Annotated in this window: 55 protein-coding genes, 2 pseudogenes and 1 riboswitch (2 of these 58 running past the window's edge); of the genes and pseudogenes, 33 read left to right on the forward strand and 24 right to left on the reverse strand. The window is 71.5% G+C overall.

The features are described from left to right. Positions 1-760, forward strand: partial view of a thiol reductant ABC exporter subunit CydC gene (locus tag AB0J66_RS00900; RefSeq protein WP_364654536.1) — the 3' portion only. The gene continues 1,103 nt to the left of window position 1, outside the view; the window shows 760 of its 1,863 coding nt (coding positions 1,104-1,863); its start codon lies beyond the left edge, outside the window; the stop codon is at positions 758-760. A gap of 100 nt (positions 761-860) precedes the next feature. Here the strand turns inward: AB0J66_RS00900 and AB0J66_RS00905 are convergent, their stop codons facing one another. Then, positions 861-2,549 (reverse strand): GAF domain-containing sensor histidine kinase, encoded by a 1,689-nt coding sequence (locus AB0J66_RS00905; protein ID WP_364654537.1) that lies wholly within the window; start codon positions 2,547-2,549, stop codon positions 861-863. Positions 2,550-2,612: 63 nt separating this feature from the next. Here AB0J66_RS00905 and AB0J66_RS00910 point away from each other — a divergent pair, with 63 nt between their 5' ends. Further along, on the forward strand, positions 2,613-3,248 hold the full coding sequence (locus AB0J66_RS00910) for a response regulator transcription factor (RefSeq protein ID WP_364654539.1): 636 nt from the start codon (positions 2,613-2,615) through the stop codon (positions 3,246-3,248). A 13-nt stretch (positions 3,249-3,261) separates the two neighbouring features. On the opposite strand, the gene AB0J66_RS00915 is transcribed toward AB0J66_RS00910, so the two are convergent. Continuing rightward, positions 3,262-4,092 carry a helix-turn-helix transcriptional regulator gene (locus AB0J66_RS00915; protein WP_364654541.1) on the reverse strand — a complete coding sequence of 277 codons (831 nt, stop codon included), beginning with the start codon at positions 4,090-4,092 and terminating at the stop codon, positions 3,262-3,264. Between the two features lie 101 nt (positions 4,093-4,193). Here AB0J66_RS00915 and AB0J66_RS00920 point away from each other — a divergent pair, with 101 nt between their 5' ends. After that, positions 4,194-5,030, forward strand: coding sequence for an oxidoreductase (locus AB0J66_RS00920; protein ID WP_364654542.1), 837 nt, complete (start codon positions 4,194-4,196; stop codon positions 5,028-5,030). On the opposite strand, the gene AB0J66_RS00925 is transcribed toward AB0J66_RS00920, so the two are convergent. Both AB0J66_RS00925 and AB0J66_RS00930 read right to left on the reverse strand, forming a co-directional pair. Continuing rightward, positions 4,927-6,294, reverse strand: a complete 1,368-nt coding sequence (locus AB0J66_RS00925) for an MFS transporter (RefSeq protein ID WP_364654544.1) — start codon at positions 6,292-6,294, stop codon at positions 4,927-4,929. The two genes, AB0J66_RS00920 and AB0J66_RS00925, sit on opposite strands and share 104 nt — an antisense overlap. Before the next feature lie 23 nt (positions 6,295-6,317). Then, positions 6,318-6,869, reverse strand: a complete 552-nt coding sequence (locus AB0J66_RS00930; protein WP_364654546.1) for a helix-turn-helix domain-containing protein — start codon at positions 6,867-6,869, stop codon at positions 6,318-6,320. Positions 6,870-7,150: 281 nt separating this feature from the next. Here AB0J66_RS00930 and AB0J66_RS00935 point away from each other — a divergent pair. Together AB0J66_RS00935 and AB0J66_RS00940 are read left to right on the forward strand one after the other, a co-directional pair. Further along, a pseudogene (locus AB0J66_RS00935) lies at positions 7,151-8,281 on the forward strand (M14 family metallopeptidase); the annotation flags it as partial. Between the two features lie 498 nt (positions 8,282-8,779). After that, positions 8,780-8,873: riboswitch (glycine riboswitch) on the forward strand. Positions 8,874-9,003: 130 nt separating this feature from the next. Beyond that, positions 9,004-10,725 carry an L-serine ammonia-lyase gene (locus AB0J66_RS00940; protein WP_364654548.1) on the forward strand — a complete coding sequence of 574 codons (1,722 nt, stop codon included), beginning with the start codon at positions 9,004-9,006 and terminating at the stop codon, positions 10,723-10,725. On the opposite strand, the gene AB0J66_RS00945 is transcribed toward AB0J66_RS00940, so the two are convergent. Continuing rightward, positions 10,722-11,978, reverse strand: a complete 1,257-nt coding sequence (locus tag AB0J66_RS00945; protein WP_364654549.1) for an alpha/beta hydrolase — start codon at positions 11,976-11,978, stop codon at positions 10,722-10,724. The two genes, AB0J66_RS00940 and AB0J66_RS00945, sit on opposite strands and share 4 nt — an antisense overlap. A gap of 70 nt (positions 11,979-12,048) precedes the next feature. Between AB0J66_RS00945 and AB0J66_RS00950 the strand changes: the two genes are divergently transcribed. The 9 genes from AB0J66_RS00950 (at position 12,049) to AB0J66_RS00990 (ending at position 21,759) form a co-directional block, all read left to right on the forward strand. Beyond that, a complete protein-coding gene (locus AB0J66_RS00950) occupies positions 12,049-13,026 on the forward strand; it encodes a PIN domain-containing protein (protein ID WP_364654551.1) in 978 nt (325 codons plus the stop codon). Continuing rightward, the gene (locus tag AB0J66_RS00955; RefSeq protein ID WP_364654553.1) at positions 13,023-14,207 is read left to right on the forward strand and encodes a zinc-dependent alcohol dehydrogenase; all 1,185 of its coding nucleotides are present in this window, start codon (positions 13,023-13,025) and stop codon (positions 14,205-14,207) included. Before AB0J66_RS00950 ends, AB0J66_RS00955 begins: the two co-directional genes overlap by 4 nt. Then, on the forward strand, positions 14,204-15,043 hold the full coding sequence (locus AB0J66_RS00960) for an SDR family NAD(P)-dependent oxidoreductase (protein WP_364654555.1): 840 nt from the start codon (positions 14,204-14,206) through the stop codon (positions 15,041-15,043). The genes AB0J66_RS00955 and AB0J66_RS00960 overlap by 4 nt, the downstream gene beginning before the upstream one ends. Before the next feature lie 44 nt (positions 15,044-15,087). Continuing rightward, positions 15,088-16,164 (forward strand): aldo/keto reductase, encoded by a 1,077-nt coding sequence (locus AB0J66_RS00965; RefSeq protein ID WP_364654557.1) that lies wholly within the window; start codon positions 15,088-15,090, stop codon positions 16,162-16,164. A 225-nt stretch (positions 16,165-16,389) separates the two neighbouring features. Next, on the forward strand, positions 16,390-17,976 hold the full coding sequence (locus AB0J66_RS00970; RefSeq protein ID WP_364654559.1) for a methyl-accepting chemotaxis protein: 1,587 nt from the start codon (positions 16,390-16,392) through the stop codon (positions 17,974-17,976). Between the two features lie 84 nt (positions 17,977-18,060). Next, complete coding sequence (locus AB0J66_RS00975) at positions 18,061-19,731, forward strand: MFS transporter (RefSeq protein WP_364654562.1); 1,671 nt, start codon at positions 18,061-18,063, stop codon at positions 19,729-19,731. A 5-nt stretch (positions 19,732-19,736) separates the two neighbouring features. Next, positions 19,737-20,171, forward strand: coding sequence for a universal stress protein (locus AB0J66_RS00980; protein ID WP_364654564.1), 435 nt, complete (start codon positions 19,737-19,739; stop codon positions 20,169-20,171). 107 nt (positions 20,172-20,278) lie between these two features. Continuing rightward, positions 20,279-20,782, forward strand: a complete 504-nt coding sequence (locus AB0J66_RS00985; RefSeq protein ID WP_364654565.1) for a SigE family RNA polymerase sigma factor — start codon at positions 20,279-20,281, stop codon at positions 20,780-20,782. Beyond that, the gene (locus tag AB0J66_RS00990; protein ID WP_364654567.1) at positions 20,779-21,759 is read left to right on the forward strand and encodes a hypothetical protein; all 981 of its coding nucleotides are present in this window, start codon (positions 20,779-20,781) and stop codon (positions 21,757-21,759) included. Before AB0J66_RS00985 ends, AB0J66_RS00990 begins: the two co-directional genes overlap by 4 nt. Positions 21,760-21,774: 15 nt before the next feature. On the opposite strand, the gene AB0J66_RS00995 is transcribed toward AB0J66_RS00990, so the two are convergent. The 3 genes from AB0J66_RS00995 to AB0J66_RS01005 are packed head-to-tail and all read right to left on the reverse strand — an operon-like array spanning position 21,775 to position 24,146. Continuing rightward, positions 21,775-23,376 (reverse strand): serine/threonine-protein kinase, encoded by a 1,602-nt coding sequence (locus tag AB0J66_RS00995; RefSeq protein ID WP_364654568.1) that lies wholly within the window; start codon positions 23,374-23,376, stop codon positions 21,775-21,777. Positions 23,377-23,429: 53 nt separating this feature from the next. After that, positions 23,430-23,816 (reverse strand): hypothetical protein, encoded by a 387-nt coding sequence (locus AB0J66_RS01000; protein ID WP_364654569.1) that lies wholly within the window; start codon positions 23,814-23,816, stop codon positions 23,430-23,432. A 39-nt stretch (positions 23,817-23,855) separates the two neighbouring features. Continuing rightward, positions 23,856-24,146 carry a hypothetical protein gene (locus AB0J66_RS01005; RefSeq protein ID WP_364654571.1) on the reverse strand — a complete coding sequence of 97 codons (291 nt, stop codon included), beginning with the start codon at positions 24,144-24,146 and terminating at the stop codon, positions 23,856-23,858. Positions 24,147-24,394: 248 nt separating this feature from the next. Here AB0J66_RS01005 and AB0J66_RS01010 point away from each other — a divergent pair, with 248 nt between their 5' ends. Further along, a complete protein-coding gene (locus AB0J66_RS01010) occupies positions 24,395-25,681 on the forward strand; it encodes a hemolysin family protein (RefSeq protein WP_364654573.1) in 1,287 nt (428 codons plus the stop codon). Here the strand turns inward: AB0J66_RS01010 and AB0J66_RS01015 are convergent. Then, a complete protein-coding gene (locus tag AB0J66_RS01015; protein WP_364654574.1) occupies positions 25,629-27,845 on the reverse strand; it encodes a molybdopterin oxidoreductase family protein in 2,217 nt (738 codons plus the stop codon). The two genes, AB0J66_RS01010 and AB0J66_RS01015, sit on opposite strands and share 53 nt — an antisense overlap. Before the next feature lie 65 nt (positions 27,846-27,910). Here AB0J66_RS01015 and AB0J66_RS01020 point away from each other — a divergent pair, with 65 nt between their 5' ends. From AB0J66_RS01020 to AB0J66_RS01045, 6 genes are all read left to right on the forward strand, one after another. After that, entirely contained in the window at positions 27,911-30,469 is a 2,559-nt protein-coding gene (locus tag AB0J66_RS01020; protein WP_364654576.1) for a hypothetical protein, read from the forward strand. A 5-nt stretch (positions 30,470-30,474) separates the two neighbouring features. Beyond that, positions 30,475-30,684, forward strand: a complete 210-nt coding sequence (locus AB0J66_RS01025) for a dodecin (protein ID WP_364654578.1) — start codon at positions 30,475-30,477, stop codon at positions 30,682-30,684. 87 nt (positions 30,685-30,771) lie between these two features. Further along, positions 30,772-31,566 carry a universal stress protein gene (locus AB0J66_RS01030; protein ID WP_364654579.1) on the forward strand — a complete coding sequence of 265 codons (795 nt, stop codon included), beginning with the start codon at positions 30,772-30,774 and terminating at the stop codon, positions 31,564-31,566. 44 nt (positions 31,567-31,610) lie between these two features. Then, positions 31,611-32,579 carry an ATP-binding cassette domain-containing protein gene (locus AB0J66_RS01035; RefSeq protein ID WP_364654581.1) on the forward strand — a complete coding sequence of 323 codons (969 nt, stop codon included), beginning with the start codon at positions 31,611-31,613 and terminating at the stop codon, positions 32,577-32,579. Beyond that, positions 32,576-33,409 carry an ABC transporter permease gene (locus AB0J66_RS01040; RefSeq protein WP_364654583.1) on the forward strand — a complete coding sequence of 278 codons (834 nt, stop codon included), beginning with the start codon at positions 32,576-32,578 and terminating at the stop codon, positions 33,407-33,409. The genes AB0J66_RS01035 and AB0J66_RS01040 overlap by 4 nt, the downstream gene beginning before the upstream one ends. Then, positions 33,406-33,660, forward strand: a complete 255-nt coding sequence (locus AB0J66_RS01045; protein WP_364654584.1) for a hypothetical protein — start codon at positions 33,406-33,408, stop codon at positions 33,658-33,660. The genes AB0J66_RS01040 and AB0J66_RS01045 overlap by 4 nt, the downstream gene beginning before the upstream one ends. A 143-nt stretch (positions 33,661-33,803) precedes the next feature. On the opposite strand, the gene AB0J66_RS01050 is transcribed toward AB0J66_RS01045, so the two are convergent. The 3 genes from AB0J66_RS01050 to AB0J66_RS01060 form a co-directional block, all read right to left on the reverse strand. Continuing rightward, a complete protein-coding gene (locus tag AB0J66_RS01050; protein WP_364654587.1) occupies positions 33,804-34,019 on the reverse strand; it encodes a hypothetical protein in 216 nt (71 codons plus the stop codon). A gap of 67 nt (positions 34,020-34,086) precedes the next feature. Beyond that, complete coding sequence (locus tag AB0J66_RS01055; protein ID WP_364654588.1) at positions 34,087-34,242, reverse strand: hypothetical protein; 156 nt, start codon at positions 34,240-34,242, stop codon at positions 34,087-34,089. A gap of 450 nt (positions 34,243-34,692) precedes the next feature. Then, positions 34,693-35,064: a hypothetical protein gene (locus AB0J66_RS01060; RefSeq protein WP_364654590.1), complete on the reverse strand. Its 372-nt coding sequence runs from the start codon at positions 35,062-35,064 to the stop codon at positions 34,693-34,695. A gap of 155 nt (positions 35,065-35,219) precedes the next feature. Between AB0J66_RS01060 and AB0J66_RS01065 the strand changes: the two genes are divergently transcribed. Next, positions 35,220-35,540 (forward strand): metalloregulator ArsR/SmtB family transcription factor, encoded by a 321-nt coding sequence (locus AB0J66_RS01065; RefSeq protein ID WP_364656019.1) that lies wholly within the window; start codon positions 35,220-35,222, stop codon positions 35,538-35,540. Here AB0J66_RS01065 and AB0J66_RS01070 read toward each other — a convergent pair. The 3 genes and pseudogenes from AB0J66_RS01070 to AB0J66_RS01080 all read right to left on the reverse strand — a co-directional run bounded on the left by AB0J66_RS01070 (position 35,524) and on the right by AB0J66_RS01080 (position 38,646). Beyond that, positions 35,524-37,038, reverse strand: coding sequence for a tetratricopeptide repeat protein (locus tag AB0J66_RS01070; RefSeq protein ID WP_364654591.1), 1,515 nt, complete (start codon positions 37,036-37,038; stop codon positions 35,524-35,526). The two genes, AB0J66_RS01065 and AB0J66_RS01070, sit on opposite strands and share 17 nt — an antisense overlap. A 108-nt stretch (positions 37,039-37,146) precedes the next feature. Next, a pseudogene (locus tag AB0J66_RS01075) lies at positions 37,147-37,715 on the reverse strand (IS5 family transposase); the annotation flags it as partial. A 58-nt stretch (positions 37,716-37,773) separates the two neighbouring features. Beyond that, positions 37,774-38,646 (reverse strand): alpha/beta hydrolase, encoded by an 873-nt coding sequence (locus AB0J66_RS01080; protein ID WP_364654592.1) that lies wholly within the window; start codon positions 38,644-38,646, stop codon positions 37,774-37,776. A gap of 174 nt (positions 38,647-38,820) precedes the next feature. Between AB0J66_RS01080 and AB0J66_RS01085 the strand changes: the two genes are divergently transcribed. Next, the gene (locus AB0J66_RS01085; protein ID WP_364654594.1) at positions 38,821-39,765 is read left to right on the forward strand and encodes an inositol-3-phosphate synthase; all 945 of its coding nucleotides are present in this window, start codon (positions 38,821-38,823) and stop codon (positions 39,763-39,765) included. Positions 39,766-39,768: 3 nt separating this feature from the next. On the opposite strand, the gene AB0J66_RS01090 is transcribed toward AB0J66_RS01085, so the two are convergent. Beyond that, the gene (locus AB0J66_RS01090) at positions 39,769-40,893 is read right to left on the reverse strand and encodes an NAD(P)/FAD-dependent oxidoreductase (RefSeq protein WP_364654595.1); all 1,125 of its coding nucleotides are present in this window, start codon (positions 40,891-40,893) and stop codon (positions 39,769-39,771) included. A gap of 73 nt (positions 40,894-40,966) precedes the next feature. Between AB0J66_RS01090 and AB0J66_RS01095 the strand changes: the two genes are divergently transcribed. Beyond that, complete coding sequence (locus AB0J66_RS01095) at positions 40,967-41,668, forward strand: TetR family transcriptional regulator (RefSeq protein WP_364654597.1); 702 nt, start codon at positions 40,967-40,969, stop codon at positions 41,666-41,668. On the opposite strand, the gene AB0J66_RS01100 is transcribed toward AB0J66_RS01095, so the two are convergent. Continuing rightward, positions 41,662-42,351: an SDR family NAD(P)-dependent oxidoreductase gene (locus AB0J66_RS01100; protein WP_364654600.1), complete on the reverse strand. Its 690-nt coding sequence runs from the start codon at positions 42,349-42,351 to the stop codon at positions 41,662-41,664. The two genes, AB0J66_RS01095 and AB0J66_RS01100, sit on opposite strands and share 7 nt — an antisense overlap. Further along, entirely contained in the window at positions 42,338-44,044 is a 1,707-nt protein-coding gene (locus tag AB0J66_RS01105; protein ID WP_364654601.1) for an IlvD/Edd family dehydratase, read from the reverse strand. Before AB0J66_RS01105 ends, AB0J66_RS01100 begins: the two co-directional genes overlap by 14 nt. 79 nt (positions 44,045-44,123) lie before the next feature. Between AB0J66_RS01105 and AB0J66_RS01110 the strand changes: the two genes are divergently transcribed. From AB0J66_RS01110 to AB0J66_RS01130, 5 genes are read left to right on the forward strand one after another with little or no spacing between them, the layout of a single operon-like run. Then, entirely contained in the window at positions 44,124-44,891 is a 768-nt protein-coding gene (locus tag AB0J66_RS01110; RefSeq protein WP_364654602.1) for an IclR family transcriptional regulator, read from the forward strand. Continuing rightward, positions 44,888-45,718 carry an SMP-30/gluconolactonase/LRE family protein gene (locus AB0J66_RS01115; RefSeq protein ID WP_364654604.1) on the forward strand — a complete coding sequence of 277 codons (831 nt, stop codon included), beginning with the start codon at positions 44,888-44,890 and terminating at the stop codon, positions 45,716-45,718. Before AB0J66_RS01110 ends, AB0J66_RS01115 begins: the two co-directional genes overlap by 4 nt. 10 nt (positions 45,719-45,728) lie before the next feature. Beyond that, a complete protein-coding gene (locus AB0J66_RS01120; protein ID WP_364654605.1) occupies positions 45,729-46,589 on the forward strand; it encodes a fumarylacetoacetate hydrolase family protein in 861 nt (286 codons plus the stop codon). Continuing rightward, entirely contained in the window at positions 46,589-47,578 is a 990-nt protein-coding gene (locus AB0J66_RS01125; protein WP_364654606.1) for an alcohol dehydrogenase catalytic domain-containing protein, read from the forward strand. Before AB0J66_RS01120 ends, AB0J66_RS01125 begins: the two co-directional genes overlap by 1 nt. A 12-nt stretch (positions 47,579-47,590) precedes the next feature. Further along, positions 47,591-48,340 carry an SDR family oxidoreductase gene (locus AB0J66_RS01130; RefSeq protein WP_364654608.1) on the forward strand — a complete coding sequence of 250 codons (750 nt, stop codon included), beginning with the start codon at positions 47,591-47,593 and terminating at the stop codon, positions 48,338-48,340. Here the strand turns inward: AB0J66_RS01130 and AB0J66_RS01135 are convergent. Then, positions 48,335-49,198: an NADP-dependent oxidoreductase gene (locus AB0J66_RS01135; RefSeq protein ID WP_364654610.1), complete on the reverse strand. Its 864-nt coding sequence runs from the start codon at positions 49,196-49,198 to the stop codon at positions 48,335-48,337. The genes AB0J66_RS01130 and AB0J66_RS01135 overlap by 6 nt on opposite strands. Positions 49,199-49,203: 5 nt before the next feature. After that, positions 49,204-49,422, reverse strand: coding sequence for a DivIVA domain-containing protein (locus AB0J66_RS01140; protein ID WP_364654612.1), 219 nt, complete (start codon positions 49,420-49,422; stop codon positions 49,204-49,206). Between the two features lie 61 nt (positions 49,423-49,483). Here AB0J66_RS01140 and AB0J66_RS01145 point away from each other — a divergent pair, with 61 nt between their 5' ends. Beyond that, positions 49,484-49,825: a cyclic-phosphate processing receiver domain-containing protein gene (locus AB0J66_RS01145; RefSeq protein WP_364654613.1), complete on the forward strand. Its 342-nt coding sequence runs from the start codon at positions 49,484-49,486 to the stop codon at positions 49,823-49,825. On the opposite strand, the gene AB0J66_RS01150 is transcribed toward AB0J66_RS01145, so the two are convergent. The 3 genes from AB0J66_RS01150 to AB0J66_RS01160 form a co-directional block, all read right to left on the reverse strand. Further along, positions 49,780-49,980, reverse strand: coding sequence for a GNAT family protein (locus AB0J66_RS01150; protein ID WP_364654615.1), 201 nt, complete (start codon positions 49,978-49,980; stop codon positions 49,780-49,782). The two genes, AB0J66_RS01145 and AB0J66_RS01150, sit on opposite strands and share 46 nt — an antisense overlap. Positions 49,981-50,095: 115 nt before the next feature. Then, a complete protein-coding gene (locus AB0J66_RS01155) occupies positions 50,096-50,917 on the reverse strand; it encodes a hypothetical protein (RefSeq protein ID WP_364654617.1) in 822 nt (273 codons plus the stop codon). A gap of 2 nt (positions 50,918-50,919) precedes the next feature. Beyond that, positions 50,920-51,276, reverse strand: a complete 357-nt coding sequence (locus tag AB0J66_RS01160) for a VOC family protein (RefSeq protein WP_364654619.1) — start codon at positions 51,274-51,276, stop codon at positions 50,920-50,922. A 64-nt stretch (positions 51,277-51,340) separates the two neighbouring features. On the opposite strand from AB0J66_RS01160, the gene AB0J66_RS01165 reads away from it, so the two are divergent. Continuing rightward, positions 51,341-51,775: a MarR family winged helix-turn-helix transcriptional regulator gene (locus AB0J66_RS01165; RefSeq protein ID WP_364654620.1), complete on the forward strand. Its 435-nt coding sequence runs from the start codon at positions 51,341-51,343 to the stop codon at positions 51,773-51,775. Here the strand turns inward: AB0J66_RS01165 and AB0J66_RS01170 are convergent. After that, a complete protein-coding gene (locus tag AB0J66_RS01170; protein ID WP_364654622.1) occupies positions 51,772-52,605 on the reverse strand; it encodes a helix-turn-helix transcriptional regulator in 834 nt (277 codons plus the stop codon). The genes AB0J66_RS01165 and AB0J66_RS01170 overlap by 4 nt on opposite strands. Positions 52,606-52,733: 128 nt before the next feature. On the opposite strand from AB0J66_RS01170, the gene AB0J66_RS01175 reads away from it, so the two are divergent. Then, on the forward strand, positions 52,734-53,669 hold the full coding sequence (locus tag AB0J66_RS01175) for an aldo/keto reductase (RefSeq protein ID WP_364654623.1): 936 nt from the start codon (positions 52,734-52,736) through the stop codon (positions 53,667-53,669). Between the two features lie 46 nt (positions 53,670-53,715). After that, on the forward strand, positions 53,716-54,532 hold the 5' portion of the coding sequence (locus tag AB0J66_RS01180; RefSeq protein ID WP_364654624.1) for a glucose/sorbosone family PQQ-dependent dehydrogenase. The gene runs 458 nt beyond the window's last position; 817 of the gene's 1,275 nt are visible here — the first part of the coding sequence; it begins with the start codon at positions 53,716-53,718; the stop codon falls past the right edge of the window.

A 54,532-nucleotide genomic window follows, 5' to 3' on the forward strand; every position in this document is an offset into this window, starting at 1 on the left:
TCTGGCGAACGCCGACTCCTCGTTCGCGGCCCGCAAGCTCCCTGGCGTCGGCGTCGAACCGCTGTCGGCAGCGGACCGCCCGCCCGCGATCAGCGTTCGGGATGTCAGCGCCTCCTGGGTCCGCGGTCGCACCGCTGTGCGCGACGTGAGTTTCGAGCTGCCCGCCGGCGCGCGGGTCGCCCTGGTCGGGCCGAGCGGTTCCGGCAAGAGCACCATCGCGGCGCTGCTGGTCCGCTTCCTCGACCCCACGGCCGGTCGCATCACGCTCGATGGCGTCGACCTGCGGCAGCTCGATCCGGACGAGGTCCGCCGCGTCGTCGGCTACCTGCCCGAGGACGCCTACCTGTTCGACACCACCATCTCCGCCAACCTGCGCATCGCCCGCCCCGGCGCCACCGATGACGAGCTGCGCGCCGGCCTGACCCGCGCCCGCCTGATCGACTGGATCGACACGCTGCCCGATGGCCTGGAGACCTTCGTGGGCGAGCACGGCCTGGCCCTCTCCGGCGGCCAGCGCCGCCGCCTGGCCCTGGCCCGCGCCCTGCTGGCCGACTTCCGCGTCCTGATTCTCGACGAGCCCACCGAACACCTCGACGACGAGACCGCCACCGCCCTCACCCACGACCTTCTGGCCGAGGCCGGTGACCGCTCGGTCCTCCTGATCACCCACCGCACCGACGTGGCCGCTCAAGTCGACCAGGTGGTCGACCTGACCGCCCGGGAGCAGGCCGCGCTGGTTGCGGTGCCCGAGCCGGTGTGATCGGGCGCGTCCAACGTTCTGGAAGCAGGTCCCCGCCGGTTGCAGCGCCCGAGCCGGCGTGCGCTGGCGGTGGTTCATCAGCGTTGGTCCGTCGGAACTGCTAGAGCGGGGCTCGCCAGGTCAGGATGGAGCCAGTGCCGGAGGGGCCCTGGGTGATCTCGAAGGAGCCGGAGAGGTCCTGGGCGCGGTCGGACATGTTGGCCAGGCCGCCCCGGGCCAGGGACGGGTCGAAGCCGATGCCGTTGTCCTCGATCTGCAGGATCACCTCGTCACCGGTGGCTCGCAGGGAGACGCGGCAGGTGGTGGCCTGGGCGTGGCGGGCGACGTTGGCGAGGGCCTCGCGGAGGACGGCCAGGAGTTCGGGGACGATGTCGTCGGGGACGGCGCTGTCGACCGGGCCGGTGGTGCCGAGGACGGGGCGGAAGCCGAGGGTTTCGGTGGCGTCCTGGACGGTCTGGTTGATCTCGGCGCGCAGGGAAGGGCCAACGGGGGACCGCAGCTCGAAGATCGAGCGGCGGATGTCGCGGATGGTGGCGTCCAGATCGTCCACGGCGGCGTTGATGCGTTTGACGGCCTCGGGCCGGGCGGCGTGGGCGACCGCGCCCTGCAGTTGCATGCCGGTGGCGAAGAGGCGCTGGATGACCACGTCGTGCAGGTCTCTCGCGATGCGCTCGCGGTCCTCCAGGACGACCAGCTGCTCGCGTTCCTCCTGGGCCCGGGCGCGGTCCAGGGCGAGGACGGCCTGGCCGGCGAAGGTGGACAGCAGGACGGCGTCTTCGGCGTCGGGGGTACGGTCGGCGGGCTGGGTGACGATCAGGACGCCTCGGCGGGAGCCGGCGGCGGCCAGGGGAGCGGCCAGGGCCGGGCCGGTCGGGACGGGACCGGGCCAGTCGGCGGCCGCGGCCAGGTTGTCGATGGTGTGGCTCTTCTCGTGGCCGGCGAGGTCGGCCGGGACGGCTCGGCCTTCGAGGACTCGGCAGTCGGCGTCGAGGCCGTCGGCGACCTCGATGGTGTAGCGGGTCGTCTGCTCGTCGTAGAGCAGAACCATGGCCAGCTCGGCGTCGGCGACCTCGCGGGCGCGGCGGGCGATCAGGCGCAGGGCCTCGGTACGGCGGACGGTGCCGAGCAGCACGCCGGTGATCTCGGCGGCGGCCGCGAGCCAGTGTTCGCGGCGGCGGGCCAGCGCGAACAGGCGGGCGTTGTCGATGGCGACGCCGGCCGCGGCCGCGAGGGCGACCACGATCTCCTCGTCGTCGTCGGAGAACTGGTCGGCGCCTTGCTTCTCGGCCAGGTAGAGATTGCCGAAGATCTGGTCGCGGGTGCGGACGGGCACACCCAGGAAGCTGTGCATCGGCGGGTGATGCGGCGGGAAGCCGTACGAGTTGGGGTGCCGGGTGATGTCCGGCAGGCGCACCGGATGCGGGTCCGTGATGAGCAGGCCGAGCACCCCGCGGCCGTGCGGCAGGTCGCCGATCGCGGCGTGCGTGGCCGGATCGATGCCGTGGGTGACGAAGTCGGACAGGTTGCTGCGATCGGCGCTGATCACGCCCAGCGCGCCGTAACGGGCGCCGGCCAGGGCGCAGGCCGACTCGACGATGCGCTGCAGGGTCGAGCGCAGGTCCAGGTCGGTGCCGATGCCGACCACCGCGTCGAGCAGGGCGCGCAGGCGCTCGCGGCTGGTCATCACCTCGCCGACCCGGTCCAGCATCTCCTGCAGGAGCTCGTCGAGGCGGACGCGGGAAAGCGGTCGCAGCCCGAGGGAGGGCAGGTCAGGAGTGCTCTCGGCCATGACCGCCAGACTAGGGTCCTTCGGCCCTTGGTGGCGCGCCGGGCCGGACGGTAGGAATGAAGTGTGATCCGAGTCTTCCTCCTCGACGACCACGAAGTCGTCCGCCGTGGCCTCATCGACCTGCTTCAGGCCGGCGGTGACATCGAGGTGGTCGGCGAGTCCGGCTCCGCCCAGGAGGCCGCCCGGCGCATCCCGGCGCTGCGGCCGGACGTGGCCGTCCTCGACGCCCGGCTGCCCGACGGCAACGGCATCGACGTGTGCCGGGACGTCCGCGCCGTCGACTCGTCGATCAAAGGGCTCATCCTGACCTCGTACGAGGACGACGAGGCCCTGTTCGCGGCGATCATGGCCGGCGCCTCGGGTTACGTGCTGAAGGAGATCCGCGGCACGGACCTGGTCGACGCCGTACGCCGCGTGGCCGCGGGCCAGTCGCTGCTGGACCCGGCGGTGACCCAGCGGGTCCTCGAGCGCATCCGCAACGGCGTGGAGCAACCCCGCGAACTGGCCGGGCTCACCGACCAGGAACGCAAGATCCTCGAGTTCGTGGCCGAGGGCCTGACCAACCGGGAGATCGCCTCGCGCATGTTCCTGGCCGAGAAGACGGTCAAGAACTACGTCTCCAGCATGCTCGCCAAGCTCGGCCTGGAACGCCGCACCCAAGCTGCGGTGCTGGCCACGCGCCTGCTCGGGGAGAAGTAGGGCCGACATCGGGTCACGCCGGGAGTTTGCGGCGGCTCTCGGTGACCGCCGACGACGCGAGCAGGGACAGCTTCTCGGCGCTGGGCGAGCCCGGCGACGCGTGGTAGACGGCCAGGACCTGACCGGGGTCACCCGCGATGATCAGTTTCTCGCGGCGCAGGGTCAGGCGGCCCACCTGCGGATGGTCGATCTCGGTCGGGCCGCCCTCGCGCGTGTGCACGTCGTGGCGGGCCCAGAGCTGGCGGAACCGCTCGCTGCCCAGCGACAGCTCGCCGACCAGCTCGATGAAGCGCGGGTCGTCGGTGTCGGTGCCGACCGACTCGCGGAACCCGGCCACCAGCAGCGCGGTCGCCTCGTCCCAATCGGGGAACAGGGCCCGCTCGGCCGGGTCGAGAAAGACCGCGCGGAGCCTGTTCTCACCCGCGCGCATCCGCGGGGACAGGGCGACGGCCAGATCGTTCGCGGCCAGCACGTCGAAGTAGCGGCCCTCCACGAAGGCCGGGACGTTCAGCGTGCCGAGCAGCTCGCGAACGCCGGCCGGCACGGTCTCGCGGCGGGGCCGGCGGCGGCGCTTGGGTTTCGGCGCGGCCAGCCCGATCAGGTAGTCGATGGCGTCGTCGTCGAGCTGCAACACCCGGGCCAGGCTCTCGAGCACCTGCACCGACGGGTTGCGGTCGCGGCCCTGCTCCAGCCGTAAGTAGTAGTCGCTGCTCACCCCCGCGAGCAGCGCGACCTCCTCCCGGCGCAGGCCCGCGACGCGGCGGACGCCGGTGACGTGCAGCCCGGCATCCTCCGGACGCACCTGGGCCCGGCGTGCCCGTAAGAAGTCGCCGATCAGGTTCATGCCTCGACGGTAGTCCCGCCGCCCGGGCCCACCCTGGTCCTGCCAGACCTAGGAATAGCGGGACTACCGCTGACCCCGCCGTGACGCGGCAAGCTTTCCGCATGGACATCACCAAGGTCAACCGCATGGGGTACGGGGCGATGCAGCTCGCCGGTCCGGGCGTCTTCGGGCCGCCGCGCGATCGGGACGAGGCGATCGCGGTGCTGCGAACGGCGATCGAGCTGGGGGTCGATCACATCGACACGGCCGACTTCTACGGGCCGTTCGTCACCAATCAGTTGATCCGCGCCGCGCTGGCGCCCTACCCGGACGATCTCCTGATCGTCACGAAGGTCGGTTCGGTCCGCGGTGAGGACGGCGCCTGGATCCACGCGCGCCAGCCCGCCCAGCTGCGTGAACAGGTCGAGTCCAACCTGCGCAACCTCGGCGTCGACGCCCTCGACGTGGTCAATCTGCGGGTCGGGGGCGGGGCCGACGGGCACTCGCCGGTGCCGGGGTCCATCGCCGAGCAGTTCGGCGCGCTGGCCGAGATGCGGCAGGAAGGGCTGATCAAGGAGCTGGGGCTGTCGGTGGTTTCCCCGGATCAGGTGGCCGAGGCACAGGCGATCGCGCCGGTCGTCACGGTGCAGAACTGGTACAACGTCGCCCACCGGGGCGACGAGGAGCTCATCGCGACGCTGGGCGGGCAGGGGATCTCGTACGTTCCGTTCTGGCCGTTGGGCGGCTTCAACCCACTGCAGTCGGGCGTGCTCGACGAGGTGGCGGCGGGCCTCGGGGTCAAGCCCAACGCCGTGGCCTTGGCGTGGCTGCTGCATCGGGCGCCGAACATCCTGCTCATCCCGGGGACGTCGTCGGTCGCGCATCTACGGGAGAACATGGCCGCGGCGTCGCTGGAGCTGCCGGCGGAGGCGCTGGCTGCCCTCGACGCCCTTTCCTGAGCAGGACCAGCGCGAGGATCGCGGCGACGGCATAGGTGGCGGCTTGGACCTCGAGCAGCGGCAGCGTGTCGGCGATGCTCTGCAGCGCGCCGGCGGCGAGCAGCCCCAGCGCCTGACCCGTGGCCTGGGCCAGGCCGAACGCGGCGAACGCGCTGCCCCGGCGGTCGTCGCCCGACGCCTGCTGCAGCAAGCTGGTCAGGCCGGCTCCCATGAGGACACCCGGCGCGCCGACGACGGCGAAGAGGACGCCGTAGATGCCGACGGTGTGCGTCACGAATGACAGGTTCCACGTCAGCGCGGTGAGGAGCGTGAAGATGATGCTGCCGGTGATGGTCAGCCGGACGACGTCGACGCGGGCGCCGAGCATGCCGAGAACGACGCCGGCGGCGATCGCCCCGATGGCCTGGACGCCGCGGAGCGCACCGACGTCGGCCTCGGCGCCGCCCAGGACGTCGGTGACGAAGAAGACGAAGAGCAGGACGAACAGGCCTTGGGCGATGGCCGCGACGAAGGCGACCACGACCGGGGCGCGGCTTGCCGGGTCGGCCAGCACGCCGAGCAGGCCGCCGCGTGCCGGGCCGGCCGTCCTGGTCGTCCGCGCCGTTCGAGTCGTCCGCGCTGTCTGGGCCTTCTGTGCCGTCTGGGCCGTCCGCACCGCGCGACCTCGGGGCAGGGTGGCAACGAGCGCGGCGGCGACCAGGTACGTCGCGATGTCCACCAGCACGACGCCGCCGAGCCCGGCTACCGCCAGCAACACGCCGCCGAGCGGACCGCCCGCGATGCGCCCGAGGTCGTTGTTGAGCCCGACCAGGGCGTTCGCCGACACCACGCGGTCGGGTCCGACGAGCGTCGGGAGCACCGCGTTCTTGGCGGGCTCGAAGAACGTGCCGAAGGTCGCGTGCGCGACGATCACGCCGTACAGCAGCGGCAGGTCGGCCCGGTCGTGCACCGCGAGCAGGGGCAGCAGCGAGCCGGCCTGGGCAAGCATCGCGACCAGCATGACTCGGCGCCGCGGCAGCCGGTCGGCGACCCGGCCCGCGAGCGGGGCGAGCAGGACCGGCGGGGCCAGTTCGAGCAGGAACGCGACCGAGGTGCCCAGGGCCGAGCCGGTCAGTTCGAGGACGACCAGCGGCAGCGCGATGAACATGAGCCAGTCGCCGGCATCGGACACCAGTCCGGCGATCCAGAGCCGGCGGAAGGCGGGGACCGACAGGGCTGAGGTGGCTTGCGACTGCACTACCGCGCGATTTTCCGGCTGCTTCACCGCGGCCTCCGCTTCCCGCCGGTTCATCGGCGGCCGAAGCCGGGGCGGGGGAAGGCCATGAGAGAGAGGTGCACGTGTTCCGCGTTCTCGGGGGTGTCGGTGCGGGTGGGCGCGAGGTACGGCCGGACCACGGCGTCGATGCGGCTCAGCACTGTGGCGAGCTCGTCCGGGGTCAGGGCGAGGCCGAAGCTGGCGTGGGAGTCGACCTCGCGCCACTGCTCCGGCAGGTTTTCTTGGCGGCGCAGGTACTCGCGGGCCAGGTGGTGGTCCAGCTCGACGGCGGCGGCCACCAGCCGGGTGGCGTCGGCTGTGCTGTCGACGGTGAAGCCGGTGAGCGTGGTCCGCCAGGGTTTCGAGCGCCCGTCGCCGGACTCGTCCGGCTCGACGAGGCCGTGCGCCGCCAGCACCCGCAGGTGGTAGCTGCAGTTCGACGGCGTGTCGCCGACGGCGCGGGCACACGCGGAGGCCGTGGCGGGGCCGGACGACATGAGATAGCCGAGGACGTCGAGCCGCACCGGGTGGGCCAGGGCGTCGACGACGGCGGGATCGCTGAGTTGGGGGCGGCGTTCGCGCATGGCGGCACTCCGATCTGAAAGACTCTTTCAGATCCTAAGCAGGCCGTGGGGAAAACTGCAAGACTCTTTCAGATCCCGGCCATCACTTGACGGAGAGGGGCGGATTGGCATGGCCCAAGACATTGCCATTCATCTATCTATGGTGGTGGGCTGACGTGATGAGACGACGCTTTGGCTTTCTGACTGCGCTACTGCTCCTGGGCTCGGCGTTCATTGCTGCCGGGCCGGTCTCTGCCGCCCCCTCGCTCGACCAGCAGGGGCAGTTCGAGGTGTATGACGTACGGACGTCCGCCCAGCGCAACGCGATCGCGCGCGCCGGGGTGGCCATCGACTCCGTACAGCACGGGGTCGTCGAGATCACGGCGACCGGGCGGGAGGTGCGGGCGTTGCAACGGCAGGGCTTCACCGTGCAGCCCGTGCTGCAGACGCTCGACTTTCCGCCGTCGGACGCGCCGTACCACAACTACAGCGAACTGATCGCCGAGGTGAACCAGGTAGTGGCGGCCTATCCGGCGATCGCCAGCAAGCGGGTCATCGGCAAGACGTACGAGAACCGTGACATCGTGGCCGTCAAGATCTCCGACAACGTCGGCACGGACGAGGCGGAGCCCGAGGTCCTCTACGACGCCAACCATCACGCCCGCGAACACCTGACGGTCGAGATGGCGGTGTACCTGCTCAAGCTGTACACGTCGTCGTACGCGTCGGACACCCGGATCCGCACCATCGTGAACTCGCGGGAGATCTGGATCGTGCCGTCGGTCAACCCGGACGGGGCCGAGTACGACATCGCGACCGGCAGCTATAGGTCGTGGCGCAAGAACCGCCAGCCCAACAGCGGCTCGTCGGCCATCGGCACCGATCCCAACCGCAACTACGGCTACAAATGGGGCTGCTGCGGCGGATCCTCCGGTACGCCGTCGTCGCTCACCTACCGCGGTCCGTCAGCCTTCTCAACACCGGAGACGCGGGCCGTCCGGGACTTCGTGAACAGCCGGGTCGTCGGCGGCCGTCAGCAGATCGGCGCCGCGATGGACTTCCACACGTACTCCGAGCTGGTGCTGTGGCCGTTCGGTCACACCACGGCCAATACGACGACCGGGATGACGGCCGACGACTACAACACCTTCGCTACCTTCGGCCGGCAGATGGCCGCAACCAACCGGTACACGCCGGAGCAGTCCAGCGACCTGTACGTCACCGACGGCGACCTGCTCGACTGGCTGTGGGGTACGCACAAGATCTTCGCCTACACGTTCGAGATGTATCCGACCGGCGCGTCCGGGGGCGGCTTCTATCCGCCGGCCAGCGTGATCACGCGGGAGACGACGCGCAACAAGGAGGCGGCCCTGTTGCTGGCCGAGGTGGCCGACTGCCCTTACAAGGTGATCGGCAAGCAGAGCACCTACTGCGCCGCAGCCTGACGCCGCGGAGCGGGGAGCGGGGAACGGCCGGCGTGTTCGGCATCTAGCGATCACGCCGGCCGGCTCCGGTCACTGCGCTCGAGCGGCAACCGCGGCCGCGGCATTGACCCAGGTTCCTAGGATGCCTTGCGCCATGAGCGGGTCGGCACACTCGCGCGGGGCAACGGGCTCGCGGCAGGCGACGAGGCTTGGCACGAGGTGGTGCGGCTCGTGGGGACGAACGGTCGCGGCGGGGTCGCTGCAAGGCGATGCGGCTCGCGGTGAGGGGGCGGGGTTGCGGAGCGGCTCGCGGCGAGGCGGCGGGGGCGGCGGCGAGGCGGTGAGGCTCGCGGTGAGGCGGCGGCGGTCGCTTGGAGGGGGACGGGGGCGCCGCTACGGCAGTGGGGAATGCCGTGCGGGTGAGGGTGGTGTCGTTCAGCTGGGGTTTGTTGACCTGGGGTTGGGAGGCGGATAGCGTCGGCGGGACATAACCGAACATTCGCTGTTTGATCCGCTGCGGGAGAGTCCTCGCAATTGGCGGGGCGCCGAAGGAGCAACTTCTCCCTCAGAATCTCTCAGGCCCCGGTACCGCGGTGGTCAGGCGACTCTGGAAAGTCAGGACGCGGCCGGCGTTCTGCGCCCACGGTGCAAGCCGTCCCGACAACACGGGCGGTGAAGCTCTCAGGCACCCATGACAGAGCGGGGGAGGCTGACCTCGATGAGGAGCCTCCATGGCCGTCTCTGTGTTCGACCTCTTCTCCGTGGGCATCGGGCCGTCCAGTTCCCACACGGTCGGGCCGATGCGTGCGGCTCGGATGTTTGCGCTTCGGGTCGCCGAGGGTGGGCTGCTCGACCGCGTCAGCTCGGTGCGGGCGGAGCTGTTCGGGTCGCTCGGCGCGACCGGTCACGGTCACGGCACGCCCAAGGCCGTGCTGCTCGGGCTCGAAGGCGAGACGCCCGAAGCGGTTGACGTGGCCGGGGCCGATGAGCGGGCCGCCCGCATCCACGCCGGCGGCCGGCTTCGGCTGCTGGCCGCCGCGCCGACTGGGCCGCGGCCGGGCGGAAGCGCACAGGCCGGCGCCGCCGAGCCCGGCGAGCCGGGCCCGGGCGTGGGTGTGCAGGCCAGCACCGCCGTGCCCGACGGGCCGGGGGTGGGTGAGAGCGCGCAGGCCGAGCTCGTGGGGCGGGGGATGGGTGAGAGCGCGCAGGCCGAGCTCGTGGGGCGGGGGATGGGCGAGAGCGCGCAGGCCGAGCTCGTGGGGCCGGAGATGGGCGAGAGCGCGCAGGCCGCGCTCGACGTGCCGGCGGCGGGCGAGAGCGCGCAGGCTGAGCTGGTGGGGCCAGGGGCGGGCGAGAACACGCAGGCCGAACTCGTCAGGCCGGGGGCGGGGGAGAGCTCGCCGCGGGGTGGGCGCGATGTTGCGGTTGAGGTTGTGCTGCATCGGCGGCGGGCGTTGGCGGGGCATCCGAACGGGATGACGTTCGTGGCGCTGGATGGCGATGGGGCTGAGCTGCTCACGAAGACGTACTTCTCGGTGGGTGGGGGGTTTGTCATCGATGAGGGCAGTGGTGGGGTGCGGGCCGACGACACTGCTCTGCCGTACGGGTTCAGTAGTGGGGCGGAGCTGTTGGCGCTGACCGGGGAGACCGGGTGGTCGGTGTCGCGGCTGATGATGGCCAATGAGCAGGTGTGGCGGTCCGAGGGGGAGATCCGGGCGGGGCTGCTCGGGATCTGGGACGTCATGCGGGAGTGCGTCGACGCGGGGCTGGCGGCGGAGGGGATCCTGCCGGGTGGGCTGAAGGTGCGGCGGCGGGCGGCGGCCACGGCGCGGCAGCTGCGGGCGGCGGGGCGGCCGGCTGAGCATGCGATGGAGTGGCTCACGGCGTACGCGATGGCGGTCAACGAGGAGAATGCGGCCGGCGGGCGGGTGGTGACGGCGCCGACGAACGGGGCGGCCGGGATCATTCCGGCTGTGCTGCGGTACTACACCGACTTCGTGCCGGGGGCGTCCCCGGACGGGGTGGTGCGCTTTCTGCTGGCGGCCGCGGCGGTGGGGCTGCTGTTCAAGGAGAACGCGTCCATCTCGGGGGCCGAGGTGGGCTGCCAGGGTGAGGTCGGGTCGGCCTGTGCGATGGCGGCGGCGGGGTTGACCGAGGTGCTGGGTGGGACGCCGGAGCAGGTGGAGAACGCGGCCGAGATCGGCATGGAGCACAACCTGGGGCTGACCTGCGACCCGGTGGGCGGGCTGGTGCAGATTCCGTGCATCGAGCGCAACGGGATGGCCGCGGTCAAGGCTGTCACGGCGGCCCGGATGGCGCTGCGCGGCGACGGGCGGCACCACGTCTCCCTCGACAAGGTCATCAAGACCATGAAGGAGACGGGGGCCGACATGAAGATCAAGTACAAGGAGACGGCGCGGGGCGGGCTGGCCGTCAACGTGATCGAGTGTTAGTAGTCGTTGACGTTGACCGTGACGCGGTGCTGGTCGGAGGGCCAGGCCGGCAGGACGGTGGTCTCCGTGCCGCCGCCCCGGTGGGCGACCACGACGGTCGTGACGAACCGGGCCGGTAGGTAGACGTCCATGCCGGTGAGGAACGTCTGGGCGTAGAGGCCGGGCAGCGGGGCGGTCAGGTCCGTACGGCGGTCGCTGTTGGCGTCGAAGGCGAAGATGCCGATGACCCGCTTGGCGCGCGGGGTGTTGGCGGCGTTGAGGATCTGGCGGCCGTTGAGGTAGAGCCGGTCACCCTCGGCGCCCCACCATTCCTTCTGGCGGTTGAGGGTCAGGGCGGTGTGGCCGGGGGAGGTCTCGATCAGCGCGCCGACGCCCTCGCCGGGGCGGCCGGCCAGCAGGCGTACCAGCGAATCCGACCGCAGGAACGGCTGGAAGTAGAAGTGGTGCGTGGGGGCGCCGGGGCGTACGAGGGCGAACTCGTGCCGGGCCAGCGGGGACAGGGCGACGGGGCCGAACGAGCCGTCCTCGGCGACCGGGGCCGTGTGCTGCAGGCGGGCCCGGCCGCCGAGCGCGTTCAGCGCGTAGATATGGACCACTCCGCCCGAGCCGACGTTGCTGGGGAAGATGACGGCCCGTCCGGATACGCGGGCGACGGGTGCCGGGACGATGCGGGTGGTGCGCGGCGGGTAGCCGCGGAGGAATGCGAAGACCGCCCGGAACGACTCGGCGGACGACACGGTCTGCGTGTGGGACTGATCCGGGAAGCTCACGTTGAGGGCGCCGGTGACCGCCCGGGCCGGGTCACCTTCACCCCAGATGGCGAGGGTGGGCACGCCGCCGGGTGGGGCTGTGGCCGTACGGCCGTCGAGGTTGACGTAGTGGGCGACGCGCGCCGCCCGGGCCGGTGACGAGTTCAAGTAGCCCTGCGAGACGAACGTGCCGAGCGAGTGGGCGATCAGGTCGACCTGGGTCGCTCCGGTGGCCGCGAGCAGACGGGCGATCCGGGCGTCGAGGCCCGCGTAGACCGACGGCAGGATCGTGGCGATGTTCGGCGAGTCGTACTCGTGGGCCTCGATGATCTCGACGGGGTAGCCGTTGGCGGCCAGGCGCTTGGCCTGGGTCTCGAATTGGGCGGCCGAGCCGGCGCTGCCGTGCACGAAGACGATCGGCCGAAAAACGGGGGCCGCGGCCGCGGGCACGGCGGGCAGCAGGGCAGCCAGAGCAAGGACGAGTACGAGCAGAGAGCGGCGCATGGTCACACTCCATCGACGGCTATGATTACTGCACGGTGGGTGCAACTATAAACCGGCTAGGCTGACGCGCGTGGATCAAGAAGAGCGGATCGCGATGTTCCTCGACTACGAGAACCTGGCGATCAGCGCGCGCGAGACCCTCAACGGGCATCAGTTCGACCTGCGGCCGGTGACCGACGCGCTGGCCGATCGGGGGCGGGTGGTGGTGCGGCGGGCGTACGCGGACTGGTCGTTCTTCGGTGAGGACCGGCGCATGCTGACCCGCGCGCACGTCGAGCTGATCGAGATCCCGCAGCGGATGGGGGCCTCGCGCAAGAATGCGGCCGACATCAAGATGGTGGTCGACGCCCTGGAGCTGGCGTTCGAGCGGGACTACATCTCCACCTTCGTGCTCGGCACCGGTGACAGCGACTTCACGCCGCTGGTGGCCAAACTGCGCGAGCTGAACAAGCGGGTGATCGGCGTCGGCATCGAGAAGACGACCTCGGCCCTGCTGCCACCCGCGTGCGACGAGTTCCTCTATTACGACCGGCTCGAGGGGGTCGCTCAGCCCGCGCCCGAGGTCGAGGCGCCGGCCCGCGAGGTCGAGGCGCTGCCGGCCCTGGTCGCGCAGAGCGTCACCGGCACGGTGCTGGCCTCGCGTCTCAAGCGCACGTTGCTGCGCAAGGATCCCACCTTCAACGAGGCCGACTACGGCTTCCGGTCGTTCGGCGAGTTGCTGCGCCATTTGGCCGGCGACGGCGTGGTCGAGCTCAGCGGCGGCTCCGACCCGGAGGTGTCGCTGCCCGAGCACGGGGATCGTGAGGCCGCGTTCGCCCTGCTGCGGACGGTCGTGGAGAGCCTGGCCGGTCCGGGGGGCTCGGTGGCCCTGTCGGGGTTGAAGAACCAGGTGCGCAAGGCCGAGCCCGGTTTCACCGAGAAGAAGCTGGGCTACCGCAGCTTCCTGCAGTTCGTCCGGGCGGCCGACACCTCGGGCGCGGTCAGCCTGCGATGGAGCCCGGAGGACGAGGATTACTTGCTCACGAATGGGGCACCGCTTGGTTCATGAGAGCTTTGACATGGCAGGGCACCGGCAAGGTGTCGGTCGAGACGGTTCCCGATCCGCGCATCGAGATGCCGACCGACGCCATCGTGCGGATGACCTCCACCGCGATCTGCGGTTCTGATCTTCACTTGTACGACGTGCTCGGCATGTACATCGACCAGGGCGACATTCTCGGCCACGAGCCGATGGGCATCGTCGAGGAGGTCGGGCCCGAGGTCACCCACATCAAGCCGGGCGACCGGGTGGTGATCCCGTTCAACATCTCCTGCGGCTCGTGCTGGATGTGCTCGCGCGGCTTCTACGCGCAGTGCGAGACCACGCAGAACAAGGACCAGGGCAAGGGCGCCTCGCTGTTCGGCTACACCAAGCTGTACGGGCAGGTGCCGGGCGGTCAGGCCGAGTACCTTCGCGTGCCGCAGGCCCACTTCGGGCCGATCAAGGTGCCGGACGACGGCCGCCCCGACGAGCACTACCTGTTCCTGTCCGACGTGCTGACCACTTCGTGGCAGGCCGTCAAGTACGCCGACGTGCAGCCGGGCGACACGGTCTTCGTGACCGGGCTGGGGCCGATCGGGCAGATGAGCGCCCGCGTCGCCCGTCACCTGGGCGCGGAGCGGGTCATCGCCTCCGATCTGGTGCCCGAGCGGCTGGCCATGGCGCAGCGGCACGGCATCGAGACGATCGACGCGTCCAAGGACGACGTCGAGCAGATGGTCCTGGACATGACCGGCGGCCGGGGCGCGGACAGCGTGATCGAGTCGGTCGGCATGGAGGCGCACGGCTCGCCGTTCCAGTCGGCGGCGATCAAGGCGGCCGGCATGCTGCCGGACGCGATCGCCCGCAAGGCGGTCGACACCTTCGGTCTCGACCGGATGGCCGCGCTCACCACGGCCTTCGCGACGGTCCGGCGGGCGGGCACGGTCTCCATCATCGGGGTGTACGGGGGCCAGGCCGACCCGATGCCCATGATGGACCTGTTCGACAAGGGCGTCACCCTGCGGATGGGCCAGGCGCACGTGCGCCGCTGGTCGGACGAGATCCTGCCGATCCTGATCGGTGACGGCGACCCGCTGGGCGTGGGCGACCTCGTGACGCACCGGCTGCCGCTCGAGGAGGCGCCGCACGCGTACGAGATCTTCAAGAACAAGGAAGACGGCTGCATCAAGGTCGTTCTGAAGCCGTGAGCAGAGTAGTCGTACTGACCGGTGCGTCCAGCGGCATCGGCCGGGCCGCCGCGCTCGCCTTCGCCCGCCGGGGCGATCAGGTGGTGCTGGCGGCCCGGGGCCTTCCCGAGCTGGAGGATATCGCCGCGTCGACGGGCGGGCTGGTCGTGCCGACCGACATCGCGGACGCCGGGTCGGTCGACGCGCTGGCCGCCGCGACCGTCGCCGCGTACGGCCGCATCGATGTCTGGGTCGACACGGCGGCCGTCATGGCCTACGGGAAGTTCGAGGAGCTGCCGGCGGCGGTCTTCGACAAGGTGGTCACCACCGATCTGCTGGGGGCGGCCAATGTGGCCCGGGCCGCGCTGCGGGTCTTCCGCACTCAGGGCGAGGGCACGCTGGTGCTGTGCAGCTCCCTGCTCGCGCATGTGACCGTGCCCTACATGTCGGCGTACGTCACGGCGAAGTGGGGCCTGCGGGGCCTGATCCGTACGCTCCAGCAGGAGACCCGCGACGCGCCGGGGATCACGGTGTGCACGGTCGCCCCAGGCAGTGTGGACACCCCGATCTACCAGCGGGCGGCCAACTACGCGGGCCGGGTCGGCAGCCCGCCGCCGCCGGTGGCCAAGCCGGCGAAGGTGGCCGACGCGATCCTCAAGCAGGTCGACGATCCGCGCCCCGAGGTGTCGGTCGGCCTGACCAACCGGCTCATCGAGTTCGGTTTCGTCGTGCTGCCACCGGTCTACGACGCGCTGGTGACCACGATGATGCGCACGTTCGGCCTGTCCCGCCGCAAGATCGAGCCGCATGACGGGAACGTCTTTCAGCCCGGGCAGGATCGGGCAAGAGCGAGGTAGCCCTGTTCTACGCCGCCTCCCGCCGGGCGCGGTGGGATGGACGCATGGAGACGACACTCAGCTCGTACCGCACGCTCGGCCGCTCCGGACTGCGGGTGAGCCCGTTCGCCCTGGGCGCGATGAACTTCGGCGAGGAGGGCGGCTTCGGCTGCTCGGCCGCCGAATCGTCGAAGATCATCGACGCCTACCTGGCGCAGGGCGGCAACTTCATCGACACCGCCAACTTCTACACCAACGGGCACTCCGAGGTGATCCTGGGCGACTACTTGGCCGGGCAGCCTGGGTTGCGGGACCGGCTCGTGCTGGCCACGAAGTTCTTCGGCAACATGCACCCGGGCGACCCCAACGGCGGCGGGGCCGGGCGCAAGGCGATCGTCGCCCAGCTCGAGCAGTCGCTGCGGCGGCTGCAGACCTCGTACGTGGACCTGTACTGGCTGCACAACTTCGACGCGTTCACCCCGGTCGAGGAGACCCTGCGGGCGCTGGACGACCTGGTCGCGGCGGGCAAGGTCCGCTACGTCGGATTCTCCAACACACCGGGGTGGTTCACCGCGCAGGCGCACACCATGGCGCTGCTGCGCGGGTGGCCGCCGGTGATCGCCTTGCAGGTCGAGTACTCGCTGCTCGCCCGCACCGTCGAGGGGGAGCTGGCGCCGTTCGCGCTGCAGGCCGGGATGGGGCTGACGCCGTGGTCACCCTTGGCGGGTGGGTTCCTCTCCGGCAAGTACGCGCGGGACGCGGCACCCACGGGACGAGGGGTGATCACGGGTGGGCCGTCGGCCGCGCAGTTCGCGGTGATCGACGTGCTCACCGAGGTGGCCGCCTCGGTCGGGGCGCCGGTGGCTTCAGTGGCGCTGGCGTGGCTGCGGCAGAAGCCGGGGGTGACGGCGCCGATCCTCGGGCCGGGCCGGGTCGAGCACCTCACGGCCAATCTCGAGGCGCTGACCCTGACGCTGGACGCGGGGCAGATGGCGCGGCTCGACGAGGCGTCGGCGCCGGTGCTGAACTATCCGTACGAGCTGAACCGGGCGACCGGGCGGATGCTGCAGTTCGCGGGGGCGACCGTGGACGGCGTCGAGTCGGGGGTCTATCCGCCGCTGCTGCAGAGCAGCCGGTTTTAGCGCCGGCACCCACCGGCCCGGCAGCCGCGTATGGCCGTGACCAGCGACGGCGGCCGGCGCCCGAAGCGGGTGCTGTCCGAGGATCCGTACCTCCGTGGCTGTTGACCTGGGCCTTTGTTGAGCAGCCAACAATGCCGGACAGCGAGCGCTTAACGCGCAGAATTCTCGATTTGCCCCAAGACGGCGTTTCCGGGCCCCACAGTAGGGGGGTGAAGGGGGTGCGCCATGGGTGACGGTGGCTGGTTCGACAACTTGAAGGTCGGCGTGAGGATCCAGGCTGCGATCGGGGTGGCGGCGCTGGCGGCGCTCGCGATCGGCATCGCCGGGCTGGTCGCGATCTCGACCCTCGGGGAGAAGAACAAGCTGCTGTACGAGAACAACGTGGCCCCGCTGACCGAACTGTCAACCGTGCAGCGCAACTCGCAGGCCATCCGGGCCCGCTACCTGGAGTACGGCGTGGCCACCGACGCGACCCAGGCCAAACTCAGCGGCGAGATCGACGACCGGGTCAAGCTGCTCGACGAGGCGCTGACCGCCTACCGCCCGGGCGCCGTGGACCCGGCCAACGTCGACGCGTTCGAGAAGGCGTTCAACGGGTTCATGGACGTCGGCAACAACACCATGATCCCGCTCGCCAAGGCCAACAAGTACGAGGCGTTCGCCGCGGCCTACCGCGACACGGCGCTGCCGCTGATGTCCGACGCCTCGGACGCGGTCGAGGCCGAGAACACCGCCCAGCTCGCGCAGGCCACCACCCGGGCCAAGGAGAGCGAGGAGGCGGCCGCGGGGGCCCGGCGCCTGCAGATCATCTTCCTGGTGGTGGGCCTGGCCGCCGCGATCGTGCTGGGCGCGATCGTGGCCCGGGCCATCGCGCGCCGGCTCGGCCGGGTCAAGCAGTCGCTGACCGCCATGGCCAACGGCGACCTGACCGCCACGGTCGACGTCAAGGGCCGCGACGAGATCGGCGAGATGGCCGCGATGCTGCTGGTCGCCCAGCAGCAGACCCGCGAGGTGGTGGCCTCGGTCGGCTCGGCCGCGCAGAGCCTGGCCGCGGCGGCCGAGCAGACCTCGGTCATCGCCAACCAGATCAGCGACGGCGCGGCCACCGCGTCCGAACAGGCCCGCATGGTCTCCTCGGCCTCCGAGGAGGTGTCGCTGAGCGTCAGCACGGTGGCCGCCGGCTCGGAGGAGATGGGCTCGGCCATCGCCGAGATCGCGCACAGCGCCAACTCGGCGGCCGAGGTCGTCGGGCAGGCGGTGAACGCGGCCGCGTCGGCCAACCAGACCATCGGCACGCTGGGCGAGTCCAGCCGCGAGATCGGCGACGTCATCCGCGTGATCACGGCGATCGCCGAGCAGACCAACCTTCTCGCGCTGAACGCGACCATCGAGGCCGCCCGGGCCGGCGAGACCGGCAAGGGGTTCGCGGTGGTGGCGGGTGAGGTCAAGGACCTGGCCCAGGAGACGGCGCGGGCCACCGAGGACATCGCCCGCCGGGTCGAGGCGATCCAGAACGACAGCGGGCTCGCGGTCAACGCCATCGGCGAGATCAGCGAGATCATCGGCCACATCAGCGACTACACGACGACGATCGCCTCGGCCGTGGAAGAGCAGAGCGCCACCACGGCCGAGATGAACCGCAACGTCAACGAGGCGGCCAACGCCACCGGCCAGATCAACCAGGGCATCACGAGCGTGGCCGAGAACGCCCGCACGACGGCCGAGTCGGTGGGGGACGCCCAGCGGTCGGCGGCGGAGCTGTCCCGGATGTCGAACGAGTTGCAGGCGGCGGTGTCGCGCTTCGTCTACTGAACGGCCCGGGTGGCCGGTGAGCTCCTGCGCGCGATAATGTATAACGCAGTTATCAATCGTCTGTCGCGTCGATGGAGTGTGCGCATGAGCGCCTCGGGAGAAACCGCCGTCAGCCCTTTCCGGCAGCCGCGGGCTGTGTGGGCGGTGGCGTTCGCCTGTGTCATCTCGTTCATGGGGATCGGGCTGGTCGATCCGATCCTGCCGGCGCTGGCCGATGACCTGCACGCGTCGCCCAGCCAGGTGTCTTTGCTGTTCACCAGCTATCTGGTGGTGACCGCCGTGGCCATGCTCGGCGTGGGGTGGGTGTCGAGCCGGATCGGGGCCAAGAAGACGCTGATCGCCGGGCTGGCCATCATCGTGGTGTTCGCGGCGCTGGCCGGGGCGTCGGGGTCGATCGGCGGGATCGTCGGGTTCCGGGCCGGGTGGGGGCTGGGCAACGCGCTGTTCATCGCGACCAGCCTGGCGGTCATCGTCGCCTCGGCCAGCGGCGGCTTCGGCGGGGCGATCATCCTGTACGAGACCGCGCTCGGGCTGGGCATCGCGGTCGGGCCGCTGCTCGGCGGGGAGCTCGGGTCGATCAGCTGGCGGTGGCCGTTCTTCGGGGTCGCCATCCTGATGGCCATCGCGCTCGTGGCCACCCTGATCATGGTCAAGCCGCTGCCCACGCCGGCGCGGAAGGTGTCGCTGAGCGCGCCGCTCAAGGCGCTGCGCCACCGCGGGCTGCTGACCATGGGGATCATGGCGCTGCTGTACAACTGGGGCTTCTTCACGATGCTCGGCTACGCGCCGTACCCGATGGAGCTCGACGCGCACAAGCTCGGCCTCGTCTTCACCGCGTGGGGGCTGCTCGTCGCCGCTTTCAGCGTCTTCTTCGCGCCGCGGCTGCAGGCCCGGTTCGGTACGGCCCCCGTCCTGTACGTCAACATGGCCGGGCTCGCGATCGTCATGGTGGTGATCGCGGCCGGGGTCGGCACACCGTCGGCGGTGATCGCGGCGGTGATCGTCAGCGGGGCCTTCATCGGGATCAACAACACGCTGACCACGCAGGCGGTCATGCTGGTGTCGCCGGTCGAGCGGCCGATCGCGTCCTCGGCGTACGGTTTCGTGCGGTTCATCGGGGGCGGCCTGGCCCCGTACGTCGCCGGCAAGCTGGCCGACCACTTCGACCTGAGCGTGCCGTTCTACGTGGGCGGCGTCGCGTTCCTGCTGGCCATCGTGGTGCTGGCCAGCGGGCACAAGCTGGTCTCGGCCGCCGAGAACGCGCCCGCCGCGCCGTCCGCGGACCGGCCCGTGATCGTCGCCGTCGGCAACACGCCGGACGCCGCCGCCACCGTGGACGCCGCCGCGCTGATCGCCCGCCGGGAGGGCCGGCCGCTGGAGGTCGTGCACGTGCGCGAGACCAAGGTGCTCGAGGAGCTGGCGATCGAGCCGGAGGCCGTGGCCGACGCCCAGGCGGCTCTCGCCCGGCACCTGGACCGGCTGGCCGGCTCGGGCGTCGCCGCCACCGGGCAGATCATCGAGAGCGTCGGCGACCACGCGGCCGCCGGGCGCGCCGTGGCCCGGCACGCGGCCGAGGTGAAGGCGCCGCTGATCGCCATCGGGCACTCGCCGCGGGGCTCGCTCGCGCAGTTCACCGACGGCAGTTTCACCAGCGCCCTCAACCACGCCGCGAGCATGTCGGTCGTGCTGGTCAGTTCCGGGGCCGACCCGCGGACGCTGACGCCCGAGGCGATCGCCGAGCTGCGCGCGGGATAGAACTCATGAGATCGCAGGGCTGGGGCCCGGCGGCGATCGTGGTCGGTGTGGACGAGTCACGCTCGTCGTTGCGCGCCGCCGCGTACGCCGCCGGGCTCGCCCGCCGTCAGCAGGCCCGGCTGGTCGTCGTCTACGCCCGCCGCCGGCCCAACGGGCTGCTCGCCACCATGGACACCTCCGGCACCGGGGTGGCCCAGGCCGTCGACGCCCAGGACCGCGTCGAGGCATCGCTGCGGGCGGCTCTGGGCGCGGCCGATTTCCCAGTCGAGCTCGTGGTGCGCCCCGGCGACCCGTACAGCGTGATCTCCGACGTCGCCCACGAGGTCCAAGCCGGCACCGTCGTCGTCGGCCGCCCGGAATGTCTCGCTCACCGCATCGTGGGATCCGTCGCCCGCCAGCTCGAACGCAGCGGCCGCTGGCCCGTCACGATAGTTCCCTGAGGCGGAGGTACGCGCCGTCGCCGGACCCGTCGCCTGAGGAAGTAAGCGGATCGGGCCGTTCGAGGCGTCCTTCTAAGTAGAGGGGCACAACCGAACGGGGTGAGCGGATGCACGGCGGTTTCGAGGAGTACGTGAAGGCCCGCGGGGACGCCCTGCGCCAATTCGCCTACCTGGTCTGCGGCGACCATCAGCACGGTGAGGACCTGGTCCAGGAGGTGCTGGTCAAGGCGTACCGCCGGTGGAGCAGGATAGCGGCGGACGACCCCGACCGATATATGCGCACGGCCCTGGTGCGCAAGCACGTCTCCTGGCTGCGGTTGCGCCGCAGCTGGGAGAAGCCGGAACCGGTCGACGACGACCGGGAGGACCCCGGCGACTTCGTCCAGCAGATCGGCGACCGGCACGACCTGTGGCCCCGGCTCGGCCGGCTCACCCGTGCCCAGCGCGCGGTCCTGATCCTGCGGTACTACGAGGACCTCGACGATCACCAGATCGGTGAGGCGCTGCGGTGCGCGCCCAGCACGGTGCGTGTGCACGCCGCCCGTGGGCTGGCCCGATTACGGGCCGAGCTGACACCGTCCGCCACCGACAAGTCGGGAGCCCTGCCGTGAGCCTGGAAGAGGACCTGCGTACCACCCTGCACGAGCGCGCCACCCAGCACGTGCCCCAGCCGGACCTGCTCGGCGCCGTCGGCGCGGGCATCCGCCGCGACCGCCGCCGCCGTCAGGCCCTGGCCGCCGGCGGGGCCGCCGTGGCCATCGCCGTGGTCGCCGTCGCCGTCCCGGCCCTGCGCCCCGACGACACCGGCCCGCCGCCGGCCCCGCCCGCCCACAGCGAGTCGCCGCCCGCCAAGATGGACTTGTCCTGGCCGAAGGTGCCGGTGGTCGCCTTCCCGATGCTCCCGCACTGGGTGCCGGCCGGCCTCGGCGAGCCCGGGGTGACCCGGCTGGGCCCGAACACCCGCCTCGACTACACCAAGGGCACCCAGGTGCTCTCGGCCGAGATCGGCCCGCTGCAGCCCGACTGGGAGGTCGAGGCCGAACAGGAGCACATGACCACGGTCAACGGGCGCCCCGCCGTGGTGCACGCGTCCGGCTCCTACGACGGCTCCCGCCCCGGCGACCGCTTCGTCGGCGTCCGCTGGCAGCTGCCGGACAAGCGCTGGGTGCAGGTCCTGAGCCTGGGGCCGACCACCGAGGCCGACGTGCTCCGCTTCGCCGAGGGCCTGAGCACCGGCAGCGTCCCCGCCCCGCCCACGGCCTTCCGCGTCGGCGCCGTCCCGCCCCAGCTCGCCCTGCAACATCAGAGCACGGACACGACGTGCCTGGCCCCCGCCGCCGAGGCCGCCCGCGAGCGCCAGCCCACCGGCCTCTGCGTCACCCTGACCGACGAGGCCGAGCCGCCGCCCGGCCCGTCCGAGAAGCTGTCCATCAACGGCAATCCCGCCGACTACTACGCCGGCGTCGCCGACCTGCAGATCCACCTGCCGAACGGCAAGGACCTCGACATCACATGGGACCCGGAGTCGGTCCCCCTCACCCACGAGGAGGCCGTCCACTTCGCCACCGGCATCGAAGCCAAGGGATAGCCGCGGTGGCCGGCTCTACGGCTTGCCGGCGGTCTCGGAGACGGTGGCGCTGGGGGTGCCGGCGGCGCAGGTGACGGTCATGGTGATGACCGATTTGCCGTGCTTGTAGGTTACCGATGGCGCGGCGGCGGGGCCGGTGGCTGCGGTCACGACCTGGAAGGGCTTGGTGGCCTGCCAGGAGAGGATCCGGGCGGTGGTGGGCGACGGGCAATCGGCCCGCAGCGTGCCGGCGGTTGAGGAGAAGGTCTGCGCCGGGGCGGCCGGGGGTGGCGGGGCCGCGGTGGCGGTGCGCTCGGGGGTGGTGGTCGTGGTGGCGGTGCCCGCCGGGGGAGCGCTCGCCGGGGCTGGGGCAGTGGTGGCGGCTCGGCCGGTGGTGGCCCGGCTGGTGGTGACCCGGGCCGACGGCGTTGCGGCCGGGCGGGAGGGCGTCGGCAGGACGGCGGGGGCCGACGACCGGGCACCCGGCTTGGTCTGCGCCGGTGGCACCGGCGGCGCGGCGGAACGGGCGAGGGCGGACCGCTCGTCGGGCAGCGCCAGCCAGGCGCCGGCCGCGGTGGCCGCGAGGGCGGTGGCGGCCACGGCCCAGCGGCTTGACCGGTGGCGCCACGGCCACGGGCGAGGGGGTGGGGGCGACTGCCGGGCGGTGCGGATGACGATCGAAGGTTCGTGGTCGGCGGCGGCGGGGGCCGGGGCCGGGCCGCGCTCGTCGGTGACCACGCGCAGGCCGGCGCCGCGGGCCAGGGCGGCGGCGGCCTCGCGGGCGGTGGGGCGGTCGGCCGGGTTCTTGGTGAGGCAACGGTCGACCAGGTCGGCGACGTACCGGGGGACGCCGGGCAGCAGCGGCAGGGGCTGCGGTTGCACGTGGATGTGGTGCTTGAGGAGCTGGGTGGGATCGTTCGTGGTCCACGGGGAGCGGCCGCCGAGCAGGCGGTAAAGGATCACGCCGAGGGCGTACATGTCGGAGGCCGGCTCGACGGCGTCGTGCAGCAGGCGCTCGGGGGCCAGGTAGGCGGGGGTGCCGAGGACCTCGTCGGTGGGCGCGCCGGGACTGCCGGGGGACGTGGCCGCGGCGATGCCGAAGTCGACGACCTTGGCCCCGGTGGGGGCGAGCATGACGTTCGCGGGCTTGATGTCGCGGTGCACCAGCCCCTGGCTGTGCGCGGCGGCCAGGGCGGCCGCCACCTCGGCCCCGATACGCATGGCGAAACGCGGCGGCACCGGGCCCTCGCTCAGGCGGCGCAGCAGCGTGCCGCCGGTGACCAGCTCCATCACGACGTACGGGAAGACCTGCCCGCCCTCGGCCGTCTCACCGTAGTCGTGCACCTGCGCGACGTTCGGATGCGACAGCGCGGCGGCGGCCCGGGCCTCGAGACGGATCCGCTCCCGCGACGACGGATCACCGGCCTGGCTGGGCGCCAGCACCTTGACGGCCACCGTACGAGCCAGCACGTCGTCGTGGGCCCGCCACACCACCGCCATGCCGCCCCGCCCGACCGGCGTCAGCAACCGGTAGCGGCCGCCCAGTAGCTGTCCGTCCATCCCGGGCAGTCTGCCGTGCCCGGCCGCCACCCGCATCTCGGCCATCCGGTCGGCAATCGTCAGGCGTCCGTACCGCACCGACCGCTTGGCACCCCGGCATTCCTCACGCTTCGGCCGTGGCCTGGGATCCGTTACCGCGAGGGCTCGATGCCCCACTTCTCGCGGGCGAAGCGCCAGAACAAGGGGACAGTCTGGTCCCCGGGCCGCACGACGCGTTCATCCCAGCCGCTGGCGGCCCAGTGTTCGATCAGAACGTCGGCCACGCCGGAGGCCCCGAACGGCTGCGGGCGGACCCAGATCACGTCGATCTGCCCGCCGGCCGGCACCGGTGTCGTCGTCACACCCAGGTCGTGCATCGACGTCAGACCGGCCAGCCGGTCCGCTGCGCCCGCCCTGACGGCCTCGACCAGATCGGCCATCGCCGGGTAGTGGGCGGCGGTGTACTCCGCCACCCGCTCGCTGATCCGCGGCCAGCTCACCGTGTCGAACCGTTCGAGGGCCCGCGACCGGAAGTTCACCCGGCCAGCATCCCACGGGACGGGTGTCCGACCGCGAGGTCAGCGGATGGTGACCTGCAAATGGGTGGCGGTTCGGGCGGCGCCGATGGCGTCGGGGCGGGCGTCGATCATGGTCAGGTGGCTCAGGGCCGGGAGGGTCAGGAGGCCGTCGACGGATTGGAGGTCGTGGGCTGTGAGGTGGGTCAGGTGGGGGAGGGCGGCCAGGGCCTTCAGCCCGGCCGGGGTGGGGGTGCCGATGAACTCGACGCGGCGGAGGTGGGGGAGGCGGACGATGGGGCAGGCGATGCTGACGTTGTTCCTGCTGCTGTCGCTGGACGGGATCGCCGACACGTTGCAGGCCGGCCGCGAGGTGACGGCTGACCGCGCTGCAGGAGGCTCACGAGGAGAACTGGGGCGACAAGGCTCCCAGCAGCTCACCCGCCTCCAGCTGCTCAGCAGTGAACTGGAGAGACGCCTGCCACAGGAGAGCGTGCCGAGTCCGCGGAGCACGGAGAAGGAACTCCTGAAAGACTGAGGCCGAGGTGATCCACCTCGAGCCGGACATCCACCGGCCCGCCTCTTGAGGGATTGGATCGGCCGTGGGCAGCTACGGGTGGCAGATCGTTCTGGTCGTGTTCCTGGTGCTGCTCAACGCGGCCTTCTCCGGCAGCGAGATGGCGCTGATCTCGCTGCGGGACAGCCAGCTGCAGCGGCTGGAGCGCAAGTCGCGGACCGGGGCGACCCTGGCCAAGCTGGCGCGGGATCCGAACCGCTTCCTGGCCACGATCCAGATCGGCATCACGCTGGCCGGCTTTCTCGCGTCGGCGTCGGCCGCGGTCTCGCTGGCCAAACCGCTGACCGGGCCGCTGTCGTTCCTGGGCAGCGCCGCCGAGCCGGTGTCGATCGTGCTGGTCACCATCGTGCTGACCTTCTTCACGCTGGTGGTGGGCGAGCTCGCTCCCAAACGGATCGCCATGCAGCGGGCCGAGGGGTGGGCGCTCATGGTGGCGCGGCCGCTCGACTTTCTCTCGACGCTGGCCCGGCCGGTCAACTGGCTGCTGGGCAAGTCGACCGATCTGCTCGTGCGGCTGACCGGCGTCGACCCGAACGCGACCCGGGAGGAGGTCACCACCGAGGAGATCCGTGATCTGGTGACCCAGCAGCAGGAGTTCACGCCCGAGCAGCGCACCATCATCAGCGGCGCGTTCGAGATCGCCGACCGGGTGCTGCGCGAGATTCTCGTGCCGCGCCGGGACGTGCTGGTGATCCCGGCCGACCTGGACGCGCACGACGCGCTGGCCAAGCTGGTGGCCGGCGGGCACTCCCGCGCGCCGGTGACCGGGCCGATGGGGCTGGACGACGTGCTCGGCGTGACCCACCTGCGCGACCTGATCGACGCGCACGGGCCGGTGCGCGACCACATGTTCGACGCGATCTTCCTGCCGGAAAGCCTGAAGGTCTCCGACGCGATGCTGCAGCTGCGCGGGCAGCGCCAGCAGCTGGCCATGGTGGTCGACGAGCGGGGCGCGATCGACGGCATCATCACGATGGAGGATCTGGTCGAGGAGGTCGTGGGCGAGATCTACGACGAGACCGACCGGGACGTGCAGTCCGTCGTCCGGGAGAGCGACGGCGCGCTGCTGATGCCGGGCCAGTTCCCGATCCACGACCTGCCCGACGTCGGCATCGACATCGAGCGGCTCGAGGACGCCGACTACACGACCGTGGCCGGGCTCGTGCTGGCCAAGCTGGGTCACATCCCGACCGCGCCGGGCGAGACGGTCGAGATCGACGGGGCCACGGCCGAGATCACCAAGGTCAGCGGCCGCGCGATCACCGAGATCCGCTGGCGGCGACCGGCTTCAGCTCCACAGGAATCCCGTTGAGAACGCTGTTTCCCGACAAGGGGTCGACGACGAGCTCGTCGGTGAGCACGTTGGAGTTGACACCCGGATGGGACGCCGCCACCTGCATGCGCGTGCCCGGTACGCCGTGACCCCACCCGTGCGGCAGACTCACCACGCCCGGCATGACCGCCTCGGTGATCTCGACCGTCGCGCACACCACCCCGACGCGTGAGGTCACCTGAGCCTCGTCGCCCGGCGCCAGACCCAGCCGAGCGGCGTCGACCGGGTTGACCTGCAGCGTGCACCGGTCGCGGCCCTTCACCAGAGCCGGCACGTTGTGCATCCAGCTGTTGTTCGACCGCAGATGCCGGCGCCCGACCAGCACGAGATCTTCGCGCTGCCGGGACAATGCCGCGTGCAGACGCGCGCTTTCGGCGGCGAGAGGTGCCGGGCACAGCTCGACCGTCCCGCTCGGCGTCCGCAACACCTCCGGGAGCCGCGGCTGCAGCGGCCCGAGGTCGATGCCGTGCGGGCTGGCGATCAACTTCTTCAAGGTCAACCCCTCCGGCCGTACGCCGAACAGGTCACCGTAGGCGCCGGTGCGCACGGCCACGTCGAGGAGCCGCTCGGCCGGATGATCACCGGTGACCAAACCGCGGAGATCCTCCACCGGCCGCCCGAGCGGGCCGGCGGCCCTTTCCAGCAGGCGCGTGAGCATCTCCTCGTGCACGTCGCCGGTGGTGCGCGCCGAGATGATCATCGTGAGGCGGGCCAGGATGTCGCACTCGTCGAGCGCCCCCGGATCGGCCGGCACCGCGGGCGGGGAGTAGGCGGCGAAGTTGCGTACGGCCAGGGCCAGGAACGAGAAGTCGTAGTGCCCCTTCCGGGTGGCGTCGGTGGGCGGCAGGATCACATCGGCGTGCCGGGTCGTCTCGTTGAGGTACGGGTCGACGCTGACCATGAAGTCGAGCCCGGCCAGGGCCCGGTCGAGCCGCCCGCTGTTCGGGGTGGACAGCACCGGGTTGCCGGCGATGGTGACGAACGCGCGGACCTGCCCGTCGCCCGGCGTCTCGATCTCGTCGGCCAGCACGGCCACCGGCAGCTCGCCCTTGACCTCGGGCAGCCCGCGGACGCGGCTGTGCCAGCGCCCGGTCGTGAAACCCTTGCCGCCGGGTCTCGCGTTCGGGCGGGTGTGCGCGGCCAGCGGGAACATCACGCCGCCCGGCTTGTCGAGATTTCCGGTCAGCACGTTCACCACGTCGATGAGCCAGCTGGTCAGCGTGCCGAACTCGACCGTGCAGGTGCCGATCCGCCCGTAGACAGCGGCGCTGGGCGCGGCCGCCAGCTCCCGGGCCAGGGCTTCGATCCGCTCGGCCGGGATGCCGCACGCGGCCGCGGCCACCGATGGCGGGAAGTCGCGCGCCAGATCGCGTACGGCCTCGACGCCTGTGACGTGCGGCCCGGCCTGAGTGAGCTCCTCGGCGAAAAGCGTGTGCACGATGCCGAACAGCAGATAGGCATCCGTGCCGGGCCGGATGAACAAATGCTCGTCGGCGTTCTCGGCCGTCCGGGTGCGGCGCGGATCGACCACGATGAAACGCCCGCCGCGCTGCTGAACGGCCTTGAGCCGGCCCGGGAAATCGGCCGCGGTGGCCAGGCTGCCGTTGGACTCCCACGGATTGGCGCCCAGGATGAGCATCAGATCGGTCCGGTCGACGTCGGGCACCGGAATGGCCAGCGGATTGCCGTAAAGATAGCCGCAGGCCACGTGTTTGGGCATCTGGTCGACCGTGCTCGCCGAGAACGTGTTCCTGGAGCCGAGCGCCTTGACCAACGGGGTCACATAGAGCCCGCCGGCCATCGTGTGCACATTCGGATTACCGAGGTAAAGGGCAACGGCATCGGGGCCGTACGCCTCGAGGACCGGCCGCAAGCCGTCGCGTACCGCCTCGAAGGCCTCCTCCCAGCTCACCTCGACGTGCTCGCCGTCGCGGCGCACCAGCGGACGGCGCAGGCGATCCGGGTCGTCGCTGAGCGCGCCGAACGTGGCCCCCTTGGGGCAGACGAAGCCGTGACTGAACACGTGGTCGCGGTCGCCGCGGGCCGCCACCACCCGCTCGCCGGCGATGGTGAGCTCCAGGCCGCAGGCGGCCTCGCAGAGCGGACAGGTCCGGTACGCCGTGCGCGTGGTCGCCTCAGCCATCGTGTCATGGTGCCATGCTTCGACGATCTTCGAGCTGGTTGCGGCTGTGAGATAGACAGGCTTGCATGCGAAGACTACTGACGGCGGCGGCGGTCGCCGTGACACTGGTCGTCGGCGTGGCCGGGAGCGCGATCGCCGCGCCTTCACCGGCGGCGGCCGACTCGAACGGTGGATGGTCCGTGGTGGACGGGCGGCTCACCTGGAAGGCCGACAAGCGGGTGCCGATGGGCGACGCGGCGGTCGAATTCTGGTCCGGTAACAAACGACTCGGCACGGCGAAACCGCATCCGGACGGGCGCACGTTCACGCTCTCGGGCGCCCCCGAATCCCTGGAAGACCTTTCGGTCCGGGCCGCGGGCCGGCGCCTCGACGCCGACCCGCCGCGAGCCCTTTCGAAGACCATTCCGGCCAAGCCGGCGGCTCAGGCCGCGGCGGGTGTGGATCCGGGCCGGCCGGGGCCCTACAAGACGGCCACGTCGGAATACGAATTGGACCCGGTGAAGCTCGAATATGAGGCGCCGGTCGAGATGAAGGCCGTCGTCGTCGCCCCGACCAACGCCGGCGGGAAACGGCCGCTCGCGCTCTTCCTGCACGGCCGCCACTCGGTCTGCTACCAGGGCGACGACGAGGACGTGCCGCAGGAATGGCCGTGCCCGGAGGGGACGCTGCCGATCCCCAGCTACCGCGGCTACCTTCAGGCGCAGCAACTGCTCGCCTCGCAGGGCTACGTGACCGTGTCGATCTCGGCCAACGGGATCAACGGCCAGGACTGGGTCAGCGAGGACGGCGGCGCGGCGGCCCGGGCCGCTCTCGTCGCTCACCACCTGGCCTACTGGGCGTCCAAGCCGCAGGTCGATCTGTCCAAGACGTACCTGGTCGGGCACTCGCGGGGCGGTGAGGGCGTGAGCCGGGCCGCGATGGTGGCCGATCCGCGGTGGACCATCCGCGGGCTGCTGCTGATCGGGCCGACCCTGTTCGGGCACAACCCGGTGCCGGACGTGCCGTCGGCGACGATCCTGCCCGGCTGCGACGGCGACGTCTTCGACCTGCAGGGCCAGATGTACATCGACGAGACCCGCGGCGTGAGCCGGGGCAAGGCGCTGCACAGCTCGCTGTACTTCGTCGGCGCCAACCACAACTTCTTCAACACCGAATGGACGCCGGGCCAGGCGGTCGCGCCCGCCTCGGACGACTTCTACAGCGGCGACGAGACGGATCCGGTCTGCTCGCCGGGCACGCCGACCCGGCTGACCGCGGCCCAGCAGCAGACGGCCGGGGCGACCTACATCGCGGCCGCGGCCCGCCTGTTCGTGCAGGACGACGACCGGGTGCTGCCGTTGCTCGACGGGACCGGCGTGCGCGCCCCCTCGGCCGATCCGGCCCGGGTGCTGAGCCACGCGCTCGGCGGCCGGCGGAGCCCGGTGCTCATCCCCACGCCCAAGGTCAAGGGTGTGCGGATCTGTGAGCAGGTCACAGATGTGGCCGCGCGCTCGTGCCTCGACCCGGAGGACATCGACTCGCGGATCGGGCACTTCACAACCTTCGGCCCGATCATCCCCGAGCCGGGCCGGTGGGCGGCCGATCTGCGGTGGACCTCGGCCGGCAAGCCGCAGAAGGCCGTCCTGCCGAGTCCGGTGCGGGTCGACAGCGGCACCCTCGCCCTTCGCGTGATCGTTCCGCCCAACTCGGCCGGCACGACGTTCGGGGTCACGGCCGTGGCGGCCGGCGGGCGCCGGGTGGCGCTCGGTGACGTACGGCTTGACGGTCTGCCCGGCACGGAACTGACCACCTCCTACTGGGGGCAGGAGGTCCGGTTGCGCATTCCGCGGCTGACGGTGGCGGCGCTCGAGTTCACGCCCCGGACCGGGTCCGGCCAGGCGTTCGTGCTCGACGCGTGGGCGTACGGCCGAGGGACCCCGCCGCCCGGACCGGCGAACCTGCCGCACCTCGACATCGGCAATCTGACCGTCGCCGAAGGCGACTCCGGGACCAGGACGTACCAGGTGCCGGTGACCGTCGACGGGCGCGGGAGCGGGCAGGTGCGGTTCTTCCTGGTCGACGCGGTGACGTACGAGGTCGAGCGGACCTGGCTGGTGACGGTGAACCGCTCGACCAGCGTGCCGCTGAAGGTCACCGGCGACACGGCCTACGGCGACGGGGAAGGCGAGTACCTGCTGGCCAAGGCCGAGCGGAACTTCCAGATCCGCGACTACATCGGCGGGATCACGGTCACCAACGACGATCCCGAGCCGCAGGTCAGCGCGGCCGTACGGACCGACCGCGAACCCGAGGGCACGGCGCTGGCCTGGGATCTGCAGCTCTCCGGGCCGGTCGAGACGCCGTACTTCGTCGGGGCCCAGCCGGTCCCGCCGGCCACCGGGGCCGAACTGTCCAGCACCGACGTCGACCCCGTCTGGTTCACCGACGTGGCCTGGGAGGACCCGGAGCCGTCACGGCCGCTGTCCGCCACCGCGGCGCTGCCCTACGCCGTCTTCGAACCGGGCACGTCCACCGGCTCGCTGGTCGTGCCGACGATCGTCGACACGCTCACCGAGCCCGACGAATCGGTCGTGCTGGAGGTGACGCCCGACCTTGTGCTGACCGGAACCGTGAGCGGAAGCTGACCGTCATGACCAATCACGTGTACCGGCTCAGCGAGGTCGTCGGCAGCAGCCCGACGAGCATCGACGACGCGATCCGCACCGCGGTCCAGAAGGCGGCGCAGACCGTGCGCAACATCGAGTGGTTCGAGACCCAGGAGATCCGCGGCCAGGTGGTGGACGGCGACGTCGCCCACTTCCAGGTCCGCCTGAAGATCGGCTTCCGGGTCGAGGACTGATTTCCTTTTTGATTCACCTGGCCATGGCCTTGATAACCCGCGGCCCGCGGGGCGACTCTGAGAAGTGGCGTTCGAGGAGGCGCGGCCATGGTCAGGACGAAGGTAGTCGTCGGCATCGACGGATCGGCCGGTTCCAGCGCGGCGGTGCGGTGGGCCGCCACGGAGGCCCGGATGAGACAGGCCGAGCTTCGGGTGCTGATCGCCCGCCACCGCACCGATTCCTTCGCCTTCGACGCCCGCGCCGGCGACACGCCGGCGGAGATCCACACCGCGGTGCAACAGGCCCGTGCGATCGCACCGGGCCTGGTGGTACGCGGCGTCGCGCTGCCCGGATACGCGGTGCCGGTGCTGCTGCACGCGGCCGAGGACGCGGCGCTCGTGGTCCTCGGCAGCCACGGCGGGCGCAACTTCTTCGGCCAGGCCCACGGATCGGTGTGCAGCCAGGTCGCCACCCAGGCCCGCTGCTGCGTGGTCGTGGTGCGCGGCGGCTCCCCGGACAACGGCCCGGTGATCGTCGGCGTCAACGACGACCCGGACGCGGGCACGATCATCGGGCGTGGTTTCGAGGAGGCCGCCCTGCGCGACGCGCCGCTGGTCGCGGTCACCGCCCACGAGAACGGCAGCCCGCGGGTCACCCCGGACGCCGAGGAAACCCTCGGGGCCGAGATCGATCTCCAGCTCGACCCCTGGCGGGAGAAGTACCCGCGGGTGCGGGCCACCCGCGAGGTGGTGGGCGGGCACGCCGACAAGGTGCTCGTGCAGCGCAGCCGGGAAGCGCAACTGGTCGTGGCCGGGGCCCGGCAACAGGGCGCGCTGCTCGGCCCGGTCGGCATCCGGCTGCTGCAGCGAGCTGAATGCCCGGTATTGATCGCGCGAGGGTGACGCCGTCCAGGAAAATGTCATACCCGTGCGGGACGATTCCCCACATGAATTCACCCGCGATCGAAACCACGGGTCTGGTGAAGACCTTCGGCGACAACCGCGCGGTCGACGGCGTCGACCTGACCGTGCCCTCGGGCACGGTCTACGGCCTTCTCGGGCCGAACGGAGCAGGCAAGACCACAGTGGTCCGGATGCTCGCGACGCTGCTGCGTCCCGACGGCGGCACGGCCCGCGTCTTCGGCCACGACGTGGTCAAGGCGGCCGACGAGGTCCGCAGCCGGGTCAGCCTCACCGGGCAGTACGCGTCGGTCGACGAGGACCTGACCGGCACGGAGAACCTCGTGCTGCTCGCCCGCCTGCTCGGGCACGGCCGGGCCGCGGCCCGCGACCGGGCGGCCCAGCTGCTGGCCGCGTTCGGGCTCAGCGACGCGGCCGACCGGCAGATCAAGAAATACTCGGGCGGCATGCGGCGGCGCATCGACATCGCCGCCAGCATCCTCAACACGCCCGACCTGTTGTTCCTGGACGAGCCGACGACCGGGCTCGACCCGCGCAGCCGCAACCAGGTGTGGGACATCGTGCGCATCGTGGTCGCCAACGGCACGACCGTCCTGCTGACCACGCAGTACCTCGACGAGGCGGATCAACTGGCCGGGCGGATCGCGGTGATCGACCACGGCCGGGTGATCGCGGAGGGCACGCCGGGCGAGCTCAAGTCGTCGATCGGCGCCGGCACCGTCCACGTCCGCCTGCGTGACGCCGCCCAGCGCCCGGCCGCCGAGCGCGTGCTGGCCGAGGAGCTCGGGACCGCCGTGCAGCTGTCAGCCGATCCGGTCGCTCTGACGGCCCGCGCCGACGGCTCTTCGCAGGGGGCCGCCGCCCAGGCGTCGCGGGCGCTGGCCCGCCTGGCCGAGGCCGGGATCGTCGTGGACGACTTCTCGCTGGGCCAGCCCAGTCTCGACGAGGTCTTCCTGGCCCTGACCGCTTCGACCTCTCAGGCGGTGTCGGCATGACCACCACCTCGCCCACCTACACGCCCTCGGCCGACACCTTCAGCGCCGTGCTGTCCCGCAGTGCCGCGCCGCCGCGCCCCAGCGCCCTGTCGGCCTCGCTGACCTTCGGCTGGCGGGCCGTCCTGAAGATCAAGCACGTCCCCGAGCAGCTCTTCGACGTCACCGCGTTCCCGATCATCATGACGCTGATGTTCACCTACCTGTTCGGCGGCGCCCTGGCCGGCTCGACCAGCGAATACCTGCAGTTCTTCCTCCCCGGCATCATGGTCACCAGCGTCGTCATGATCACCATGTACACCGGCGTCGGCCTCAACACCGACATCGAGAAGGGCGTCTTCGACCGCTTCCGCACCCTGCCCGTCTGGCGCCCGGCCGCCCTGGTCGGCATGATCTTCGGCGACGTCCTGCGCTACATCCTGGCCGCCACCACCATCATGGTCGTCGGACTGATCCTCGGCTTCCGCCCCGCCGGCGGCGTGATGGGCGTGCTGGGCGGTATCGGCCTGCTGGTCGTCTTCTCGTTCGCCTTCTCCTGGATCTGGACCATGTTCGGCTTGTTCCTGCGCTCCGAGAAATCCGTCATGGGCGTCAGCATGCTGGTCCTGTTCCCCCTGACCTTCCTCAGCAACGTCTTCGTCGAACCCAGCACCATGCCCGGCTGGCTACAGGCCTTCGTCAAAATCAACCCCATCAGCCACCTGGTAACCGCCATCCGCTCCATCATGGCCGGCAACCCCGACATGCCCGAGATCATGTGGACCTTCGCCGCCAGCGCCCTGCTGGTCCTCATCTTCGGAGCCATAACCATGCGCCTCTACAACCGCAAGTGAGAGATCGGTTCGCGCCCAGCACCTTCGAGCTGTGGGAACCCATGTTCGACATCCAGCCCGACCGAGAGCCGGAGCCTCGGCGGAGGCCGTACGCCGAGCCCCGCCGGTCTCGCCTCCCGCTCTCGGAGCCGCCCGCCCCACCGCGCACCTGGTGGGGCACGATCCCCGGCCAGCTGTCGATCTTGGTCATGGTCGGCGGCGTCATCCTGGTCCTACTCGCGCTGGCCGGCGTGGCCGGGCCACGGGCATAGATACGACGAAGGCCCGCACCGTAGGGGGCGGCCAGGGACTTCAACGCGATCGTCGAGGGTACGCCCGGGCTCGTCGGGGAGGCGGCAGGTCAGCGGTTGGCCTGGCGGGGGCGGCCGCCGGGTGTGAAGCGGGCGGCGGCTGCTCAGCGGGCGCGGCGGAGCGACTGTTGCCAGAGGATCTGGCGGATCTCGTGGGTCTGGCCGTCCGGGTAGTTGTCCAGGAGGGCGTGCAAGTCGTTCAGCTCGGCGTGGCCTGTGTAGGTGGCGAGCTCGGCCGCCAGTTGCCGGCGGCGCTTGCGGTTGGCGCGGCGCAGCAGGAATTCACACTCGTACATGAGAAGGCGGGTTCGCAGCTCCATTGCCACTCCTTGGAGCCAAGGTACGCCTTCCGCGCGTCCGGGTGAAGATGTTCCCTGGACAGCGCAACTAGGTGGGGCGGCGGGGCAGGATCAGCGGGGTTTCGGTGCGCGGGTGGGGGAGGACCTCGACCTCGTGCTGGTAGACGTCGGTCAGCAGGTCCTCGGTGAAGATCTCGGCCGGTGGGCCCTCGGCGCGGCCCCGGCCGGCGGCCGGCGGGGCCATCCCGGGCAACAACCTCGGCTGGACGCCGACCGCGGCCGTCGCCGCGAGCAACCTGCAGGCGGCCGCCGGTGTGCGGAATGCGGTAACGCCGGGCAGCCCGGCCGCGCCAGTTCAGGGTCTGGGTACCAGCCGCCTGAGACCGGCCGGGGATACCGAAATTATCCCCGGCCGGCTGGGTCCATCGTAAGGAGCAACATGATCGTCCGAGGCGTGCTGGCCACGGTTCTTCTTCTCGCGGTGACCCCGGCGCCCGCGCAGCGGCCCGGGGGACACCGGCGTGCGCTCGTCCGCAACGCCGGAACCTGCGGCTGAACGGGACCGGCTCGGTCACGGTGACCGGCCCATTCGGCTGGAAGCTCGCGCTTCTACTCCTTCGACGGTATCGAGGACGCGCGGACGTGGACGTGTTCTCCGAGCTCGGCACCGCCTACCCGGAGGATGTGGCGCTCCTCAGAGCTCGAGCGTCTGCTCGATGATCCGGAGTTTGTGGCGGGCCATCGCCAGGTTGGCGTTGTCCCGCCGCAGCACCAGATAGATGAACAGGCCCTTCCCGTTGCGCCCGGTCACCGGCCGCATCAGGTGATATTGCGAGTCCAGCGTGACCAGGATGTCCTCGATGCGCTCGCGGATGCCCAGCATGTCCATCGTGCGCAGCTTGGCCCGCAACACCTCGGTGTTGGCCGCGGCGGCCACGGTCACGTCGAGCTCCCGGCTTCCACCGGCGACGCCCAGGGCCATCCCGCTGTCCGTGTCGACGACGGCCGCCGCCATCGCCCCGCCGACCTGCAGCGCGTCCTTGAGCGCCACGTCCATCTCCGCCATGTGTCAGACCCTCCACAGTGTCGTCGCCTGACCCGAGGATGTCCGACTTTTTCGATGACCGATCGCACACTCTGTCCGGTCGCCCGCGCGCTGTGAGACGAAGCTCATTTCGTACGCCAGACAAGTTGCAGTTTTGTGCAATTGTGGAGTTCGCGTTGTCCGTCCCGCTCTATCAGGCCAAGGCCGAGATGTTCCGCGTGCTCGGGCACCCGGTCCGCATCCGCGTGCTCGAGCTGCTGCAGAACGGCCCGCGCCCCGTCCGCGACCTGCTGGCCGAGATCGACGTCGAGGCCCCCGGCCTCTCCCAGCAGCTGGCCGTCCTGCGCCGGGCCGGCATCGTGGTCACCTTCAGGGACAAAGGCCTGGTGATGTACGCCTTGAGCACCCCCGCGGTGGCCGATCTGCTGGCCGCGGGCCGCCGTATCCTCCGCGAGGTGCTGACCGACCGCGAGGAACTCCTCAAGCTCCTGTCTTGATCACCGACACGGTGCTGACCGGGGCCGGGTTGAGCTTGCTCATGGTGGTGCCCTTGTCACCCCAGGACCCGTCGGTCCAGCGCGCCTCCCGCTCGGCCAGCAGCGCGTTGTAGGCCGCGGTCGAGAGCCGGTCGAGCCGCAGACTCCAGGCCACACCGGTCCCTTCCGGCTTGGTCGAACCGAGATAGATCGTGTACGGCGCGGCGACCCTCTCGACGATGTCCACCTTGCCGTCGAGATAGCACCGCCCGTTCACACAGACCAGAACGGCCACCACGGTGCTGTCCGAACGCACATCCGCGGCCGACATCGTGAACCGCGCGTCGAACGGATACGGCACCTTGCTCCCGTTCGCCGGACTGACGATCCGCGTCACCACGGCCTTCGCCGGCGCTTTGGCCGGAGCCGCCGCTTGGGTCGGAGCCGCCCTCTGGGTCGGAGCCGTCGCTTTGCTCGGAGCCGCCCCCTTGGTCGGTGGCGTCGCGGCCGTCGCCGTCGGTGCCGCCGCAGTGGCACCGGCGGACGGTGCGGTGCTCGTTCGTGTCCGTGTCTGCCCTTGCTGCCCAGCCTGCGCGGGCACCGACGCCACCGGCGCGGCCGACTCCTCCGTGCCGCTGGGCCGCGTGAGGATCGCGGTCGCCGCGATCACCGCCCCGACCAGGATCCCCGCCCCCGCGATGATCCACGACTTCCTGCTCGTGTCACGCCCGTCGGCACCGTCCCCTTGCCCGCCGCGTTCCAGCGTGCGGTGCTGGATGGCGGCCGGCCGGCTCGGGGCGTGCTCGGATGCAGGTCGCGGGTTCGTGGTCGGCGGGGTCTGGCCGGCGGTTTGCCCGTCCACGTCGTGCCCGTTGGTGAGCGAACCGATCGAATGCGACATCGGCAGTGACGTCGCCGGCTCGGAGGGGGCCGATGCTGCCGGAGCGGCCGACGTCGGCGGCGCATCCGGAATGCCGATCAGGGGTCCGGGTTTCTGGCTGGTGACTCCGCCCTCCGGACCGGCGTTGCCGGCGCCCGGATTCGATCCAGCCTGGCCGGCGTCGGCGTTCACATAGGCGCGGGCGTGGGCGACCACCCAATGGTCGGCACCGAGGGGCGCCGCTCCGTGTTCGGCGACCCGGGCGAAGTTGGTTCGGGCGACGTGCCGGTTTCCGAGTTCGTCGGCTACCACGGCCAGGTCGTAAGCCAGCATGACGGCCAGCGGATCCGACGCGACCAGCCGATGGCCCGCCGCCTGGGCCTCCTCGAGGAGCCGCCGCGCCGCCATCGGGTCCCCGGCCTCGGCATGCAGGCCGGCCAGCTCCCGCATCGCGGCGATAAGCTCCGGCTCGCCGCCGGCCAGCGCCGCCCGGTTGCCCTCAACAGCGCGTTCGAGCAGCTCCCGCGCCTCGTTCGCCTCGCCCGCGGCGACCAGTTCCCGGGCTTGCCGACGAGCCTGCGGCAGCATGTTGATCTCGAACACCCCGCCATGCTGCCTGCCCCGCGCGACGCGCGCCACCCCGAAGCCGTACCGCCGGCCTTGCGCTAGAGCGTGTCGTCAAAGGGTCATAGCCACTGGAGCAAGGCGGCGATGGTGACGGTGGCCGTGAATGAGGCGAGGGTCTCGGGTGCTGTAGCCCTTGTCGACGATGACGTGGTCCGGACGGGTTCGCGCCCGTCCCGGACCACGCCGCTGCACGCTGATGGCGTCCATGACCTGCTCAACCTGGGTGCAGTCGTTGACGTTGCCGCCGGTCAGCGCGAACGCCAGAACCCGGCCCGCGCTGTCGCAGGCGGCATGGATCTTCGTGGCCAGCCCGCCCCCGGATCGTCCAATGGCGTAATCCCATTTATCCGTTTCGGGGAGCCCTTTTCAGCGCCCGCGCGGCATGTTGATGGGCACGCACGATGCTGGAATCGACCGAGACCCAGCCAGCCGATGTCGCCTGCCGCGTCGGCGTCCGCCTGCGCGCCGGCGAGCATGCGGGTGAACGTGCCGTCCAGGGCCCACCTGCGGAAACGGGTGTAGATCGATTCCCGTTGGCCGTAGCGGTCAGGCACATCACGCCAGAAAGCGCCGGAGCGGATCTTCCAGACCATGCCGTTGAGGACCCGGCGGTCGTCGTCACACGGACGACCACCGGTCACCGTTGACGGCAGGTACCGCGACAGCGAGTCCCCTTCAGAATCGGTCACTCATACCGGCGGATCACGCCGTACATCATCCACGGTCATGATCCTTTGAAGACACGGTCTAGGCCCTGGCGGGGAGCTCGCTCAGCATCGTGTCCCAGTGGCCGTAGCTGGCGGTGCCGTGGCCGGCGCCGGGGAGCCAGGTCATGGTGGCGGTGGGGATGTGCTCGGCGTGCCAGTGGCCGTTGGCCGGGGTGACCAGGCGGTCCCGGTCGCCGTAATAGAGGTGGACGGGGACGCGGATCGCTGACACGTCGATGTCCCAGCGGGCGCCCCAGGAGACGTTGTCACGGGCGTAGCCGTCGAGGGAGGGCAGGCCCGCGCGCAGGTCGGCGGCCCACAGGCGGCGCTTGCCGCCGTCGAGCCAGGCGAAGTCGTCCGGTGGGGCGCCGTCCAGGAAGGCCGCGATCAGGGCGTCGTCGTCGTCGATGTCGGGCAGGGGGCCGTTGTCGGCGGCGAGCATCGTGCGGAAGCCGGCCAGCGCCTCGTCGATCTGCCCGGCCTCGGCGAGGGCGAGCAGGTCACGTTCCGGGTCGTCCAGGTCGGCGGGGTTGATGAGCGACCACGGCCCGATGCCCGCGGCAACGGCGACGTGGGTCACCCGGTCCGGATCGGCGAGGGCGGTCGCCAGCGCGTACGGCCCGCCGCCGGAGACGCCGGCGGTGGCGAATTGGCCGATGCCCAGCGCGTCCGCGATCCGCAAAGCGTCGGCGCCGACCGAGGCCAGACCCGGCGGCGTCACGGGTGCGTCTGCGTAGCCGGGCCGGTCGAAAGCGACCAGCCGGACCCCGTGCCGCTCTGCCTCCGCGTCGACCAGGCCGGCGGCGAGCCGCGAAGCGGGCGTTCCATGGTGGAACACCACGGGCGTCCCGTCCGGATCGCCACTCTGCCGCACCGCTACCCGGCGCCCGTCCGTGAACTCCACCGATGGCATGCCGCGCAGCCTAATCGCCCACGGCCATCAGCCCGGCCCCGCGACCGGCCGGCGGCGGGAACCGCTGTCGATCAGCCAGCAGCGGCCGGATCGATCTGCGTGGCTGTGGCCGGGGCCGGTCACCGTGGCCGTGATCGGGCGGCGTGGTGGAGCCGCTGTCGATACGCTCCCGCGATGGACGACAGGGTGCGCGTCGCGGTGGTCGGGGTCGGGAACAACACCTCGGCGCTGGTGCAGGGAATCAACTTCTATCGGCGGACCGGCAGTCTCGTCGGCCTGCATCGGCCGGAGATCGGCGGGCTGGGTGTGGGGGACATCGACTTCACCGCCGCGTTCGCGATGTCCGCGGCCAAGGTCGGCCGGGATCTGCACGAGGCGATATTCGAACCGCCCAACAACTTTCCGCGGCTCGGGGCGGAGCTGGCCGCCGGCGGCGTGACGGTGGAGCGCGGGCTGGTCGACCCGAGCGGGATCGAGCGGGTGGCCCAAGTGCTGAGCGGAGCGGAGGTTCTGCTCTACTCCGCCCCCAGTGGCCGCCCGGCGATCGCGCACGCGTACGCCCGGGCCGCCCTTGAAGCGGGCGTCGCGTTCATCAACACCACCTCCGATCCGGTCGCGCGGGACCAGTCGTTGCTCACGCGTTTCGAGGAGGCCGGTCTGCCGCTGATCGGTGATGATCTGGCCAGCCAGTTCGGTGTCTCGGTGCTGCACGGCGCCCTGCTGCGGCTGCTGGCCGAGCGCGGGCTCACGCTGACCAGTTCGTACCAGGTCAATCTGGGTGGCACCGAGGACTTCCGCAACCTGGTCGAGCACCCCGACACCAAGAAGCAGTCCAAGCTGAACGCGCTCGGCGCCGACGACCGGGTCGCCGTGGCGCCGCTGGGCTATCTGCCGCACCTGAAGTCGCAGAAGATCGCGCACCTCAACCTGGAGGCGCAGGGCTGGGGCGCGACCGAGGTGAGTCTGGACGTGCGGCTGCGGGTGCACGACCCGAGCGGCGCCGCCGGTGTGAACATCGATCTGATCCGCCTGGCGGCGGTCGCGCTGCGTTCGGGGCGGGGCGGCTATGTGGCGGAGGCGGCCGGGCATCTCAAGTCGCCGCCGGGCGCCGCGGTCTGAGGGTCAGGACGGCTGGTGGGCGCCGGTGAACATGTCGAGGACGCTCTGCGGGGTCTCAGCGCCGAAGATGACCTCGAAGTCGCGGGCGCCCTCGGCCGCTTCCTCCTCGCTGCGGGGGAAAAGCGCCCGCTCGTACTCGGTGAGCGCGGCCTCGACGTCGCCCGGGTGGGCGGCGATCGCCTTGGCCAGCTCGGCGCCGTCGTACATGGCCAGGTTGGCGCCCTCGCCGTTGGGCGGTGACAGGTGGGCGGCGTCGCCGAGCAGGGTCACGCCCGGCACCCGCTCCCAGCGGTGGCCGATCGGCAGGGCGAACAAGGGCCGCAGCACGGGCGGGGTCTCGCCGTCGGTGATCAGCGCGGTGAGCTCGGGGGCCCAGCCGGCGAACTCCTCGGCGATCCGGGCGGTGGCCGCGGCGGCGTCGGTGAAGTCGATGGCGGCGAACCATTCCTGCGGCCGGGTCAGGGACACGTACGTGTGCAGGACGCCGTGGGCCTCGCGGTGGGCCTGGATGCCCTGGCCGGGCACGGGCGCGAGCAGGGCGCCGGGGCCGACCGCCCGTGCGCCGGCCGGGTGGCGCTCGTCGGCGTCGTAGAGGTAGGTCTCGACGAACGAGGTGCCGTAGTACGCCGGCTGGGCGGGGGAGACCAGCGGCCGTACGCGGGACCAGGCGCCGTCCGCCCCGACGAGCACCTCGGCCGTCGCGGTGGAGCCGTCGGCGAAACTGAGCTCGTGCCGGCCGCCGCCGAGCGGGCGGATCGCGCTGACCTTGTGCCCCCAGCGGACCGTGCCGGCCGGGAGCGAGTCGAGCAGCATCTGCCGCAGGTCGCCGCGGAGGATCTCGGGCCGGTGACCGGCGCCGTCGTCGGGTTCGTCGTAGAGCACCGTGCCGTCGGCGGCGACGATCCGCAGCGCCTCGGCCCCTTCGTGGACCAGGGCGCGGAATTCCTCGTACAGCCCGGCGTCCTTCAGCGCCAGCTGGCCGTTGTGCTCGTGGATGTCGAGCTGGCCGCCCTGGGTGCGCGCCGCGGCCGAGGCGTCGGCCTCGTAGACGGTGGCGGCGATGCCGTGGACGTGCAGGACGCGGGCGAGCGTGAGGCCGCCGAGCCCGGCGCCGATGATCGTGAACATGAGTGGACCCTTTCTCTGGAACGTCGTTCCAGTCAAGCTTGGAACAACGTTCCGGGCATGTCAAGATGGGGGCATGCCAGCTAGGACGCGGAACACAGAGCGGCGCGAGGACGCGCTGTCCCGGGAGCGCATCGTGGCCGCCGCGGTGGCGATGCTCGACGAGTCGGGCGAGGGCGGCCTGACCTTCCGGGCGCTCTCGGCGCATCTGCGGACCGGGGCCGGCGCGATCTACTGGCACGTCGCCAACAAGGACGAGCTACTGGTCGCGGCCACCGAGGAGGTCCTGGCCGGCGCCATCGCGGCCGAGACGGCCGAGCACACGCCCGAGGACGCGATCCGGGCCCTGGCCCTGGGCGTCTTCGACGCCGTCGACGAACACCCCTGGGCCGGTACGCAACTGGCCCGCGTCCCGGTGCAGCCGGCCATGGTCCACGTCTTCGAGCGCCTCGGCCGCCAGATCCAGGCCCTCGGCGTCCCGCTGGCCGACCAGTTCACGTGGGCGTCGGCGCTGCTCAACTACATCCTGGGCGTCGCCGGGCAGAACGCCGCGCTGGCCCGCACGGTCGCGCCCGGCACCAACCGCCCCGAGTTCCTCGGCGAGATCGCCTCCCAGTGGTCACGGCTCGACCCGGCCGAGTTCCCGTTCATCCGCGCCGTGGCCGACCAGCTGCCCGCCCACGACGACCGCGACCAGTTCCTGGCCGGCATCGACCTCATCCTGGCCGGCGTCACCGCGCTGCGCGGCGCCGTGCCACGTCAGTCGCGGGGTCAGTAGGTGGCGCGGCCGCCGCTGATGTCGTAGACGGCGCCGGTGGAGAAGGAGACCTTGTCGGAGGCGAGCCAGGCGATCAGCTCGGCCACCTCGGAGGCCTGGCCCGTACGCTTCATCGGGATCAGGCTGGTGATGTGGGCCAGGGCCTCGGGCGAGGTGGCCGCGTTCATCGGGGTCTCGATGACGGCCGGGGCGATGGCGTTGGCCAGCACGCCGGTGGTGGCCAGCTCCTTGCCGAGCGACTTGGTCAGGGCGATCACCGCCGCCTTGGAGGCCGAGTAGGGCGACATGTTCGGGTTGCCGTCCTTGCCGGCGATGCTCGCGAGGTTCACGATCCGGCCCCAGCCGCGCGCGATCATGCCGGGCACGAAGGCCTGACAGGTGTTGACCGTGCCGATCACGTTGACCTCGAAGGTCCGGCGGAAGCCGTCCGGCGGGAGCTCCCACAGCGGCCCGTTCGGCCCGACTATGCCGGCCGAGTTGACCAGAATGTCGACCGGCCCGATCTGCGCAGCGGCGGTCGCGACCGCATCCGCATCGGTCACGTCGACCGGATCGGCAGCGCCGGGCGCGATGTCCCATGTGACGACGTCAATGCCATCGGCAGCCAAGCGAACGGCGGCGGCCGCGCCGAGACCGCTCATGCCGCCGGTGACGACGGCCCGGCGCGGCTCAGTGCGACTCACGCGACACCTTGTCCCCGCTGGACCCGAGCAGGAAGTCCAGATCGGCCCCGGTATTGGCCTGGCCGACCGTGTCCACGTACAGCTTCTCCCACCCGCGGCGCGGCCGCGCGAAAGCCTCGACCGTGGCCGCATCGGGTGCCCGCGCCGCCAGCTCCGCTTCCGGGATGTCGACGTACAACTGCCGCGCCGGAACGTCCAGCACGATGATGTCCCCGGTGCGCACCAACGACAACGGCCCACCGGCCGCCGCCTCCGGCGCCACGTGCAGAACCACCGTGCCGTACGCCGTGCCGCTCATCCGCCCGTCGCAGATGCGCACCATGTCGCGGACGCCGAGCTCGAGCAGTTTCGCCGGCAGCGGCATGTTCGCCACCTCGGGCATGCCCGGATAGCCCTTGGGGCCGCAGCCCCGCAGCACCAGCACGGAGTCGGCCGTCACGTCCAGATCCGGGTCGTCGAGCCGGGCGTGCAGATCCTCCACCGAGTCGAAGACCACCGCCGGGCCGCGGTGCTGGAGGAGTTCCGGCGACGCCGCGGCCGGTTTGATGACCGCTCCGTCGGGCGCCAGGTTCCCGTAGAGAACCGCGATGCCCGCGGCCGGAATCAGCGGTTCCTCGCGCGCGCGGATCACTTCGCGGTCGTACACGAGGGCCGATTCCAAATAGTCGGCCAACGGCCGCCCGGTCACGGTCAGCGCCGCCGGGTCGAGCAGGTCACGGATCTCGGTGAGCACCGCGTGCAGCCCGCCCGCGCGGTAGAAGTCGTCCATCAGGAACCGTCCGGCCGGCAGCAGGTCGACCAGCAGCGGCACCTCCGAGCCGACCGCGTCGAAATCGTCCTGCGACAATTCGATGCCGAGCCGCCCGGCGATGGCCAGCAGATGCACCACCGCGTTGGTCGAGCCGCCGAGCGCGGCCAGCGCCACGATCGCGTTCAGGAACGATCCGCGGCTCAGAATCGTCGACGGCCGCCGTTCCTTCTGCACCATCTCGACGATCAGCACACCGGTTTCGTGCGACATCTCCAGCAGGCGGCTGTCCGGCGCGGGCGTCCCGGCGATCCCCGGCAGGGTCATGCCGAGCACCTCCGCGAGCAGGCCCATCGTCGACGCCGTACCCATGGTGTTGCAGTGGCCCTTGCTGCGGATCATCGACGATTCCGACCGGGTGAACTCGGCCGCGCTCAGCGTGCCCGCGCGCACTTCCTCCGACAGTTTCCAGACGTCGGTGCCACACCCCAGCGGCACGCCCCGGAACGTGCCCGTCAGCATCGGCCCGCCCGGCACGACCACGGCCGGCAGATCGACCGACGACGCGGCCATCAGCAGCGACGGAATGGTCTTGTCGCAGCCGCCGAGCAGCACCACCCCGTCGATCGGATTGGCCCGCAGCATCTCCTCGATGGCCATCGCCGCCATGTTGCGCCACAGCATCGCCGTCGGGCGCACCTGCGTCTCGCCGAGCGACACCACCGGCAGATTGAGGGCGATGCCACCCGCTTGATAGATGCCGTCGGAGACGCTGCGCGCGACCTCGTTGAGGTGCGCGTTGCACGGCGTCAGATCGGACGCGGTGTTGGCGATCGCGATGTGCGGCCGCCCGTCGAAAGCATCGGCCGGCAGCCCGCGCCGCATCCAGGCCCGGTGGATGTAGCTGTTGCGGTCGTTGCCGCCGTACCACTCAGCGCTACGCATGGCCGGACTCTAACCCTCCCGGTGGTCAATACAGAAGACCTCTTTCACAATGACGGAACATCGGTCTAATATCCGGAACATGACCGAGACGCAGGACGCGGACGCCCGGCTGGTCGGCGCCGACCGCGTGCTCGCCGTCCTGGCCGAGCTGGCCCGGCACGCCGACGGCGTCGGTCTCGACGAGATGGCCCGCGTCATGGCCAGCCCCAAGCCGACCGTGCACCGCGCGCTGGCCTCGCTGCGCCGGGCCGGTTTCGCCGCCCAGGACGGCCACGGCCGGTACGTGCTGGGCGACGAGTTCCTGCGCCTCGCCTTCGCCCACCACGAGGCCCGGCCCGACCACGTCCGGGTCGTGCCCGTGCTGCGCGCCCTCAGCGAGCGCTACGGCGAGACCGCCCACTACGCCACCCTCGACGGCCGCTGGGTCGTCTACCGCTCGAAACTCGACCCGCCCACCGGCGCCGTCCGCCTCTCCTCGGTCGTCGGCGGCCGCAACCCGGCCCACACCACCGCCGTCGGCAAGCTGCTCCTCTCCGGCATTCTCCGCAGTGTGCAACAGGTGCGTGACTGGATCGGCGAAACCGCCCTGACCACGCCCACCCCGACCTCCATCGGCTCCGCCGAGGAGTTGTACGCCGAGTTGGCGCGCACCCGGGAGCGCGGGTTCGGCGTCGACAACCAGGAGAACGAGGCCGGCGTGAACTGTCTGGCGGTGCCCGTCTTCCTGAACTCGCCGTCCGAGCCCAGCGGCGCTGTGAGCGTCAGCGCCCTCGCCTACCGCACACCGCTCGACCGGCTCATCGAGGATGTGCCGACCATCAAAGCCATCGTCGAGGACCCCACATGAGCAGCACAGCGCGTTTCGAGGCCCGCCCGGCGACCTCACAGTCGTACAGCCTGGGCGAAGGACCCCTCTGGGACCGTGACCGGAACCGGCTCTTGTGGGTCGACATCGAGGCCGGCCTGGTCTGCGCGGGCCGGCTCGATCGGGACACGGACGCGGTGCGGGTGACCGACACCTGGGAGTTCGGCGATCTGGCGTGCGCGGTCGCGGTGGCCCGTGGGGGCGATCTGCTGGTGGCCGAGCGGCACGACCTGACCTGGGTCCGCCCGGACGGCAGCCGCGAACGGCTCGTGCGCCTGGTCGAGTCGGAGGGCAGCCGGCTCAACGACGGCGCCGTCGACCCGCAGGGGCGCTACCTGGTCGGCAGCATGGCGCTGGACGACCGGCAGGGCCGGGAGCGGCTGCTGCGCTGGGACGGCAGCGACGTCACCGTTCTCGACGACGATCTGACGCTGTCGAACGGGCTGGCCTGGAGCCCGTCCGGCGACCGGCTCTACAGCATCGACTCGATCCCCGGCGTCATCCACGTCCGTGACTATCCGGGCGGCCCGCGCAGCGAGCTGTTCCGGGTCACCGACGGGCTGCCGGACGGGCTCTGCGTCGACAGCGACGGCAACCTGTGGATCGCCGTGCACGAGCGCGGCGAGGTCCGCTGCTTCACGCCCCGCGGCGAGCTGCTCGCCGTCGTCGACGTGGCCGCGCCCAAGACGACCAGCGTCGCCTTCGCCGGCCCGAACCTCGACGTTCTCGTCATCACGGCGGCCGAGGGGCCGCTGTTCACCGCGCGGGTCGGCGCTGTCGGCCTGCACACGCCGTACTGGCACCACTGAAGGGAATCCCGTGCAACTCATGCGTATCGGCGCCGCCGGCGCCGAGAAGCCTGTCGTCCGCGTCGACGAGGGTCACTACGTCGACGTGTCCGACCTGACCGCCGACTTCGACGAGCGGTTCTTCGGGGCGGACGGGATCGCGAGCCTGGCCGGGCCGGTGGCCGAGCGGGTCGCCACCGGCGACGTGCTGCCCTTCGGTGACGTACGGATCGGCGCGCCCATCGCCCGTCCCCACCAGATCCTGTGCATCGGCCTCAACTACAGCGACCACGCGGCCGAGACCGGCGCGGATGTGCCGAGCGAGCCGATCCTGTTCACCAAGTCGCCCAACACCCTGATCGGTCCCGACGACGACGTACGGATCCCGCGTGGCTCCGTGAAGACGGACTGGGAGGTCGAGCTCGGCATCGTCATCGGCTCCCGGACGTCCTATCTGGACTCGCCCGAGCAGGCCCGGGACGCCATCGCCGGCTACGTGCTGGTCAACGACGTGTCCGAGCGCGAGTTCCAGCAGGAGCGCGGCGGCCAGTGGTCCAAGGGCAAGTCGGCCGAGACGTTCAACCCGGCCGGTCCGTGGCTGGTCACCCCGGACGAGATCCCGGACGTACGGAACCTCGACATGTTCCTGGACGTCAGCGGGGTCCGGCGGCAGACCGGCAACACGCGGACGATGATCTTCGACCCGTACTTCATCGTGCACTACCTGTCCCAGTTCCTCGTGCTCGAGCCGGGCGACCTCATCAACACCGGCACCCCGCCCGGCGTCGGCCTCGGCATGAAACCGCCCACGTACCTGAAGCCCGGCGACGTCATGGAGCTCGGCATCGCCGGGCTCGGCACCGCCCGGCAGAACGTGGTGGGCCCCCGCTGATGCGGGCCCTCGTCTTCACCGGGCCCGGCCAGGCCTCGGTCGAACAGGTCCCGCCGCCGGTCGCCGAGCCCGGCCAGGTGGTCATCGACGTCGACCGGGTCGGTGTCTGCGGCACCGACGTCGAGCTGTTCACCGGAGCGATGAGCTACCTGGAGACGGGCGAGTCGTCGTACCCGATCCGGCCCGGCCACGAGTGGTGCGGCGTGGTGACCGCGCTCGGCGACGGCGTCGACCCGTCGTGGCTGGGCCGGCGGGTCACCGGCGACACGATGATCGGCTGCGGGCGCTGCCGGCGCTGCCTGCGCGGGCCGCACTGGGTCTGCGAATCGTTGCGGGAGCTCGGGATCCGCGGTCTGCCGGGCGCGCTGGCCGAGCAACTGGCCTACCCGGCCCGGTTCCTGCACGCGCTGCCCGCCTCGGTCGGCGTCGAGGCCGGGGCGATGGTCGAGCCGGGTGGCAACGCGCTGCGCAGTGTCCTCGCCGCCGGTCTGGCCGAGGGCGACCGGTTGCTGGTGCTGGGCACGGGGACGATCGGGCTCCTGGCCGCCCTGTTCGCGCGGGCCCGGGGCGCCGAGGTGCATCTGATGGGCCTGCCGGGCGCGCGGGCGCTGGACTTCACGAACGTGTGGACCCGGGAGACCCTGCCGGACGGGCCGTGGGACGCGGTCATCGACGCCACCCACGCCACCACCTCGCCCGCGCTGGCGCTGCACCTGGTCGAGCCGGGCCGGCGCGTCGTCTACATCGGATTGTCGTCCACACCGAGCACCGTCGACACCCGCACGATCGTGCTCAAGGACGTCACCGCGGTCGGCATCCTGGGCGCCTCGGCCGGGCTGCCCGGCGCCATCGAGGCGTACGCCTCCGGGGCGGTCGACCCGGGGCCGCTGGTGGCCGCCACGGTCGGCCTGGCGGACATCGTCGAAGTTTTCGAGGGGCGGCGCCGCTACGACGGCGGCCCGAAGGTTCTTGTGGATCCGCGACGTTGAAAGGTCTCTCGCATGTCTGACTTCCAGGGCCTGACCGCCATCGTGACCGGCGGCGCGTCCGGCATCGGCCTGGCCACCGCCACGCTGCTGGCCGGGCGGGGCGCCCGGGTGGCCTGCCTCGACCTGAACCCCGGCGTCGACAAGCCGCTGCTGGGCCTGCGGGCCGACGTGAGCGACGACGCGTCCGTCCGCTCCGCCGTGGAAGCGGCCGTGGCCGAGTTCGGCGGCCTCGACATCGTCGTCAACAACGCCGGCATCGGCGCCCAGGGCACGGTCGAGGACAACGACGACGCGGAGTGGCGGCGCGTCTTCGACGTCAACGTCCAGGGCATGGTCCGTACGTCCCGGGCCGCCCTGCCGTTCCTGCGACGCTCCGCGCACGCCGCGATCGTCAACGTCTGCTCGATCGCCGCCACCGCGGGCCTGCCGCAACGCGCCCTCTACTCGGCGACCAAGGGGGCCGTGCAGTCGCTGACGCTGGCCATGGCGGCCGACCACCTGGCCGAGGGCATCCGGGTCAACTGCGTGAACCCGGGCACCGCCGACACCCCGTGGGTCGGGCGCCTGCTCGAGAAGGCCGACGACCCCGCCGCCGAGCGGGCCGCCCTGGAGGCCCGGCAGCCGACCGGCCGCCTGGTCTCCGTGGACGAGGTGGCCGCCGCGATCGCCTACCTGGCGAGCCCGTCGGCCTCGGCCACCACCGGCGTCGCGTTGGCCGTGGACGGCGGCATGCAGGGGCTCAGGCTGCGGCCGCGCTCATAGCGTCAGTACGAGCTTGCCCCTGACCCCGCCACTTTCGAAGCGGCGGTGCGCCTCGGCCGCCGCTTCGAGCGGGAAGGTCTCACACACCCGCGTCTTGAGCGTCCCGTCGGCGACGCCCGCCACCAGCTCGAGCAGCGCCGCCCGGTCCGGCTCGACGAGCACGAGCGTGTGGTTGTCGTCGTCGATCGGGCGGGTCGCCACGACCACGTCGCCCTTGATCCCGCCGAGGGGGATGGCGTCGAGCACCGCCGGCACCGGCCGGTCCAACTCGGCCCCGCGCGGAATGACACTGTGGACACCCAGCCCGCGCACCCACTCCTCGTCGTCGTGGGTCGCGCACGCCAGCACCATGTGGCCGCGCCGCAACGCCAGCTGGGCCCCGAAACCACCCACGCCGCCGCTGGCCCCGGTGACCAGGATCGTGGTCGGCCCGGTCAGCTCCATGACGTCCAGCGCGCGGTACGCGGTGAGCCCGTTGAGCGGAATCGTCGCCGCCACCACGGGATCCAGCCCGTCCGGCAGCGGCACCACCGAGTCGGCATCGACCGCGACAAGCTCGGCGTAGGCGCCGGTCGCCCCGCGCGTCAGATGCCACGGAATCATGCCCACGACAAGGGTGCCCGCCGCGAGGTCATCGCTGCCGCCGACCACCTCGCCCGCCACATCCCACCCGAGCAGGAACGGCGGCGGCACCGGCCCACCCGGAATCCGCCCGACCCGGGCCGCGATGTCCGCCGGATTCACGGTGGCGGCCAGCACCCGTACGAGCACCTGCCCCTCACCCGGAACCGGATCGGGCCGCTCGGCCACCCGCAGGACCTCGGGCCCACCCAGCGCGCTGACCTCCACGACACGCATGGCCGTTACCCCAGAACCTGACGCAGTCGGGCCAGCTCCTGGTCGACCTCGCCGCGGTCGTACCCCCGAAGCCGCACCGTGAACTGCGCTTCACCGATCGCCGTCCGCGCCGCCGCCCGCGACACCTCGTTGCCGGACGCCAGCGCCGCCTCGGCCAGCGACACCACCCGCTCCACCTCGACCCGGTCGTACCCGCGCAGCACCACCACAAAGTCCCGAGACATGCCCGCCAATCTACGCGGATCCACCACCTTTAGTAACCGTCCGGTGTGGCACCATCTCCGCATGAACGCCGTTGTCGTGCTGATCGACGACCTGCGCTCCTTCGCCGACGGCCGGCCGGCGGAGCTGGCCCGGACCAGCGCGGCCGGCGTCACCCTGCTCGACGAGCTCCGCGGACGGCGGATCGACGAGCTGTGGCTCGACCACGACCTGGGCGGCGAGGACACCATCTGGCCGGTCGTCGAGTTGCTGGAGCGGGCCGCCTTCGACGGCCGGCCCTTCGACATCGGGATCGTCTACATCCACTCGGCCAACCCGCCGGGCGTGGTGAAGATCCGGCAGGCGTTGGAGCGCTGGAACTATCCGGTCCGTTCGGTGCCCGGCTCGCCGCACGTCGCGTACTGACCGCCGCCGGCAAGCACGAAAGCGAGTTCCTCGACCCCGTCGCCGGGCTCGGGCGTCTCCAGGGTGCGGTCCCGGCGGAAGCCGCACTTCTCCAGAACCCGGATCGAGCCGGCGTTGTGCGCGGCGGCGTAGGCGTACAGCGGCCGGATCGGCACCTCGGCCAGGAGCAGCCCGAGCGCGGGAACGCCGCCATCGCGGCCGCCTCGGGATCGGCCTGGTGAGCGAAGAGCACATCGAGATCACTGTCCTCGACGGCCCGCAGGCGTACGGTCACGTCGCGGCCTGGGCGCGTAGGTGGAAGGCGGCCCAGGTGCGGAAGGGGCGCCAGGCCTGGCTGACCTGGTCGCGGGTGGCGGCGGAGCCGTAATGGGCGGTGATCTCGTTGTCGAGGCGGCGTTCGTGGTGGGGGATGCCGTCGGGGTGGTTGGCGCCGCGCAGGACGGTCAACTCGGCGGCGAAGGGGCCGAGGCCGGTGATCTGGCGGACCTGGGCGACGGCCTCGGTCAGCTCGAGGGCGCGCAGGCGGGCGCCGTCGAGCACGCCGTCCAGGGCGGCCTCGGCCACGGCGTGCAGGTACTCGGTCTGGCGGCCGAACAGGTCCAGGTCGAGCGTGCGGAGCCGGTGCGGCGCGGGGAAGGCGCCGTTCTCGAGCAGGGACGCCCGCGTCTGCGCGGCCTGGGTCATGCGGACCCGCTGGGTCAGGACCGCCCAGGCCGCCGCCTCGTACGGCGAGTGGAAGCCGCACGGCCGCAGGCCGGGCATGGCCTTCTGGGCGGCGGCGATGACCGGGTCGCGGTCGCCGACGGCCGGCCACTCGCGGGCGTCGATGTCGAGGGCAAGGAAGCGCGCGACCTGGGCGGTGGCCGCTTCGAGGTCGCCGGGGCCGCGCACGGTGATGTGGGCGGTGCCGCCGTCCTGGCGGACGGTGGCCGAGGCCACGCTCCAGTCGTGGTCGACCAGGAACACCGTGCGCAACTCGGCGCCGTCGGGCTGATCGGCCAGGGCGGCCGGCTTGAACCCTTCCCAGAAGGCCCGGGAGATGGCCAGGGACCAGGGGCCGAGCACGTCGGCCGCGGTGGTCAGCTGCTTCATGGTCACGCCTTGTCGTGGATGGTGACGGCGTAGCCGTCGGGGTCGCGGAAGGTGAACGTACGCCCGAAGGGGCCGTCGACGGGTTCGGAGACGATCGGGACGCCGGCCGCGGCCAGTTCGTCGTGCAGCGCCTGGGCGTCGTCGGTGAGCATCCACAGGGCCACGCCGTCGCCGGGACGGGTGATGTCGGCGCCGGGCAGTGGCGTGCGCAGGGCGAAGGCGATGGGGCTGGTGGCGAAGACGACCGCGTTCGGCGGGCCGGGGGCGCGGCGCAGGCCGAGGCGGGTCTCGTAGAAGGAAGCGGCGGCGTCGACGTCGCGTACCTGCAGGGCGATGAAGTCGGGTCCGGTGACCGGCATGAGAGAGTCCCTCCGTAGGTATGTCAGTTTCCTGACATGCACGAGCGTATGTCAGGATGCTGACATGACGCAAGGCGTGGGGGATCTCGATCACTCGGTCGGCTATGCGCTGAAGCAGGCCGCGACGGCGCTGCGGGTGGCGATGGAGGCGGGGCTGCGGCCGCTGGAGCTGACCGTCTCGCAGTACTCCTGCCTGGAAGTCCTGGGGCAGCGACCGGGGCTGTCCGCGGCCGAGTTGGCGCGCGCGGTCTTCGTCACCCGGCAGTCGATGCACGCCCTGCTGCTCGGGCTGGAGGAGCGCGGCCTGCTGGCCCGGGCGGCCAGCGCGCCGCAGGGCCGGGCGCTGCCGACCGAGCTCACGGAGGCCGGCCGGGCGATCCTGATCGAGGCCAGCGCCATCGTGGCGGCGGTCGAGCGGCGGATGACCGCGAGCTTCGGCCCGGAGGCGCTCCGGCGGCTCGTCGACGACCTCGCGGCGTGCGCCGAGGCCCTGAACTAGGCGAACTCCTCCACGCCGAGGACGCGCAGCAGGGACAACCGCTCGCGGGTCTCGGCGTCGGCCGGTGTGAGGACCACCAGCTCCTGACCCAGGTCGGGGGTGACCAGGGTTTCGCAGTCCATCACCAGCTCGCCGACGCGCGGGTGGGTCAGGGTCTTGCGGTCCATCCGGCGTACGCCCACCTCGTGCTGGTCCCACAGGTCGCGGAACTCGCCGCTGGCGGCGCGCAGGCGGGCGACCAGCCGCTCGACCTCGGGGTCGCCGGCGCGGCGGCCGGCGACGGCGCGCAGGTCGGCCACGATCTGACGGGAGTGGCGGTCCTGATCGGCGGCGGGATGGGTGGCGCGGGTCCCGGGCACGGCGAACCAGCGGTACGTCGTGTAGCGCTCGTCGCCGGTGAAGCGCGTCAGATCGCCCACCATGAGCTGGCTCATCCTGTTCTGGGCGAGCACCTCGCCGAGGTCGGAGAGCACCATCGCGGGCGTGTCGCCGAGCAGGTCGAGCAGGCGCAGCAGACCGGCCCGGGCCAGCCGGGCCACCCCGTCGGCGGGCGGCGGCTGGTGGCCGGCCAGGTGGAACAGGTGCGTGCGCTCGTCGTCGGAGAGCCGCAGGGCCCGGGCCAGCGCGGTCAGCAGCTGCGTGGAGGGCTGGCTGCTGCGGCCCTGCTCCAGCCGCACGACGTAGTCGACCGACATGCCGGCGAGCATGGCCACCTCCTCGCGGCGCAGCCCGGCCGTCCGGCGGCGCGGCCCGTCGGTGATGCCGACCTCGGCCGGGCGGATCGCCTCGCGGCGGCGGCGCAGGAAGTCGGCCAGTTGCTCTCGTTCCATGAGACCCATGGTCGCGCGCGCAGGTTGCCGGCAGCCAGGGAGCGGCTCTCCCACGATAAAGGCTCCGATGCCGTACGAGGTGAAAGGCGCGCAAGCTCAGTGGCGTACCGGAAACGAAGGAGAAAACAATGCTGGGTCTGGGCGCCATGGGTATGTCGGGCGGGCCGTACGGCGAGGCCGACCGCGACGAAAGCATCGCCACCGTGCACGCCGCGCTGGACGCGGGAATCACGCTCATCGACACGGGCGACTTCTACGGCATGGGCCACAACGAGCTCCTGCTGAACGAGGCGCTGCGCGGCCGTGACCGGGAGAGTTACCGGCTGAGCGTCAAATTCGGGCAGATGCGCGGGCCGGGCCCGATCTTCGGGCCGCAGGATGCCCGGCCCGAGGCGGTGAAGAACTTCCTGGCCTATTCGCTGACCCGTCTCGGCACGGATCACGTCGACATCTACCGGCCGGCCCGGCTCGACCCGGCCGTGCCGATCGAGGAGACCGTCGGGGCCATCCAGGAGATGGTTCAGGCTGGTTACGTACGGCAGATCGGGTTGTCCGAGGTCGATGCGGAAACCATTCGGCGGGCGCACGCCGTGCACCCGATCGCCGATCTGCAGATGGAGTACTCGGTGCTTTCCCGTGCGGTCGAGCCCGAAATTCTGCCTACGCTCCGTGAGCTCGGGATCGGCCTCACCGCGTACGGCGTCCTGGGCCGAGGCCTGATCTCCGGGCATTGGAGCGCCGGACGGGGCGTGCGCGGCCCGCGGTTCGAGGCGGGCAACGTCGAGCACAACCTGGCGCTCGTCGAGCAGCTGCGGCGGGTCGCCGAGGCCAAGGGTTGCACGGTCGCGCAGCTGGTCATCGCCTGGGTAGCAGCGCAGGGCGACGACATCATCCCGCTGGTCGGGGCGCGGACGCGGACGCGGCTGGCCGAGGCGCTCCCGGCCCTGGACATCACGCTCACCGCCGAAGATCTGGCCGCGATCGAGAGGGCGGTGCCGAGGGGCTCGGCCCGCGGTGACCGCTACCCGGCCTTCGCCATGTCGAGCCTCGGCGTGGGGAACTAACCGCACAAGCCACACAAACCTGGCTGGCTTATGCCACAAACAGGGCATGAAGAGGTTTGTGCAAGTGTTCGGCGCCGTGCTCGGACTGATGCTCGGGCTGGTGCCGGCGGCCCTCCCGGAGCCCCCGTTCACCACGCGGGTCGTGGCGGACGGGCTCTCCGCGCCGTGGGAGGTCCTCCGCGGGCCGGACGGTTATCTCTGGGTCACCGAGCGGACGGCCGGGCGGGTGCTCCGGATCGACCCCGGCAGCGGCGCCCGGACGGTGGTCGGCACGGTCCCGAGCCGGGCCGCGGGCACGCAGGACGGGCTGCTCGGGATGGCTCTCGATCTTCCGTACGTCTATCTCGCGTACACCGACGGGCCGCTCAACGTGGTCCGCTACACCTACGCTGCCGGCCGGCTGACCGACCCGAAGGACGTGATCGTCGGGCTGCCGGCCACCATCGATCACGTGTCCGGGCGGCTCGTGCTGGGGCCCGACGGCAAGCTCTATCTCACGGTGGGTGACGGCGGGGCGAACCAGTTCGAGCGCGCCTGCAATCCCAATCAGGCCCAGGAACTGCCAGCGTCGGCGAGCGACTTCACGCATTACCAGGGCAAGATCCTGCGGATCAACCCCGATGGCTCGGTCCCGGCCGACAATCCCCTTCTGGCGGGTGTACGCAGTCACGTGTATTCGTTCGGTCATCGCAACGCGCAGGGGATCGTCTTCGACCCGGCCGGGCGGCTCTTCTCCACCGAGCAGGGCCCCAAGACGGACGACGAGCTGAACCTGATCCGGGCCGGCGGCAACTACGGATGGCCCCGCGTGGCCGGGTACCGAGACGACAAGGCGTACCTCTATGCGAATTGGTCGGCCGCGC

It is taken from the genome of Actinoplanes sp. NPDC049598, assembly GCF_040675435.1.
Lineage (GTDB): Bacteria > Actinomycetota > Actinomycetes > Mycobacteriales > Micromonosporaceae > Actinoplanes.

What these genes read in the sequence shown, in the direction of transcription:
- AB0J66_RS00955 (WP_364654553.1), top strand. Translation starts at nt 13,023, where the DNA reads ATGAGAGCTTTGACATGGCAGGGCACCGGCAAGGTGTCGGTCGAGACG.
- AB0J66_RS01115 (WP_364654604.1), top strand. Translation starts at nt 44,888, where the DNA reads ATGAGCAGCACAGCGCGTTTCGAGGCCCGCCCGGCGACCTCACAGTCG.
- AB0J66_RS01035 (WP_364654581.1), top strand. Translation starts at nt 31,611, where the DNA reads ATGAATTCACCCGCGATCGAAACCACGGGTCTGGTGAAGACCTTCGGC.
- AB0J66_RS00905 (WP_364654537.1), bottom strand. Translation starts at nt 2,549, where the DNA reads ATGGCCGAGAGCACTCCTGACCTGCCCTCCCTCGGGCTGCGACCGCTT.
- AB0J66_RS01125 (WP_364654606.1), top strand. Translation starts at nt 46,589, where the DNA reads ATGCGGGCCCTCGTCTTCACCGGGCCCGGCCAGGCCTCGGTCGAACAG.
- AB0J66_RS01030 (WP_364654579.1), top strand. Translation starts at nt 30,772, where the DNA reads ATGGTCAGGACGAAGGTAGTCGTCGGCATCGACGGATCGGCCGGTTCC.
- AB0J66_RS01025 (WP_364654578.1), top strand. Translation starts at nt 30,475, where the DNA reads ATGACCAATCACGTGTACCGGCTCAGCGAGGTCGTCGGCAGCAGCCCG.
- AB0J66_RS01020 (WP_364654576.1), top strand. Translation starts at nt 27,911, where the DNA reads ATGCGAAGACTACTGACGGCGGCGGCGGTCGCCGTGACACTGGTCGTC.
- AB0J66_RS01140 (WP_364654612.1), bottom strand. Translation starts at nt 49,422, where the DNA reads ATGTCTCGGGACTTTGTGGTGGTGCTGCGCGGGTACGACCGGGTCGAG.
- AB0J66_RS00975 (WP_364654562.1), top strand. Translation starts at nt 18,061, where the DNA reads ATGAGCGCCTCGGGAGAAACCGCCGTCAGCCCTTTCCGGCAGCCGCGG.
- AB0J66_RS01135 (WP_364654610.1), bottom strand. Translation starts at nt 49,198, where the DNA reads ATGCGTGTCGTGGAGGTCAGCGCGCTGGGTGGGCCCGAGGTCCTGCGG.
- AB0J66_RS01110 (WP_364654602.1), top strand. Translation starts at nt 44,124, where the DNA reads ATGACCGAGACGCAGGACGCGGACGCCCGGCTGGTCGGCGCCGACCGC.
- AB0J66_RS01165 (WP_364654620.1), top strand. Translation starts at nt 51,341, where the DNA reads ATGACGCAAGGCGTGGGGGATCTCGATCACTCGGTCGGCTATGCGCTG.
- AB0J66_RS01060 (WP_364654590.1), bottom strand. Translation starts at nt 35,064, where the DNA reads ATGGCGGAGATGGACGTGGCGCTCAAGGACGCGCTGCAGGTCGGCGGG.
- AB0J66_RS00915 (WP_364654541.1), bottom strand. Translation starts at nt 4,092, where the DNA reads ATGAACCTGATCGGCGACTTCTTACGGGCACGCCGGGCCCAGGTGCGT.
- AB0J66_RS00945 (WP_364654549.1), bottom strand. Translation starts at nt 11,978, where the DNA reads ATGCGCCGCTCTCTGCTCGTACTCGTCCTTGCTCTGGCTGCCCTGCTG.
- AB0J66_RS00985 (WP_364654565.1), top strand. Translation starts at nt 20,279, where the DNA reads ATGCACGGCGGTTTCGAGGAGTACGTGAAGGCCCGCGGGGACGCCCTG.
- AB0J66_RS00980 (WP_364654564.1), top strand. Translation starts at nt 19,737, where the DNA reads ATGAGATCGCAGGGCTGGGGCCCGGCGGCGATCGTGGTCGGTGTGGAC.
- AB0J66_RS00965 (WP_364654557.1), top strand. Translation starts at nt 15,088, where the DNA reads ATGGAGACGACACTCAGCTCGTACCGCACGCTCGGCCGCTCCGGACTG.
- AB0J66_RS01055 (WP_364654588.1), bottom strand. Translation starts at nt 34,242, where the DNA reads ATGGCCCCGCCGGCCGCCGGCCGGGGCCGCGCCGAGGGCCCACCGGCC.
- AB0J66_RS01170 (WP_364654622.1), bottom strand. Translation starts at nt 52,605, where the DNA reads ATGGAACGAGAGCAACTGGCCGACTTCCTGCGCCGCCGCCGCGAGGCG.
- AB0J66_RS01160 (WP_364654619.1), bottom strand. Translation starts at nt 51,276, where the DNA reads ATGCCGGTCACCGGACCCGACTTCATCGCCCTGCAGGTACGCGACGTC.
- AB0J66_RS01040 (WP_364654583.1), top strand. Translation starts at nt 32,576, where the DNA reads ATGACCACCACCTCGCCCACCTACACGCCCTCGGCCGACACCTTCAGC.
- AB0J66_RS01155 (WP_364654617.1), bottom strand. Translation starts at nt 50,917, where the DNA reads ATGAAGCAGCTGACCACCGCGGCCGACGTGCTCGGCCCCTGGTCCCTG.
- AB0J66_RS01145 (WP_364654613.1), top strand. Translation starts at nt 49,484, where the DNA reads ATGAACGCCGTTGTCGTGCTGATCGACGACCTGCGCTCCTTCGCCGAC.
- AB0J66_RS01050 (WP_364654587.1), bottom strand. Translation starts at nt 34,019, where the DNA reads ATGGAGCTGCGAACCCGCCTTCTCATGTACGAGTGTGAATTCCTGCTG.
- AB0J66_RS00930 (WP_364654546.1), bottom strand. Translation starts at nt 6,869, where the DNA reads ATGCGCGAACGCCGCCCCCAACTCAGCGATCCCGCCGTCGTCGACGCC.
- AB0J66_RS01015 (WP_364654574.1), bottom strand. Translation starts at nt 27,845, where the DNA reads ATGGCTGAGGCGACCACGCGCACGGCGTACCGGACCTGTCCGCTCTGC.
- AB0J66_RS01080 (WP_364654592.1), bottom strand. Translation starts at nt 38,646, where the DNA reads ATGCCATCGGTGGAGTTCACGGACGGGCGCCGGGTAGCGGTGCGGCAG.
- AB0J66_RS01105 (WP_364654601.1), bottom strand. Translation starts at nt 44,044, where the DNA reads ATGCGTAGCGCTGAGTGGTACGGCGGCAACGACCGCAACAGCTACATC.
- AB0J66_RS00970 (WP_364654559.1), top strand. Translation starts at nt 16,390, where the DNA reads ATGGGTGACGGTGGCTGGTTCGACAACTTGAAGGTCGGCGTGAGGATC.
- AB0J66_RS00940 (WP_364654548.1), top strand. Translation starts at nt 9,004, where the DNA reads ATGGCCGTCTCTGTGTTCGACCTCTTCTCCGTGGGCATCGGGCCGTCC.
- AB0J66_RS01095 (WP_364654597.1), top strand. Translation starts at nt 40,967, where the DNA reads ATGCCAGCTAGGACGCGGAACACAGAGCGGCGCGAGGACGCGCTGTCC.
- AB0J66_RS00920 (WP_364654542.1), top strand. Translation starts at nt 4,194, where the DNA reads ATGGACATCACCAAGGTCAACCGCATGGGGTACGGGGCGATGCAGCTC.
- AB0J66_RS01085 (WP_364654594.1), top strand. Translation starts at nt 38,821, where the DNA reads ATGGACGACAGGGTGCGCGTCGCGGTGGTCGGGGTCGGGAACAACACC.
- AB0J66_RS01175 (WP_364654623.1), top strand. Translation starts at nt 52,734, where the DNA reads ATGCTGGGTCTGGGCGCCATGGGTATGTCGGGCGGGCCGTACGGCGAG.
- AB0J66_RS01130 (WP_364654608.1), top strand. Translation starts at nt 47,591, where the DNA reads ATGTCTGACTTCCAGGGCCTGACCGCCATCGTGACCGGCGGCGCGTCC.
- AB0J66_RS01090 (WP_364654595.1), bottom strand. Translation starts at nt 40,893, where the DNA reads ATGTTCACGATCATCGGCGCCGGGCTCGGCGGCCTCACGCTCGCCCGC.